At 51.8% G+C, this 57,671-nt stretch carries 47 protein-coding genes (2 of these 47 cut by a window edge); 32 read left to right on the forward strand and 15 right to left on the reverse strand.

Going from position 1 to position 57,671, the window contains the following annotated elements; genetic code table 11:
* A protein-coding gene (locus tag JMJ16_RS00560; RefSeq protein ID WP_201377574.1) for a hypothetical protein crosses the window boundary here: on the forward strand, positions 1–170 show its 3' portion. Its footprint begins 22 nt before the window's first position; the window shows 170 of its 192 coding nt (coding positions 23–192); its start codon lies off the left edge, out of view; its stop codon occupies positions 168–170.
* Here JMJ16_RS00560 and JMJ16_RS55795 read toward each other — a convergent pair.
* From JMJ16_RS55795 to JMJ16_RS00575, 4 genes are all read right to left on the reverse strand, one after another.
* Positions 167–298: a hypothetical protein gene (locus tag JMJ16_RS55795; protein ID WP_255553149.1), complete on the reverse strand. Its 132-nt coding sequence runs from the start codon at positions 296–298 to the stop codon at positions 167–169. The two genes, JMJ16_RS00560 and JMJ16_RS55795, sit on opposite strands and share 4 nt — an antisense overlap.
* A 276-nt stretch (positions 299–574) precedes the next feature.
* The gene (locus JMJ16_RS00565) at positions 575–2,173 is read right to left on the reverse strand and encodes a transposase (RefSeq protein ID WP_236601090.1); all 1,599 of its coding nucleotides are present in this window, start codon (positions 2,171–2,173) and stop codon (positions 575–577) included.
* A gap of 120 nt (positions 2,174–2,293) precedes the next feature.
* Complete coding sequence (locus JMJ16_RS00570; protein WP_201377577.1) at positions 2,294–3,295, reverse strand: LLM class flavin-dependent oxidoreductase; 1,002 nt, start codon at positions 3,293–3,295, stop codon at positions 2,294–2,296.
* Positions 3,296–3,313: 18 nt separating this feature from the next.
* Positions 3,314–4,189 (reverse strand): NmrA/HSCARG family protein, encoded by an 876-nt coding sequence (locus tag JMJ16_RS00575; RefSeq protein WP_201377588.1) that lies wholly within the window; start codon positions 4,187–4,189, stop codon positions 3,314–3,316.
* A gap of 196 nt (positions 4,190–4,385) precedes the next feature.
* On the opposite strand from JMJ16_RS00575, the gene JMJ16_RS00580 reads away from it, so the two are divergent.
* Positions 4,386–5,249 carry a helix-turn-helix transcriptional regulator gene (locus JMJ16_RS00580; protein ID WP_236601091.1) on the forward strand — a complete coding sequence of 288 codons (864 nt, stop codon included), beginning with the start codon at positions 4,386–4,388 and terminating at the stop codon, positions 5,247–5,249.
* Positions 5,250–5,335: 86 nt separating this feature from the next.
* Here JMJ16_RS00580 and JMJ16_RS00585 read toward each other — a convergent pair whose 3' ends face one another.
* The gene (locus tag JMJ16_RS00585) at positions 5,336–5,797 is read right to left on the reverse strand and encodes a winged helix-turn-helix domain-containing protein (RefSeq protein WP_201377592.1); all 462 of its coding nucleotides are present in this window, start codon (positions 5,795–5,797) and stop codon (positions 5,336–5,338) included.
* 1,088 nt (positions 5,798–6,885) lie between these two features.
* Here JMJ16_RS00585 and JMJ16_RS00590 point away from each other — a divergent pair.
* Positions 6,886–8,931 (forward strand): serine/threonine-protein kinase, encoded by a 2,046-nt coding sequence (locus JMJ16_RS00590; RefSeq protein WP_201377595.1) that lies wholly within the window; start codon positions 6,886–6,888, stop codon positions 8,929–8,931.
* A gap of 30 nt (positions 8,932–8,961) precedes the next feature.
* Here JMJ16_RS00590 and JMJ16_RS00595 read toward each other — a convergent pair whose 3' ends face one another.
* Both JMJ16_RS00595 and JMJ16_RS00600 read right to left on the reverse strand, forming a co-directional pair.
* Positions 8,962–10,137 (reverse strand): transposase, encoded by a 1,176-nt coding sequence (locus JMJ16_RS00595; protein ID WP_236601092.1) that lies wholly within the window; start codon positions 10,135–10,137, stop codon positions 8,962–8,964.
* 435 nt (positions 10,138–10,572) lie between these two features.
* Positions 10,573–11,904, reverse strand: a complete 1,332-nt coding sequence (locus tag JMJ16_RS00600; RefSeq protein ID WP_201377598.1) for a hypothetical protein — start codon at positions 11,902–11,904, stop codon at positions 10,573–10,575.
* 178 nt (positions 11,905–12,082) lie between these two features.
* Between JMJ16_RS00600 and JMJ16_RS00605 the strand changes: the two genes are divergently transcribed.
* Entirely contained in the window at positions 12,083–13,312 is a 1,230-nt protein-coding gene (locus JMJ16_RS00605; RefSeq protein ID WP_201377602.1) for an ISAs1 family transposase, read from the forward strand.
* 328 nt (positions 13,313–13,640) lie between these two features.
* Here JMJ16_RS00605 and JMJ16_RS00610 read toward each other — a convergent pair whose 3' ends face one another.
* Entirely contained in the window at positions 13,641–14,429 is a 789-nt protein-coding gene (locus JMJ16_RS00610; RefSeq protein ID WP_201377605.1) for an alpha/beta fold hydrolase, read from the reverse strand.
* Between the two features lie 473 nt (positions 14,430–14,902).
* On the opposite strand from JMJ16_RS00610, the gene JMJ16_RS56585 reads away from it, so the two are divergent.
* Complete coding sequence (locus tag JMJ16_RS56585; RefSeq protein ID WP_201377608.1) at positions 14,903–15,181, forward strand: hypothetical protein; 279 nt, start codon at positions 14,903–14,905, stop codon at positions 15,179–15,181.
* Between the two features lie 64 nt (positions 15,182–15,245).
* On the opposite strand, the gene JMJ16_RS00620 is transcribed toward JMJ16_RS56585, so the two are convergent.
* Together JMJ16_RS00620 and JMJ16_RS00625 are read right to left on the reverse strand one after the other, a co-directional pair.
* Positions 15,246–16,184, reverse strand: coding sequence for an SDR family NAD(P)-dependent oxidoreductase (locus tag JMJ16_RS00620; protein ID WP_201377609.1), 939 nt, complete (start codon positions 16,182–16,184; stop codon positions 15,246–15,248).
* Positions 16,185–16,197: 13 nt separating this feature from the next.
* On the reverse strand, positions 16,198–16,503 hold the full coding sequence (locus JMJ16_RS00625; protein WP_201377610.1) for an SDR family NAD(P)-dependent oxidoreductase: 306 nt from the start codon (positions 16,501–16,503) through the stop codon (positions 16,198–16,200).
* 174 nt (positions 16,504–16,677) lie between these two features.
* On the opposite strand from JMJ16_RS00625, the gene JMJ16_RS00630 reads away from it, so the two are divergent.
* Positions 16,678–17,886, forward strand: a complete 1,209-nt coding sequence (locus tag JMJ16_RS00630) for a helix-turn-helix domain-containing protein (protein ID WP_236601523.1) — start codon at positions 16,678–16,680, stop codon at positions 17,884–17,886.
* A 428-nt stretch (positions 17,887–18,314) separates the two neighbouring features.
* Here JMJ16_RS00630 and JMJ16_RS00635 read toward each other — a convergent pair whose 3' ends face one another.
* The gene (locus tag JMJ16_RS00635) at positions 18,315–20,705 is read right to left on the reverse strand and encodes a hypothetical protein (RefSeq protein ID WP_236601093.1); all 2,391 of its coding nucleotides are present in this window, start codon (positions 20,703–20,705) and stop codon (positions 18,315–18,317) included.
* Between the two features lie 821 nt (positions 20,706–21,526).
* On the opposite strand from JMJ16_RS00635, the gene JMJ16_RS00640 reads away from it, so the two are divergent.
* From JMJ16_RS00640 to JMJ16_RS00715, 17 genes are all read left to right on the forward strand, one after another.
* Positions 21,527–22,459: a hypothetical protein gene (locus JMJ16_RS00640; protein WP_201377614.1), complete on the forward strand. Its 933-nt coding sequence runs from the start codon at positions 21,527–21,529 to the stop codon at positions 22,457–22,459.
* A 107-nt stretch (positions 22,460–22,566) separates the two neighbouring features.
* On the forward strand, positions 22,567–22,884 hold the full coding sequence (locus JMJ16_RS00645; RefSeq protein ID WP_201377616.1) for a hypothetical protein: 318 nt from the start codon (positions 22,567–22,569) through the stop codon (positions 22,882–22,884).
* Between the two features lie 162 nt (positions 22,885–23,046).
* Complete coding sequence (locus JMJ16_RS00650) at positions 23,047–23,955, forward strand: hypothetical protein (RefSeq protein WP_201377618.1); 909 nt, start codon at positions 23,047–23,049, stop codon at positions 23,953–23,955.
* Positions 23,956–24,142: 187 nt separating this feature from the next.
* Positions 24,143–25,381, forward strand: a complete 1,239-nt coding sequence (locus tag JMJ16_RS00655) for a hypothetical protein (protein WP_236601094.1) — start codon at positions 24,143–24,145, stop codon at positions 25,379–25,381.
* 338 nt (positions 25,382–25,719) lie between these two features.
* Positions 25,720–25,911: a carbon storage regulator gene (locus tag JMJ16_RS00660; RefSeq protein WP_201377620.1), complete on the forward strand. Its 192-nt coding sequence runs from the start codon at positions 25,720–25,722 to the stop codon at positions 25,909–25,911.
* 109 nt (positions 25,912–26,020) lie between these two features.
* The gene (locus JMJ16_RS00665; RefSeq protein ID WP_236601095.1) at positions 26,021–26,287 is read left to right on the forward strand and encodes a hypothetical protein; all 267 of its coding nucleotides are present in this window, start codon (positions 26,021–26,023) and stop codon (positions 26,285–26,287) included.
* 81 nt (positions 26,288–26,368) lie between these two features.
* The gene (locus JMJ16_RS00670; RefSeq protein WP_201377622.1) at positions 26,369–27,253 is read left to right on the forward strand and encodes an integrase; all 885 of its coding nucleotides are present in this window, start codon (positions 26,369–26,371) and stop codon (positions 27,251–27,253) included.
* A 138-nt stretch (positions 27,254–27,391) separates the two neighbouring features.
* Positions 27,392–28,168 carry a hypothetical protein gene (locus JMJ16_RS00675; protein ID WP_201377624.1) on the forward strand — a complete coding sequence of 259 codons (777 nt, stop codon included), beginning with the start codon at positions 27,392–27,394 and terminating at the stop codon, positions 28,166–28,168.
* 95 nt (positions 28,169–28,263) lie between these two features.
* Positions 28,264–28,974, forward strand: a complete 711-nt coding sequence (locus tag JMJ16_RS00680; protein WP_201377626.1) for a hypothetical protein — start codon at positions 28,264–28,266, stop codon at positions 28,972–28,974.
* 6 nt (positions 28,975–28,980) lie between these two features.
* Positions 28,981–29,394 (forward strand): helix-turn-helix transcriptional regulator, encoded by a 414-nt coding sequence (locus JMJ16_RS00685; RefSeq protein ID WP_201377628.1) that lies wholly within the window; start codon positions 28,981–28,983, stop codon positions 29,392–29,394.
* A 206-nt stretch (positions 29,395–29,600) separates the two neighbouring features.
* Positions 29,601–29,864, forward strand: coding sequence for a hypothetical protein (locus JMJ16_RS53470; RefSeq protein WP_236601096.1), 264 nt, complete (start codon positions 29,601–29,603; stop codon positions 29,862–29,864).
* Positions 29,858–30,364 carry a hypothetical protein gene (locus JMJ16_RS00690; RefSeq protein WP_236601097.1) on the forward strand — a complete coding sequence of 169 codons (507 nt, stop codon included), beginning with the start codon at positions 29,858–29,860 and terminating at the stop codon, positions 30,362–30,364. Before JMJ16_RS53470 ends, JMJ16_RS00690 begins: the two co-directional genes overlap by 7 nt.
* A gap of 114 nt (positions 30,365–30,478) precedes the next feature.
* Entirely contained in the window at positions 30,479–31,393 is a 915-nt protein-coding gene (locus JMJ16_RS00695; RefSeq protein WP_201377630.1) for a tetratricopeptide repeat protein, read from the forward strand.
* Positions 31,386–32,741 (forward strand): hypothetical protein, encoded by a 1,356-nt coding sequence (locus tag JMJ16_RS00700; protein WP_201377632.1) that lies wholly within the window; start codon positions 31,386–31,388, stop codon positions 32,739–32,741. The genes JMJ16_RS00695 and JMJ16_RS00700 overlap by 8 nt, the downstream gene beginning before the upstream one ends.
* 2 nt (positions 32,742–32,743) lie before the next feature.
* Positions 32,744–32,983 carry a DUF2695 domain-containing protein gene (locus tag JMJ16_RS00705; RefSeq protein ID WP_201382673.1) on the forward strand — a complete coding sequence of 80 codons (240 nt, stop codon included), beginning with the start codon at positions 32,744–32,746 and terminating at the stop codon, positions 32,981–32,983.
* Positions 32,984–33,282: 299 nt separating this feature from the next.
* Positions 33,283–33,789 (forward strand): hypothetical protein, encoded by a 507-nt coding sequence (locus tag JMJ16_RS00710; RefSeq protein WP_201377634.1) that lies wholly within the window; start codon positions 33,283–33,285, stop codon positions 33,787–33,789.
* A gap of 84 nt (positions 33,790–33,873) precedes the next feature.
* Positions 33,874–34,377, forward strand: coding sequence for a hypothetical protein (locus JMJ16_RS00715; protein ID WP_201377636.1), 504 nt, complete (start codon positions 33,874–33,876; stop codon positions 34,375–34,377).
* 718 nt (positions 34,378–35,095) lie between these two features.
* Here the strand turns inward: JMJ16_RS00715 and JMJ16_RS00720 are convergent.
* Positions 35,096–35,782, reverse strand: coding sequence for a queuosine precursor transporter (locus JMJ16_RS00720; protein ID WP_374228972.1), 687 nt, complete (start codon positions 35,780–35,782; stop codon positions 35,096–35,098).
* 653 nt (positions 35,783–36,435) lie between these two features.
* Between JMJ16_RS00720 and JMJ16_RS00725 the strand changes: the two genes are divergently transcribed.
* The 9 genes from JMJ16_RS00725 (at position 36,436) to JMJ16_RS00765 (ending at position 55,719) form a co-directional block, all read left to right on the forward strand.
* Positions 36,436–38,181, forward strand: a complete 1,746-nt coding sequence (locus tag JMJ16_RS00725; protein WP_201377638.1) for a sigma-70 family RNA polymerase sigma factor — start codon at positions 36,436–36,438, stop codon at positions 38,179–38,181.
* A 282-nt stretch (positions 38,182–38,463) separates the two neighbouring features.
* Positions 38,464–39,498, forward strand: coding sequence for a hypothetical protein (locus tag JMJ16_RS00730; protein WP_201377639.1), 1,035 nt, complete (start codon positions 38,464–38,466; stop codon positions 39,496–39,498).
* Positions 39,474–40,343 carry a hypothetical protein gene (locus JMJ16_RS00735; protein ID WP_201377640.1) on the forward strand — a complete coding sequence of 290 codons (870 nt, stop codon included), beginning with the start codon at positions 39,474–39,476 and terminating at the stop codon, positions 40,341–40,343. The genes JMJ16_RS00730 and JMJ16_RS00735 overlap by 25 nt, the downstream gene beginning before the upstream one ends.
* A gap of 14 nt (positions 40,344–40,357) precedes the next feature.
* A complete protein-coding gene (locus tag JMJ16_RS00740) occupies positions 40,358–44,413 on the forward strand; it encodes a hypothetical protein (RefSeq protein WP_201377641.1) in 4,056 nt (1,351 codons plus the stop codon).
* 17 nt (positions 44,414–44,430) lie between these two features.
* Positions 44,431–44,892, forward strand: a complete 462-nt coding sequence (locus JMJ16_RS00745; protein ID WP_201377642.1) for an N-acetyltransferase — start codon at positions 44,431–44,433, stop codon at positions 44,890–44,892.
* Positions 44,893–44,917: 25 nt separating this feature from the next.
* Positions 44,918–48,115, forward strand: coding sequence for an SNF2-related protein (locus JMJ16_RS00750; RefSeq protein WP_201377643.1), 3,198 nt, complete (start codon positions 44,918–44,920; stop codon positions 48,113–48,115).
* A 28-nt stretch (positions 48,116–48,143) separates the two neighbouring features.
* The gene (locus tag JMJ16_RS00755; protein WP_201377645.1) at positions 48,144–48,377 is read left to right on the forward strand and encodes a hypothetical protein; all 234 of its coding nucleotides are present in this window, start codon (positions 48,144–48,146) and stop codon (positions 48,375–48,377) included.
* A 3-nt stretch (positions 48,378–48,380) separates the two neighbouring features.
* Positions 48,381–54,077 carry a RecQ family ATP-dependent DNA helicase gene (locus tag JMJ16_RS00760; protein ID WP_201377647.1) on the forward strand — a complete coding sequence of 1,899 codons (5,697 nt, stop codon included), beginning with the start codon at positions 48,381–48,383 and terminating at the stop codon, positions 54,075–54,077.
* A gap of 52 nt (positions 54,078–54,129) precedes the next feature.
* Complete coding sequence (locus JMJ16_RS00765; protein WP_201377649.1) at positions 54,130–55,719, forward strand: hypothetical protein; 1,590 nt, start codon at positions 54,130–54,132, stop codon at positions 55,717–55,719.
* Between the two features lie 41 nt (positions 55,720–55,760).
* Here the strand turns inward: JMJ16_RS00765 and JMJ16_RS00770 are convergent, their stop codons facing one another.
* From JMJ16_RS00770 to JMJ16_RS56590, 3 genes are all read right to left on the reverse strand, one after another.
* Positions 55,761–56,402: a hypothetical protein gene (locus JMJ16_RS00770; RefSeq protein WP_236601098.1), complete on the reverse strand. Its 642-nt coding sequence runs from the start codon at positions 56,400–56,402 to the stop codon at positions 55,761–55,763.
* Between the two features lie 97 nt (positions 56,403–56,499).
* A complete protein-coding gene (locus JMJ16_RS00775; RefSeq protein ID WP_201377651.1) occupies positions 56,500–57,051 on the reverse strand; it encodes a helix-turn-helix domain-containing protein in 552 nt (183 codons plus the stop codon).
* 90 nt (positions 57,052–57,141) lie between these two features.
* A protein-coding gene (locus JMJ16_RS56590) for an IS630 family transposase (RefSeq protein ID WP_374228975.1) crosses the window boundary here: on the reverse strand, positions 57,142–57,671 show its 3' portion. 130 nt of this gene lie beyond the right edge of the window; the window shows 530 of its 660 coding nt (coding positions 131–660); its start codon lies off the right edge, out of view; its stop codon occupies positions 57,142–57,144.

Raw genomic sequence — 57,671 nt, forward strand, 5'->3', positions numbered from 1 at the left:
CGACGCACCTCCCGTTGGACGTGTGGCACGTCAAGACAACAAACATTCTTGAGTTCGACGCGCTTGAGCAAATTCCAGACACCTTCCTGGGGATTGAGGGCGGCGAGCATAGCCAGGCAGGCGTTCGAGATGGATGCGTTTGGCTCCGCCTTTGGTCAAAAAGTCTTTAGTCGGTTGAGAGCGATGAATGGAAGCTCCGTCCCAGATCACCAGCAGTTTGCCTGGGATCTCGCGCAAGAGCAACGGCCACGAAGCGAACCACGTCGGGGCCTTTGTAGGAATGGTCTTGGGTTTGCATCAGGATCTTTCCTTCCGGGGTAATGGCACCAATGGCTGAAGATGGTCACGGGTCAGTTTCACCGGCAAGACAGGCGTCTGGCCAGCAGGAGCATAGGTATGCGCTGCCATTGGCAGCAAGGAGAAGCCAGCCTCATCTACGAAGGCGATGGTCCGTTTTTCGTCGTTGGCCTTTTTTTCGCTAAATGGCAATCTTGCCTTGAGCTACGCTCATTTTCAGGGGAAAAAGCGACAGTTTCACGCTCGCCTCATGCGAAGATTGCCATTCAGCTTTTTTCTAGGACGGCATTTTTCTCTGGGATAGTTGCTCCTCTAGAGCACGTAAGTAGCGCTCTGGGTCTTTCCGAAAACGATGTTGTTCACGTCGGGCTTCGTGACGATAGTCTACCTGTTTTCGGAGCGTTCGCCATTGCGCCAGGTTGCGAGGGGCTAGATCAGAGCCACTGAAGTGGTTGTTCTGGGTGACAATTGTTGCAACAACGCGCACCGAGCCGCGTACGACAAGACCTGGAGAGGCTTGTTTCCGGCCCGTTGCACGCCGTTCGTGGTAGCGTGTAGAGCCAAAAACATGTTCGAGATCATTGTTGGTGCGTGGAAGACCAACCACATCATAACAGTGAAACAGTCCAGGCCAATAGCTTGCGGTGACTTTGAGAAAGGTCGCGGTCATCTGACAGAAGAGGGCGGTCGGGAAGCCATGGTGTCGCATTTCCTCAAGCAATCTCTCATACTGTTGTTGTACCTCTTTTGATGAAAGATGATCCGCATTCGTCAAAACATGTGCTGCCCGATGAACGAGTGCATAGCCAGCCTGCACATCTGGCCACAACGGCTCTGTCGTCGCTATTCCTTTTGTCAGGAGCCGATGGAGTTTATCAAGTGAAGACGGCAAATCCCCTCCTTGGGCGACCCGCTCCAAGGAACCGACAATCAGGGAGAGTCGCTCGTGCAATTTGAGACCAGGAGCAGCAAGGGGAGGATGTCCATCGTCGGTTAAAGCACTGCGGACAGCAAGACAATACTTGCGTGTGATGGTTGCCTCCTCATTTTCCTGTTGCTCAACTTCCCGCTCAATCGGACGAATACCACGGACCTGCTTTTTCAACTCTTTCTTGGCATGGCGATCTGCTTCATAAACTGGTTTTGCCGCTTCACGTAGATAATGAAAGTGACACAACTGGTGAGGAACTCCTGGAAATGCTGTTGCTACGGCATTACGAATCGAATGCTGTCCATCCGAAATGATCCCATGAACAGGAACAGAGAAGGTATCCTGCACCTCTTTGAGCAGCGTCACGAGATCGGCCTCACGTTCGCTAAGCAGAGGTCGGGCAAGGAGAATCTCTCCCGAGACACAATCACGAACCACCCAGAGCACTTCATGACCAACATCCGGCTTCAACCCATCCACTGCCAGAATGAGATGCTCTTGCTTCCGCGTGAGCGATTGTAGGCGTTCGCGATCTGTCATGTGAAGAGCTACCAACTCTTCATACCGTGCTAAAAGATTGAGCACTGTCCGTTCGCCAATCGTCAATCCTCGTTCATGTAAGCTACGATAGATTTCTGGCAGGCTTTGATGCCATCGGTAGCGCAGGAACCCAACCAGCGCGATCACGTCTAGCCCATATTCTCCATGTGGGAGTGCCCATGCTCCTTCCGCCTCTGGTCGGTATGGTTGGTGAAAGCGGGTACATGCGGAAGAGACACATCGGCACACCACCAGGTGCAAATGATACCTCCCAGTAAGGGTAGTAATCGTGCGTTGCGTATGATAGGAGACGTGAGCAGCATTCTCACAGGCAAGACAAGTGGTTGAGAGAGGCTCAAGTGTCTGAAGAGGGATCTTGTCCGAAGCGTGATGGGGCCTTGCCATGAGACGCCTTCTTTCTTTGTGGCACGAGTGTTCAACAGGCACATTGAAGCAAGAAGCTTCCAACATCTGGGAAAGGCGATTTCTTGCTTCAATGTATCGAGCAGGCAGAGGGTGGGGGCTTTAAAGGGAGCCAATTAGATGGAGCATTTGTCGTCGCTCCATTGCCTCATCAGCAATGGGGATGGCTAAGAGCAACAGTTCATCCAGACCACTGGCTAAAAGCTCTTGTACACGATCTCGCACCGTCGTCTCATTGCCACTGATCACGAGTGTCCGCGCCAGGGCATTCAACTCCACCTCATCGCCATTCACTGCGGAAGCCCAGCCGGCTTGCGCGAACATACGAGCGTATGTGCTCGTCTGTGCGAGTTGCTGTATCAACCGGCGTACTGCCAGGAGTACCGCTGCTTCATCCGTACTGAAAGCGACCGGCAAACACGCAACGATAGGGGGAGCAGGGCGGGATCTTTCCTCGGCTCCGGCTTGCAGGGCAGGCAGCGCCTGGTTGAGCAAGTAGGGAACGGGACACAGCGAGGCAAGAGCGCCATCAGCAATTTCCCCCGCGAGCCGAAACGCCTTCAAGCCCAATGCAGGGATGAGCAAGGGAACCTGAGCTGTGCGTGGCAAGGTATCCACCACCTGGAAAAACTCACCCTGGTGGTCAATCCTTCCTTGCCATAACACGCCGCGCAGCACCTCCAGGTACTCTTTGAGATATCTCAGGGGCGCGATCTGCGACAAGCCATATCGACTCTCAAGGAACGAACGATTGCCAGAACCAATTCCTAACCGCAAGCGCTCTGGGGCGAGGTCATGCACCGCGAGAGCCTGCTGTGCCATCACCAGTGGATGACGTGGATAGTCTGGCACAATTGCCGTTCCCAGTTTGATCCGTTCTGTTTGGGCGACAGCAGCCGCAAGAACGGTTAAGATATCAGCGAAGCCTGCCCCTCCTGAAGTCATCCACGCTTGTTGGACGCCCGCCTGCTCAGCCTCATGAATCTTGGTGATGGCATCCATAGTATCTCTTGCCTGAATGTAGATTCCAACGCGATCACGGAGCGAACGTGCTCGAGACACATGTGATGACAATTGCTGGCTGAACGTATCTTTCTGTTGCATGAATTTCATCTCTTCCTTTTATCTTTTGCGTGACAAAGGCGCCAGGGCCTCGAGTTTTGCCCTTCCTTCCTTCTCTAGCCAGGTAGCAAAGTCCCTCAGACCAGGGTGCAGCTTGCGCAGTGTGGGGATATCCGCCTGATACCCTCCCTTGTTAACAAAGTCATATGCAAGGGCGGCATCCGCATTCTGCTGGCGAAGGGTTTCAATGGGAATATGGACAGAGGGAAGAGTGCGCCCAATCGTGCGAGAGATTGCGGCGGCGATCTGTGGCGGCGTGAGCGCATCTCCGGCGATTTCGAGGGTTTTCCCGACGTAGAAATTCGGATGCTCGAACGCCAGGGCGACAAACGCGCCGATGTCATCTACGGCGATTAACTGCACCGCCACATCCGGATTGAACGAGCTCGTAAACGAACCACGCGGCACACCGAAGGTCGGACCGATAATATAGTCCATGAACGCGGTCGGACGCAGAATCGTCGTTGGCAGTTTTAGCGCCTGGATGTGCTGCTCAACAGCCCACTTGCTAAACGGGCGGAGGCGAGCTTGGTCTGGCGCGCCAGCAGTCGAGGCATAGACAAAGTGCTGAACTGAAACTTCTTTGGCCACCTCCGCCACGTTTTTTCCCTGGCGAACCTCATCATCGTAGCTGGCGAACTGGATGCTGAAGACGCCATAGACGCTCTTCATGGCTGCTCTCAACGATGCACGATCGTCGTTATCACCCTGGACGACTTCAGCACCTGCCTGCAGTAGCGCTCGTGCAGCAGGCGAGTTTCGGTCGCGGGAGAATACCCTCACATGCCAGCCCGCAGCCATCAGATGCCTGGCCGTTGCGCCGCCTTGCCGACCGGTGGCACCTGTGACGAGAATAATTTTATCTGTTCTCTCCATAACGCTCTCCTGATACTCCACAAAACACCGGTTTTCCTTGATACGTAACTGATGTTGCCCACCCACGTATCCTCTTCGCTCTCTGGTGGTAGTATGAAGCGACGCCTCTGCTTTAACCAGGAGTGTGTTGTATCATATGTCTAGAAAGTCATATGCTCACGCAAGAGTACTGAGCGCGGGGAGCAACGAGGAATGCATGAGAGAAAGAGTCAAACACCGCACGGGACTGGCCGATTTTTTGCAAAATCGTCGTGCGCGTCTGCATCCAGAACAATTTCATCTGCCACCATTTCAGCGGAGGCGAACGCAGGGCCTCAGACGAGAAGAGCTGGCCCAATTGGTTGGTGTGGGTGTTTCCTGGTATACCTGGCTCGAGCAAGGTCGGGATATTCAGGTTTCCGATCAGGTATTGGAACGCCTCGCGTCCATCCTGCAACTCAACGCGGAAGAGCGCTGCCATTTGTTTCTCCTGGCACAAGCTCCACTTCCCCCAATAGATACTCAGAGCAAGAAAAAGCCCACACCCAACGCCACCACACAAACCATTCTTGATGGCTTCATCTACCCTATCAGGCTCTTTGATCAACGTATGAATGTGGTGGGATGGAACGAAAGCGCCAGGCGGATCTTTGGCGATTATCCGAGTCGCTCTGAACGAGAGCGCAATGGCCCCTGGTTTCACTTCATGCACCCGTCTTCACGAATTTTTGAAGTGCATTGGGAACGAGAGGCACGGCGTTGTCTCGCCTCATTGCATGTCAGGCATGACCAGTATCCTGATGATCAATGGTTAAACGAGTTGATTGCGGAGTTGCAGCAAGCCAGCCCGGAGTTTCGCGCTTGGTGGCCTGAGCATGAGATTGTGTTGGACTGTGGCAGCCTCTATGAAATCAATCATCCACAGGTTGGTCGCCTCGCCTTGCACCCAACCGTCTTCCCCATGCCTGAGCAGCCTGACCTGCAAATGATCATCTATACACCACTGGCACAAGAAGATACAACCGCCAAATTGAGCGTGTTAATGACCGGAGAGAACGAATGTGGCAAAGTGAAATCCTAATACGTGGATGATTTGCTGTCTGAAATGGTACGCGCGTTGCTGTTTCGTGGTAACTATCCCAGAGAAAAATGCCGTCGTAGTTTTTTTTAACTCTTCCCAGAGTTGCTCTTTCCACTGCTGGATCGCCGCTTCGCGCTGGGTCGCCTTTTGGATGGTTTTTGTCGACTCCACTTGATGGCGCGAAGGAGACGACTACAATGGGCCGGATGATAGCTGGCCCCAAACTGTTGCTGGATCATCTGAGCCACTCGCTTCGTGGTCCAAACCTGTCCAAGAAACCCGAACGCTTCGGCTCCTTGCGAGAGCAAGACGGGCAATTGCGCACGCTGCTCCTGGCTCAGCTTGGGCGTGGCACCGGGAGGGGGCTGATGCCGCAAGACATTCTTTCCCTGCTCCCTGGCTTTCTTCAGCCATTGGCTTACGGCTCCCTCGGTGACTCCAAGTGCCGCCGCGATACCTTTCTGTTTCCATCCCTGTTCTTGCAGTTCCCAGGCGCGCATCCGTCGTCCTTCGCGCCAATCTTTGGGAGGGGTCGATTTCTTGCTCATACCTCCTTTGATTGGCTCTTCGTTTGTTTGCTTTACGTCTCTCTGCTGAGATCAATAAAAGAAGGACGGAGTACTTACCGTCTGTGGCATCCACTACAATCGGAGTGTGAATGCGACAAAAAACATTATGGCAACTAGGCTTGCTGTCCTCGCCTGTGGAGCATCTGTAAGACCTGCTGCGGTGCATACGGCTCAAGAACGCTGCACGCCACGTCCGGAAAAAACCACATCAGGCAAGACTCAGCGAAGCAGGAAACCCTCGAAGCGACTCGAGGAATCTCCCGATTGGAGTGACACTCCGCCGACGGTTGCGCGAACCGTGCGGCTTCTTCTTGCACTCCTACGTAGTCGGTGTTGTGAAGAGATGTAGCGTGGCTATGACTCGTTCAACCCCGTAGTGGGTGAGGAATACGCTCAAGCTCTGGTCTACACACCAGATATCTTGAAGGGCGGTGCCTGCCCGTTCACGCGCTCATGCCTTGCTTTGCCGTTGTGTAGCCCTGCGAAGCGTTCGACAGCTTGGAGAGGGTGAACACCTTTCTCTTTCAAGAACTGCTGTGACCAGCAGTGGAAGGCCTTTCTTCTGAACATGTCACTTCCCTCTAAGTGCTGTTTCAGTCAATTGGCAGGCAGCCAAGAAGAGCCATCGCTCTGATTGAGTGCTGACCTCTCCCATTTGAACTATCTTACCATAGGGCAGATATCCTAGCAGATCTCCCCAAATCATCAAGTCCTTGTATTCTAAGGAAATCTGCTCCTCTGGTTATGAGTCTATTCGCCAGAAGCCCCATGAGTGAATGCCTGATTCTTACCCACATCTTTTTAGAGGATCTTCAGAAGCCAATCGCTATGAATGTGTTTGCAAAGTCTTTCATTTTACTTACGATTCTATCTTTTTATGCTTTATTAATTGCCAAAATGTATCATATTTGTTAAAGTTTATTGTACAGATAACAATACCAGGATAAGCATATAACTAAAGCCGTATATTGATCAGCATCTATTTCAACCTGTAGTGATAAATATACAGGGTAACTTGTCGTCGTAACATGCACAAGTTTTTATTTTAAGGGATTCAGGGTAAAAAAATGCCACTCGATGGATTGCAGATACATAATTACCGCTTGCTTCGACTGGTGGGAAACGGAGGCATGGGCGAGATCTATCTCGCTGACGACATGCGCCTCGCGCGCCAGGTCGCGGTAAAGATCGTTCGCACCAATGAGGCGGAGGATGAGAGCGGAGAGGCAAGCAGTAAGGCATTGCGCATCTTTCAGCGCGAGGCGCGCATGATCTCGATGCTGGATCATCCCCATATTTTGCCCCTCTTCGACTATGGGGTGATCATGTTGAATGCTGCCCAACTCACGTATCTCGTGATGCCGTATCATGCTGCGGGCTCGCTTGACATATGGCTGCGCAAGCTGCACCATGCGAAGCTGCCTCCTCTGATGGTAGAGCCGTTCGTGCGCCAGGCGGCGGACGCACTTCAATACGCTCACGACCATCAGGTCGTTCACCAGGACGTAAAGTCATCGAACTTTCTGGTCAGTAATAGTTCTATCCAGCCCGACGTGCCCCATCTCCTGCTCTCGGACTTTGGGCTGGCTCGCCTGCGCCTGGGCTCCTCCAATTCAAGCAAACACGCCCGCGGCACGCCAAATTACATGGCCCCCGAACAGTGGCGTGGAGAGGCTGTGCCCGCCAGCGACCAGTATTCCCTGGCAATCATGAGCTACAAGTTGCTCACAGGGCACTATCCCTTTCAAGGCGATGCCGTTACCATCCTCTATCAGCATATCCAGACCGCGCCACCCGATGCCAGTCAGCTTGATCCGCAGATCTCTCCTGAGTTAAGCGCTGTCATCCAGCGAGGCCTGGCGAAGAAGCCCGAGGAGCGTTATCCCACCATAGTCGCCTTCGCGCAGGCCTTTCACCAGGCCCTCCACGGCGCATCAGCCTCCGCCGAACCAGTGCTCGAGCACTCGATATCAGAGTGCAGTGTCGAATTGCCCAGCCAACTCTCCCTAGCTGAGTCTCGCCCTGTCTCACGGAGCGTCTCATCCAATAGTGCAAGCAGTCTCAGCACTCCTTCGAGCGGCTATGGGACGCCATCATCACCCATCACAGGAGTAGATTGGCCAGATCCCTCACTCCGTACGAGCGAGCCTGCTGATTCTACGGAAGAATCGCCAGTACCCTTGCCACAGAGAGGCGAGTATCAACTGAAACAGGCATCTAGCGAGCTGAAACAATCGAAGCAGATCTCTACATTCACCCCTATCAATAAAAAAGGAGGCGAGCAAGAGTCCTCTCTATCCATGCGGAGCACGGCCAGCAGCAATGACAGAGAGCGCAAGAAGAGGCACGGGAGATTGCTCCTGAGCGCAGCTATGCTTCTTATCATTCTCGGACTCCTAGGAACACTTGCAATGAACACAATCCTCAATAGCTATGCCTCAACGTTTATGCCCGCCGTTTCTCTGCAGTCCCAAACACCCATTTCCCCTTTAACAACTCAAACACTTGTCAAATCCTCAACAACTCAAACTCCTTCCACCTCTCCAGCAGATCAGACTCCTGGCACTCCTCCAACAACCCAAACTCCTGGCGCAACAGGCAGCCCGGCCATTGGCAAGACGCCCGGAAGTACTCAGGCGAGTCCCCCATCCCCCGGGGCCTCAGGAGCGCCTCCCCCAGCCCCTACAGCCGGACCCACTGGCATATCGACCAGACCAGTGCCGATTCCACCCGGGAGCGTGGCATCGACGACAACCAATCCATTGCAGGTGCAAGGAGTCGATATCACTTTCGATCCCCCTACCATCTCGGCCTCCTGTGGAGGTATCGCCACCGTAACCTCTATAGCGACAATCACAGTCAGCGACAACAGCCCTGGCGGCGTGGTTACCGCCAAATACTCATCCGATAACGGAGCAAGCTATAACACAACGACACTCACCTTTATCGCGGGTGAGACCAGCAAAAGCTTTCGCTTTAGTCGTCAGCTGACCATTTTGCTCAACCTGCTCAACCTCGTACAGCTCGACATTGAGCATACCAGCATCGTCACCACGACTAGTCCCAATGTCGTCACCAAAAGCGCCGCACCATCCGAGACGTGCCATCTGTGACGACTCCCCACGGCTCAAGCCGGGGGCTTCTCAGGAGGCTTGCGCTTCCTGAAGGCTCCGTCCGAGCCAAAGAGCTTTTATGTTGAGAGCGGCGTTGTGGTCGCGGTCCAACTCAGTGCCACATTCGCACGAATGCCACCGTTCTGAGAGCTTTTTTTTGACCACGACGCCACAACCTGAGCACACCTGGCTGGTGTATTTGGGGTCAACCTTCACCACCTCTACCGTACCAGCGTTCGCAGCTTTGTACTCGCAGAAGGCGATGAAGGTTGACCAGCCAGCATCAAGTATACTTTTATTCAAGCCAGATTTGGCACTGGCTCCATTCGAGAGATATTGCCCTGTCTGCTCATCTTGTTTCGGTTTTGCACGCTTTGAGAGGTTGGCAGGCGCGATCTCTTCAAAGACAATCGTTTCGTAGGTATTGACCAGGCGGCGCGACCACTGATGCAGGTAATCATTGCGTTGATTGCGCACCTTCCTGTGCAGCTTGGCAATCCTCTGTACAGCCTTCTTGCGCCGTTGAGAACCACGTTTCTTTCTCGAGAGAGCTTGTCCAGCCTTGGCAAGACGTTTCTCAGCACGTCGGTAGTGTTTGGGATTCTCGATCACATCGCCAGTCGAGAGGGTTGCCAGCTTTGAGACGCCCAGATCAATCCCCACCGCTTCATCGGTGTAGGGCGTGCGTAGCACCTGACCTACTTCACAGGAGAAGCAGGCATACCAGCAGCCGCCCTCTCGCCTGATCGTACACGTCTTGATCGTGCCGAGCACCTTGCAATGCAGCTTGATTTTGCTATGCCCAATCTTGGAAAGCTCCAGACGCCCGTTCTTGATCGAGAAGCCAGCTTGTGGGTAGCAAAAGCTATCATAGCGGGTGCGGCTCTGGAATCTGGGGTATCCTGGCTTCTTTCCAGCTTTGACCCGCTTAAAGAAGTCTTTGAAGGCCTTCTCTACTCGCCTGAGCACATCTTGCAAGACCTGAGAGTGAATCTCCTTGTACTCCTCTCGAAGCTCTTTGATCTCAGGCAGTTGCATGGCCTGCTGGTTATAGTTCGTCCCCTTGCCAGTGTACGTGTAGCTCTCCCGGCGTTCTTGCAGCGCGGCATTGTAGAGTTCACAACATCTGGCAAGGGTCCATTCCAGCTTCTCAGTTTGCTTTTTTGTCGGATACAGGCGAAGCTTATACGTCTTCTTGAGCATCATAGTGTTTCACCTGCTCTTTCTTGAGAGCTTCACGCACTAACCGATCAAGCACTTCGACCATGCTTTTCTTTTGCAGAGCCGCAAGAAGTCTCAAGCTGTCGTGTGTTTTGACCCACATCTTGATCGTCGTTTGTTCTTCTCTCTGCCTCTTCATAGTTGTAATTATACAACATTGTGAGCACAAATACAAGTGTAGCGTTCTCCCCTACCACCCTATCCACCCACAAAAGGAACGACCCTCATATCCCTATGGCTAAAGTCCTGTCTTTTCTACACATTTAACGAGGCAAAGAAGAGACCGTACCAGATGCGGATTGACAAGTCTGAGATTTCAGGCCGTATTTGTCAACTCTTCTTCCCCGGAAAGCTTCTTCAGCCATGCGGCGAATTCGCCTTGTAAAATGTGTAGAAAAGACAGGGCTTTAGCCAAGGGTTTTACGGGCCGGTTTGATAACGGAGGATCCTCCAGATGTCCCCGCGGACGGTCGAGTTATTGCGATAGTGGCGCCAGCGCCCCCGGACACCTTTCCCTCGCCCGGTGGTTTTGAGGGCTTTCAACGATTCCATCGAGAGCAGCGAGCAGCCATGGATCTGACATAACAGCAGCAAGACGTTACTTGCCAGATGCGCCAGCGCTCGATTGCGCCGCTCATATTTGCCCCAACAGCGCTCGATCTCGCGGCGATAGAGTTCGAGGCGCTCCTGGTACCAGGCGCGTTTGGGATGGGCTTCTGGCAAGGCATCTCGTTCCTGCTCAAAGGCCGCGACCTTCTTCTTGAGTTCATCAATCTGGCGCCGCGTGCGGGCTTGTTTGCCATCAAGGCCGCCAGTGTCCAGGAAGAATGGCCTGCCGACCTGCTCACTGTGTTCATTGATGGCAGTCGCCGTCAACAGGGTATGCACACCCCAGTCCACGCCTAAGACGCATTCAACCTGTTCCCAGGTGGGCAAGGCTGTTTTTTCGACCTCGATGATGAAGTCGAGCACGGCAAAGCGCTCACCATCGGCTCGGCGCTCTTCGCGCAACGTGGGAGCCATGAGCTTCCCGTCGGAAAGACGCTCTTTGAGGCAAGCAGGTAACGCAATGAGGGTCTCCTCTTTGCGCCAGCGCCACACCCCCATCTCGTCAGGGGAGCGGAAGCGAAACCGAGCCACCCCTGCATCTGCGTCAAGAGCCAGCCGATAGGCCTGGCCTTTTGTGCCACCATCGTCTCCTGCATAGGTCAGCAGACCAACGTGTAACAAGGGGATGGGTTGCAATTCTTCATAGGAAGTGGGGAAACGATCATGCTGCAAGAAAAAATTGCAGGCTTGCTCGACCACATTTTGTAGGGTGACAAAGCTGGTTTCATCCTCATCGAGGCTCTGCTGCAAGGCCGTAATGGCTTCTTTGATGGCTGGACGGTTTTTGCCTGCTGGGCGCCTCTCCGTTTTGGGGCGAATGAAGCCATCGGAGAGAATGGGGGCGACGAGGGTAAAGACTTTTTTGCGCTCGGCCTGCGCCCGCAGCAAGCGCCCGACGACCTCGCTCTCGCAGCGCCATTGACGATCACCATGCGGCAATGGGCTTGCGATGGACTTGCCAACCTGCTTCCAGGCAGGCCCTTCACGCTCATCCGCAAACGCGTCGAGGCAGGGCCAGAGGATCATCAGTGCCGCATTGACGACGGCCTTACTTGCGTCAAGGAGGCGAAGCGCATCTGCCTGGGCTTCGTCAGGCAACCGCACATCATAGGTCAGGGACTGGTGGGTACGGTTGGTACGCATCGTTCCTCCTCCTCTTACGAACATTTGTCCTCATAACGAGAAGTATAACAGGAAAAGCATGTGCTTGCAACTGTTTGGGCTTCTTTGACAGGGCTTTCCAATTCTCACAAAGGAGGTGAAAAAGAAGAGTTTTCCTTGTAGAATACAAAACCAAATCACATCTCAAGGAAAACTCTGCATGGACTATACCACATTCATGCTCGCAAAACGAGCCGAACACGACCCAGAAACGCTTCCCGTCAATTCGTTGTACCAGAGCTTGCGAGCCCTCTCAGATACGAGACGAAAACAAGGAAAACGATACGAATTGGCCTTGGTTCTTTCTCTGCTTGTGCTTGCCAAACTAGCAGGGCAAAAGACCCTGAGTGCAGCAACCGAGTGGGTTCGTCATCATCGAGTGCCTTTAGCACAGCGCTTTGGGCTCTCCCGCCAGCAGATGCCATGCCAGATGACCTATTGCAATGTCCTTGCCAGAGTAGACAGCAAGCATCTCGATGAGCTTCTTTCTGCCTTTTTCACCCGTTGGGAAGCCCAGGCCCGGTGTGGAGAGGAACCCAGTCGCCTGCTGACGCCAGGCATCCAAGCCAAACATGCTCAGGTCGCTGTTGATGGCAAAGCCCTGCGGGCCACAAGCAAAGAGGCTCACCCGGTTCATCAACTCAGTTGCTATGAGGTGCAGACTGGCACCGTGCTTTGGCATTGCAATGTGCAAGACAAGGAAAATGAGATCAGTGCCCTCAAGCCCTTATTTGCACCTTCATGGGTGCGTGGGCGCATTCTCACCCTTGATGCTATGCATACTCAACGGCAACTGTGCGCGCAGGTCCTTCGTTTGAGTGGAGACTACATCTTGATTGCCAAGGACAATCAGCCAACGCTGCGAGAGGATATTGTTGCCTTCTTTGAGGATCCTTCTCCTGATCGACGGCGCTGGAAGCAGGCAGAAACCTGGAACAAAGGGCATGGGCGCTTGGAACATCGCCAAATTCTTTGTAGCCCTGATCTTAACGACTGGTTTAGCAAAGATTGGGAGGGCATCGAGCAAGTCTTTCGGCTGGAAAGAACCACGCGCATTCTCAAGTCGGGAAAGATCCGTCACGAGGTGGTCTATGGGTTGAGCAGTCTCTCGATATACCAAGCGCCTCCCACATGCATGCTTGAACTTATCAGAGCCCATTGGGCCGTTGAAAATTGCCTCCATCATCGACGTGATGTGACCTTAGGCGAAGATGGTTGTCAAACGCGTACAGGAGTGGTTCCCAGTCTGCTGGCCCAGCTCAATAGCACCGTCTTGAGTCTCATGGATCGCGTGGGGGTCCGCAATGTCGCTCGCCAGATGCGCTACTTTGATGCCCATATTGATCAAGCTCTTGATCTCGTTCTTACTGGACAATGTGTGGTTTATTAGAATTGGAAAGCCCTGGCTTCTTTGAAGCTGTTATAGGTAGTTGCAGAACGACATGCTAATTATAGCGTTTTGACAACTGTCTAAAACCCTCCTTCAGTCCTTTGGGGTAAGGGCACACTCTGTTTTTCGGCTCTCTCGCAACGATGCCCTTACCAGGAATGTGGACACATTGTCTATACGAAATTCATAGGTCTGACACAACTCCTCATGCTCGTTTTCTAAGGTAATCGTTGCGAAACCTGGGAAGAGCGAAACCAACGCATCCATCAGAGCATCTGATCCGCGTCCTCCAGGCGCCAGGAGTTTTCTGGTTGCTCACGTTCCCTCTTTAGCAAGATGTCTCAGAGACAAGTGCCGTACATGCACTCAATTCTTGCTCCTGAAAGCTGTTTTTTATGGCAAGAGGTGCGTTGCTCTCTGCCACAAGACACGAGAGATCCTTGAGCGTCTGAAGGATCATGAGCGGCTTCCCCCAGTGTGTATACTCCGTCTCCATGTACTCCACCAGATGACAGAGTTCAGCGCTCGCTTGAGGATGGACCAACCGAATCTGCGACAGGAGTTCTCCATGGGCACGCTCAGGAGCGATGCCATCCTGTGGGAAGAGAGGAAGCAAAAGTGAAGCAAGTTCATGAGCGGCACCGTACGAAATCGCCACGTCAGGTGAAGACAAACGCTCCAGGAGGGAAAATGGGTACGCGTGTGGGAAGGGAAGGATGGCGAGCGCACGCATGCGCTCTGCCAGCGTCCCATGCCACTGCAGCGCATCGAGCAGGCACGTGCCAAAGCATCCGAGGGCGACCACGTGTAGGTCATCCAGGCAAAGGGTGGTCTCGCATATGATCGCCAGGTCCTCAGCCCAGGAGAGGATGCTGTAGGCAGATGGTCCCGCTGGTTTGGAAGAAAAGCCGTGTCCAAGGAGATCCGGCGCCACCACGTAGTAGTGGCGAGACAAAGACGCCATATAGGGTGTGAACACCACACTACTTTGCCACTCGCCGTGAAGCAAGAGCAACGGTGGGTTCTCAGGGATGCCCGCGAACCGGCACCATATCCGCCGCCTCGTTGGAGGCAAAGGAACACGTGGATCAGAGGGACGTGGCATGGATAGTGGCATGGTGAAAGATCCTCCATTTTACCAAAATTTTGTAATTTATCTGAACATACTGTTGTACTATGGACCTGACTACAAATGCCCGGCCATTGTTACAAGATGCAACCCCTGATAGCTTCCGGCGCACCGGCATCATCGCTGTCGCCAGTGCAAATCCAGGAAAGTTTCAGCCAATGTCGCCAGGTACGGGACTAAGTGTACCTTACACAGAGGAAACAAGGGAAGATGAAAACCACCCAATACTGCGCGAAGTTCTTCCCAATTCTGAGCGAAGTACTATGTATATATGAAAATCCTACACCGGCATGCCCATTCAGATGTCTGATTGCTTTCCGCTTTGTGCCCCTCCGGGAGGTGGTGCAGCACATACCCATACCCCTTGACTACAGCCAACCCTCCTCGATACAGGAATCAATGTCCCCCGCATTGCCAATCACATCCTTCCTCCCAAAAGGGGAACAGATACCTTCACACTCATGCGAGACCGTATTCAGCATGCACAGCATGTACAACAACAACGCACTGGCACCTTGAACGCGTTCATTCCACCGAAGCAGATACGCCAATGGTGTTCACTTGACGACGACAGCCAACACCTTTTGACGCAAGCCCAAGCCACCCTTGGGTTCACCAAAGATGCAACATTACGATCTCTCACGGTCGCACGTACCATCGCTGATCTCGCGGGTTCTGAAGATATCACTCCTGCCCACCTTGCGGAGGCATTCCACTATAGACGGGGTCTACACCTATGAGCCCGGAAACGACACTGTTCCCATCACACCCATGCCCAGTGCAGTGCTCACCATCCCGCTCCGTTTATTGAACTCCTCTGGCAGCCTGAGTGAGAAACTCACGCGTTTCAGCGATGAATCGATCACGAAAAGCCGGATCACTTACTTGCTTGGAAGCGTGCATTGGCTTGCCATTTTCGTCATAGTACACACCAGTTGCATGAGACTCTTCGGTCAGAATCTTCGTAAGAACACGTGCAGCGATCTTCGGGGTGCTCCAGTATTGAACGAAAGGAGCCAGGGGTGACATGACGTACTTCGCGATAAATTGAAGAGCAGGATGAGCATCGCGACCGAGGTTACTACCGGGATTGAAGCCGGGCTCAACAGCGTTGAAGCGTAGGCGCGGGAACTCACAAGCGAACGCAAAGACCGTCGCCAGATTCCCCTGCTTCGACGTTGCATAGGCGTCGTATCCAGCATGAGTTGAACCACCGGGCTGCCATTCGCCACGGGCGCTTGCTTCAGCCGAGATGTAGCGTCCGCCTCGAAAACCGGCAGCAACCGCAGGTTTTCGTTCAGGGTCTTCAACGCCCGAGCAGGTGAACACGACATGTGTGCCGTCAGCCAGATGAGGAACCAGCGATTCCGTAAAAACGAACGGACCAAAATGATTGGTTGTAAACACAAGATCCCAGCCGCGTTCGTTTTTAGCATCACGAGTCAGCATGATACCGGCATTGTTGAGGACGCCAGCGATTGGAAGATGAAGTGCAGTGATTGCTGCGGCAGCATGCTGCGCACTCTCAATGTCGGAAAAATCGGCGATGACCGATACCGCGTTCCCGCCAAGCCGTGCCTTGATTTCATTTTCAACCTCACGAAGCTTCTTTGGGTCTCGGCCGACCAGGATGACCGTGCCGTGTTCGGCGAGTTTGAGTGCCGTACGGTGGCCAATGCCCGATGTTGGTCCAGTGATCACCCAGGCTTTTTGCCGAGTATTGATGGTGGTTGTACGTGTCATAGTGTTTCCTCTTTCATGAGTTAAAGTTGCGGTTTTTAGGATGAGCAGATCCTGCCAGTGCTCGCCAGACAGCTTCACCGGAGAGCGCCGCGACGGCAACCGCATCTGCTCCGGCGTCGATGGTGAGATCGCCAAGGGCGACCTCGGTCTTCCCTCCTCCGGGGAGGGTCACCTCGGCGACGGCGTTGGCTCGGCTCACGTTCCAATCATGCACCACGACCGCAACACCCTCCGCAGCGAGCAGCTTCACGATCGCCTCGCCTATCCCGGAATTCGATCCGGTCACCAGTGCCCTCTGCTCAGCCAATCGTAAATCCATTGTGTCATCCCTTGCCTTTCGCTTGACTTGTTGCAGGCACTCCACCCATGTCTCTATGGTATACTGATGGAGATCCTAGAACAAGATGAGCAGAAATCATAGGAATGAGACTCCTATGTTTCACCCGGGAATCGTCCCTAACCGCCTTGAGCAAAGGAAAAGGAGGCGCTTTTGGTGCTCAAGCCTCAACAACAAGACCATCGTCTGCATGAACTGGGAGATTTTCTGCGGACGCGCAGGGCAAGGCTGACGCCTGAAGAGGTGGGACTGCCGAAAGGTACCAGGCGCAAAACGCCTGGACTCAGACGAGCGGAAGTGGCCCAGCTGGTGGGTGTCAGCGTGGATTGGTACACCTGGTTAGAGCAGGGACGTTCTATTACGCCTTCCACGCAGGTCTTAGAGCGCCTGGTGCAGGCGTTGCGCCTGGATGCCAATGAAAGAACCCATCTCTTCCTCTTAGCCCAGCAACAGGCGCCTCCGGCGCTTGTGCTGGAAACCGAGATCGTGAGTCCAGCGTTGCAACATTTCCTTGATCAGTTTGGCACTCGCCCGGCCTTTGTATCAGGAAGACGATGGGATGTCCTGGCCTGGAACGATGCCGGATGCGCAGTCTTTGGCGATTACCGCCGGATGACTACCCTCCGCGAACGCAATACGATCTGGGGCATCTTCACCAATCCCGTGTCTCGGCAATTCGTCGTCAATTGGGAAGAAGATGCACGACAGCTCTTAGCGCAATTTCGGAGTAGTTGTGGTCGGTATCCTGGAGATGCCCAATTGATGGAGTTGATCCACGATCTCCAGCTCCACAGCCCTGAATTTCGCGCCTGGTGGCCTGATCATGAAGTACGGAGTGGACAAGAAGGGCGGAAAACGCTCAACCATCCCCAGGTGGGGTATCTCCTATTTGAACGGCTCACCTTTCAGGTCTTCGACACGCCAGATCTCAAAGTCACCGTGTATACCCCGTTGGAGGAAGCAGACACGCCTCGCAAAGTGGATCTACTGCTGGAGCAGTGGTATCAACAAGAGGGGCAGGGGTCTCATTCTCCTCAAGCGGTCCACCATCTTCCACAGACACAGCGATCAGGACAAGACACGGTTGGATTGTGGCTCGCAGCATGCGGTCAAAGAGTGGAAGGGGCATGGGTAGCAAACAGCGACGTCATGACCTCCTATGCACAGTGGTGTGAGGCACACGGATACGAACCAAAGAAGGCGAAAGGCTTATCTCAATCGTTAGCTGCACATAGTCTGGAAGTCGGTGTTCGACAATGGGTCTCCACAGGTCTTGGGAGGCGCACAAAAACACGAGGAGTTCGAGGTCTCCGTGTGCAAGATGGCTCCCAGACATCGAGTGCAAATGGGAACAGATCGTTATGAATATCCTCATCTGTCCCCACTTGCAGGTCATCTTCTCAAGCGAGTTTCCAGATATGTCTCTTCCTTCGGAGGGAGAAGAGGTATTTCTGGAAACTTCTCTCTTTTTTCTTGACACTTTGTCGGAGTTTCTGGCCCCATCTGTCCCCAAGTTGCTGAAGAAAGAGCCAGCTCTCAGATAACTGATATTGTAGTAACTGATGCTTATGGAATCTTGGATATTCAGCGAAAGCTACCCAGGATTGGTTTCCTGAAGACGATTGGCAATTATGTTTGCCTCTTCCTGGTTCAAGCATTTGAAGAGGTCTAGTGAAGGAGGGGCGGTTCTTTTGCATTTCGCCGGTTTCCCCTTATTGTTCAGCTATGAAATCTCGTTGCGCATCCCGTGGGTATATACACTCAATCAATTCGCTCTCGAACCTTTCCAGAAGTTAGACTCCAGCACCTACCATTTCACGTGCGACAACAGCGACGCAAGCATACCATTCGAGCCAGGCAAGGATCTGCTCTTGCTTCTCCAGATGCCAGACCCTCTCGGGATTGGCACGCTCAATAATTTCGATCACCCGTCGTCGACTACATGGCGCCAGGCGCACACCAATGCTGTAGCGATCAGTATCAATCCGTCTATGTAGCGCACTCACCCATTGCTGCAAGGGGCGTGGCAGATCGGTCAGGAGGGCTTGCTCTTCTTCCACAGGAAGCCGCTGAGACTCGGCCCAGGCCAGATAGGTCTGGATCTCATACATTACCTCGGCATCATCAAGATCATAGGGGGTGGTAATGATGTCATTGACCGCGGCCTGGCGATGCCGCTCGTACTCCTGAGGGGTCAAGAATGCACCATCACGATCCACAAAGAGATAGCCGTAGCGCTCCAGACCCTGTGCGCCACCTGCCGCCCAGAACTCCTGCAACCATTCAGCGTCAATAATCACCTCATGAGGAAGAGGGCGTTCGCCCCCACCTGGGGTGGTGCACCCGCTACGCGCTGTACCTTCCAGCGCCCACTCCAGGTGGTTATAGCTCAATCCACCATTCAACATCCACTGTGCCCAGGCCACCATTTCGGCGGGAGGCTCTTCCTGCCCATCCACATACTCACGGTATTTCTTGATCACCCATCCTCCTCCCAAGCGAGCCGCACGACGTCCAGGATCAGGGAACCAGGTGCGCACCAGAGCATCCACCGCCGCCACATGCAGCCACTCTGGGTGCTCACGCAGACGCTTGAGGTAGACGCCGACCTTCTCACTCGTCTCACTGAAGCGCTCCGAGTAATCCAGAGCCAGTGCTTCCAGCATCTCATGGGTCGCCGACTCATACACACGCTTCATCGCAACCACCTGATCTCGAAGTGAGCGAAAAGGACCATCACTCTCTTCATTGGTGGTCACAAGAGAGACATCCACGTGCGCTGGAGAAGCCGGAGTGGGAGAAGGTTCATCAATGACCTCTCTATGGGCACAGTCAACCGATGGTCGACCTTGCGGCTCTCCGGTACGCATTAAACCGTCGACCTGTTTTTTTGTAAGGCCCTGTTCTCTCACTTCATATTCACTTTTATCATCTATTTCTTTTTTTGGTAATTGATGATTAGTGAGAGACGTGAATTCAACGCGCGCATGCGCGCGTGTACGCGTATGGGCCTCCTGGGTCTGCGTTTGTGCACCGCCCAAGTCGACGGTTTCTTGCACCACAGGTCGACGGTCTTCCACAGAAGTCGACGGTTTCTCAGCATATCTCCCCTGCTCCACACACATCAATGCTGCAGGTTGAAGTCGACGGTTTTCCTCTGGAGTTCCCCTATCGCGTTCAGGTCGAGGATCTTCTTCCACAATCCTAGACCTTCTTTGAAACCGTCGACTCTGGCGTCTCATCAACGTTCGATCATGATGCATCACATCACCTGATGGTTTCGACTGCGTTCCGGAGAACGAAGGAGCAGGATCCCGCTCCTCAGACGGTTGTGGTGAGACCGTCTGCGTTGAGTGGGCCAGTTCCTCCCAGACAATGGTGGCTATCGATGCTCTCACGGCAGGGGTGAGACGCATTCCATAGGACTGCATCATCGCCGTCAGGCGCCCAACCGTACGTCCTGCCTGCTCTTCTACGCCAGATGGCTGACTATGCTTTTCCATCGTCTGGGAAGCATGATCATGTGGTCCTTGTCCCTGCTGTGGAGGTGGAACCAGACTCAGATATCCCGGGCGGGTTTTCATGTCGCTTGCCTCCTTTCCATCGTGATCGCTCTCGACGCTGGTAGTCTGCGCCTTCAAATACGCTGAAATCCGTTGCAGCGCACGCGAGCGTTTGACGCTTTTACGTCGATGCGTGAGCTGCTGCACCTGTTCAACAGAGACAGGCAAACAGGGCATCGACGTCAGGGGAAAATAATAGGTGGTTCCCATCCCTTTGGGCTGTTTCACTTTGTAGAGAAGGCCTGCCGCTTGTAACACCGACAGGTATTTTGTGGTGCTGTCATAGCACCAGGGCCAGACGTGTGAAGGTAAGCTACAAAACGCGCGAAGGTTCTGGATCGTGAGCACCGCAACTGGTTGGGGAGGTTCATGAGGGACAAGAAGGATCTGCTCGATACTCGCCACCCGAAGCCACTGGTCCAGAAACGCCCGCCCCTTGAGACAGCGCCGGTCCTGTGACCCAAACAACTGTTGCACCTGCTCCTGTAATACAAGGGGAACCAGATGCAGCATACTTCGAGCCACCGGCTGCGCTTCACGCCCTTGCATCCCATTTGGAGGAGCGTGGCACACATCTTTAGGGGCAGGTGAGGGGAGCAGGAGACTTTCTTTATTAATCATGTTGTTCTGTCTACCTTTCATCAGTATGAAGCTATGTGACCCTCACGTGTGTTGGTTGGTCGTGGAGAAGAGTAGGGGTAGGGAGGCACAATGTGAGAGCCACACAACCTGCTCTTAGTGTACTGAAAAGCCTGTCAAAAAGGGAAGAGCAAAACCACCCAATAGTGGGCGAAGTACTTCGCGATTTTGGGCGAAGTTGGACGCTTGCAGAGAAACATCGCCTGCGTTCCCCTTCGTGTGGATCCTATGAATCCTTCTTCGATCCGCTCCACAAGCCAATCAAGCTCCATGGGATGGGAGGATCTTGACGAAGAGAGCGGTCTCCTCTTCTTTGGCGTCACTTTTGACGGCCTTCTCCTCGGAAATACCCCATTGACCCGAGATGCTTTTTTGGGTACAAACAGAGTGGAAGTGTGCTATTCATCCATAGGGGATGAATGGTCCTGGCAATGTCCAGGGGAGCCTTTCTACCTCACTATCGAGGGGAAGGGAAGCGGCGCCGTCTGCGCCAGAGTCGCACTGTTCTCTCTTCTCTCGTCCATGAGAGAGAGCCGTTCGGCTCTGGTGGCGCTACGAATGTGAAGCAGCGTCTGAGTCTCTCCGTTGCTTCGCGTTTGCAGACACCCCGCATGGAGGTGTCGAGTCTCTCCGCCTGCATGCGTTCCGCGTTACCCATCCACCGGTTTCCTTTGTATTTAGCGCAGAAAGGAGGTCTTTTTCAGACACAAGAGTACCTATGACTCTTCACCTCTTCCCCCTGGTGGAAAGAGGTGTGGTGCCTTTCTGTGCCTTGTTTGCCCATCTCGAAAGGAGTCACCACCATGAGTCAAGGATCACTCTGTCCCTGCGGGACCCACTGCCGCGCCACTAAGGCCCTTCGCGACCTCATCGACACTCAGAACCAACTCTGCCTTCTGGCACGCGAAGAGTCGGTCATTTTAAGCATTCTGGAAAACCTTCACAATGTGGTGAGCGCCTCGCAACACCGCTTTAGCGCGTGGTTGGGTGCAATTGCTGCCTGTGAGACCGCTCAGGCCAATCTCGCCATTGCCCAGAGCTTCTCCCGCGCGCGTACCACCACCCCTCGCTGGGCCGTGGAAGCCGAGCAGCGTCTGTTTCACCAATGGGTGAAGCAGCAACAGCAGCACTGGGATCAACGGCTCGTGCAGATCCAACGGGGCATGGCCAATTATCGTGCCTACCTCCAAAAATGCGCGCCCCAGTTCGTGCTGACCCTGCAGTGTCTGGCATTATGTCTTCCTCTTCTCGATGAGCTTTTGCGCCATCAAGAAGAACGGATTGAGCAGCATCACCTGGCATCCATTTCCGCGCACGAGATCTTCTTGCAATTTGAGCAGCGCTGGACCTACGAGCGAGACCGCCTCGATTATGAGATCGCTCAGGTTCCCCACGCCTATCAAGCAGGTCGAAATCAAGCACACAAACAATGGAGCTTACACGTTCTCACCGGGATTGGTCGTCCTGTGAGTCCCACCCAGACGAACATGAACTACCAGTCAATGGTGTATACCCGACAGTTGGAGTTGTACGCAGAGCAATGCAAGCTGTTTCTTACCACTAAAGTCGAACAGTTTCGCCTCTCCATTCAAAAGATGGAAGGTGAATACAAGGCGATGGTGCTTGCCGCCCAACAAGAGCGCTGGCACATGCTGCACGCGCAATTGTCTGTCGAGGTGGCTGATCCCGACCAACTCTCAGCGCTCCAAACCCTCATTCTTTCCTACTTCCTTTAATCCTGTTTCCCTTCGCCAAACGCAGTCCCACTGCCTTCTCCCTCGCGAGAAGGGCGGACTGCGTTTTTTTGTTGTTTGTTCCCTTGCGAACAAAGGAGTCTCACTTCATGACACATCATGCTCGCGCTTCCTGGTCCTTTCCTGGTATCCCCCACACTGGATATTCTCCCGATTGCGCCGCAGCGACCAGAAGCCTGAATCTTGTTCTCCGAGCACATGGCCCGCTCTTGCTGCCCCGGATCAGCCCGTTCCCCATCTCCCGCGTCTGGTGGACGGTGCTTGGTCCCCTGGCAAGTCTCGAGGTCCCTCCCGGACACCCTGCCGCCAGGCAAAAGCAGCTCTCGCCTCGCGAATGGCAGAGCTTGCTGCTGGTTACCGGTGTGGTAATACACGCGTCGGGCCATCTATCCTACGCGGCACTTTAAGGCATTTTTGGACAAAGACCAGGCATTTTCGCCTGCCTGAGTTTCATCGAGTGAAGAAGAGAGAACAATGCACATACCACAAAAAACGCCCGGCGTACTACGAATACGCCGGGCGTTCCTTTTTTTCCTCTCTTCTCACGCGGAAAAGAAAGGATTCTCAACATGTTTAGCATAGCATCCCTCGATGATGTTTTCAATGCTGTTCCGCCCCACTATGACGATGGTCGCGTGCAGCAACAGGTGCTTCTCTCCAGGGAGTTCTCCCAACTCTTTCCAGAGACCATCTATGGCGGAAGGCAAGTCCTCTGGTGGTGCCCTCGCTGCGCTACGCCCTGGTGGCAGGCCGACCACCGCCTCTTCGTGCTTCGGCTTTCTTCTGAGCAAGCGGCCTACATTGGACACCAGTTACACGCGCCGATGCGCCAGGACGGCACCTTTCACGAGTTACCCATGCGCGTCTGCCCGGACTGCCTGAGAGCCGTCTGTGTCATTGATACCTATCCTGGTCGGTTAGGGACACAGATCCTCTGGCATGCCCTCCCCAATTCGACAAGCACCTCTTCAGAGCCTCTCCCCACCAACCTGGGTCTCGTCACTACGGCTGACAGGTGCACTTCTGCACGAGACACGCTTCCTCAGGCCTTTCTGTTTGCCATGGCTGAGCAAACGCCACGTGAGAACGCGTTGTCGCTCGCACAAATAGGGGATGCCATGTTGACCTGGCAGACGGACCTGCCTGGGGAACTCGACGCGGTCGCCTGGCAACTGCGCTGGATCGAACGGACCCTTCCTCCTCCAAGGGCCGATGAATGTGAGCCACTTGGCACTGCTCACCTGGCGCGCCTTGCCTACCTGGTCGAGCCTGCGCCAGGGATGTGCTGGCAGGGGTTTCTCTGGCAACCACCCGAGACGCTGAGCAGCGCCCTTTTTACGCGCCAGCCCCTGGTCTTGCTCCACGCAGTACTTCTGCCACAGGCAGAGCCAACCTCCATCTTTCATCTCTATTCCCTCTGGCAACGCCTCTTGCCCAGGGTCTTTGAAGCGGCCCAATGGGAAGAGCCTCGCTCATGACCGAGACTTCTTGCCAGGGCTCTTCGCCCACTCCTATAGCCCGTTCGCCTCCCCTACTGTCCCTTTCTCACTCTCCATCTTCTTCCTCTTCGTCCTTCACTCTCACCAGAAGCGCGCACATACGCGTCACGCAGCATTGTAGGCGTGTTGCTCCTGGTGGGAGCGTGTTTTTTGGAAAGGAGTCCCTATGACGGATTTGCTTCTTCCCAATTGGTATCGTGCGGTTCAGGTCCCCAGTCGGAGCGCGCAACAAGCGCTCTTCGCTTCGCTTGAAACGATTGTCGCAACCATCGACCTGACATTGACCGTTAACACTTATATGACGGGTGGCAACTACTACATCATCGTCTTTTGCTTAGGCGCCATCGCCCCTCCCGAGCAGGAACAAAAGCGCCTCGAAGCCCCTCTCACGCATTACAGGCCCTTTCTGACACTTGAAGAGACATATCTGGACGCGCTTGTTCGCGCACGTCTGAGCAAAGAGCATGAAATCGCCCGAGACACCCAATTTGGCAGAACCCGTGTTTCCCATCAGTATCGCCCGGTCGCCTTTCATGAGACGCCCGATGTCGCCCTCTCTCAGGAGGAGAGAGACCGACGCAATCAGGCCTGGATTGCCACCATTGAGACCATCCTCGCGGAGGGAAAACCTTTCGTCGAGGTCTTCAAAATGATGTTCGCCGGGGAACGGATCATGTCAGGCGTTCCCCCGGTCCAGGCTGACCCCTTTTACGTCAGCATCTTCTGCCAGATGCTGGACCATGCGCACCTCTGGCTCTGGACCGCCTCTGCCAGGCAGATGTACCAGGACCTCCTCCAAACCCTTGAGGAGTTCTGGGTATGTAAGGGGTGGACCACACCTGATGACCAGCTGGCTCACTATAACACGCTGGTCACCGACCTCTTCAAGACAGATCAACGGTACTGGATCGAGTTTGAGGAGCCACAACCTGATCCCCTTGGTCGCGTGCGAGCCGTGTTTCTCTACCCGCGCTACCCGGCACGAGAGCTGAACAGGCTCATTGACCCGAGCACGCATCTGGACGCCTGGCTTCAGGCGCACCAGATCCTTGGGCAAGAAGCCGCGCGCTGGAACATTGATATCATCGGCGAGAATGCGTCGGTGCTCTTGCGCCTGTCCTACGACACACAGTACGCGTGTTGGGTCTTGCCACACGACCAGCACATGAGCCAGGTCTTTCCCTGGACACGCTGGCTTGCCCTCGCGACCGGGATGCTCCACAAACGCTATGCGCGCACCCTCAGGCGCCGTCATTTCCTGAACGTGTTGTCTCCTACCAGACTAAAGCATCTGTCCCGCGTAAACGAGGAAAAGGGAAGCCTAAAGAGAAGTGGGTCACGCATTCGCGCACCTACACCACCGTCACCTACGACCTCTCAGAGGCGGCTTCTCGTCCTACGATGAACGAAGCCCCAGAATCCACAAGTACGAATAAACGCCAGAAACTGGCTGGCGCAGGCCCAACCAGAAGATCTGCTCTATGAGCAGCGGATCATCGACACCTTTACCCGCAACTACCCAACACGAAAAGATGGCACCCGGCGAGAGGGAGAGGTCACCGTCAAACATCCCGATCCCAAGTGGGTTCCGCTGCTTCGTCCCGCGCTGCGCAAACGGCAAGTGATCAAAAAAGCGGTTGCCAGTGCCTACGAAGAGAACACGGTACCGCCAGAACAGGATACACCACCTACGAATCCACCAATGCTGTTTGAGCCCATCACAAAAGAAAGAAGGGAACCATCATGCTAGTCATACGACGTAAGAAAGGGGAGCGCGTTATCCTCTCTGGGAACATTCTCATTGAAGTCCTTGAGGTGGATGAAGGACGAGCCAAACTCGGGATCACCGCTCCCCCCGAGATCACTATCGTGCGTGAGGAATTATTGCAACGGAAAACACCCCTCTCGAAGCCTCCTGTCACACAACCAGAGTGAGGCCCTTGTTCCCTTTTCAATGAAAAGTCGCTTTTTGAGAAAGTGAGGAGAAAACATGTAACCACAACCTCTACTCGCCCGTATTACAGGAGAACAAGTGTTCTCATTCATGAGAGCAGCAGTGCATAAGAAGGCAGGGCAAGGGTGGATGTTGAGTCGCTCCATCCTTCCTGCTCTGCTGGCACTGCACGTGCAACAGATTGAGCCTGGCTCTCTGTCCGCACCTCACGAGAAGACAACACGTATCCTGTGTCGACTGATGCATGGTTCCCATCTTCTCTGGGAGGCAAGCGCCAGCACAACACAGGGCACAAAAGAGAGCACGGAGCCCCTCTTCACCGTCTTCTCCCTGCTCTGCAGAGGCAATCCTCTGTAGGCAGACGGCTTCGCAATTACTGAACGCAACGACAGGTCTTGTAAAACCACATCATTTTACACAAAGAAGAATGTACCTACAATGGGGAAACGACCAGGGCTCCTTTATGAAGCGCAACAGAGGCTGGACAGCTTGATGGCGCTGGGACAGAGCCGCGCGCACGCCAAAGCCCAGGCTCGCATCCTGGGAATCTATCACTGGCCGTTTTCTGATGGGAAGATTCACGCCTATACTACACGGACGACGTACCAGAACATCGTGATGCGCTTTTTGTGCTGGTGCCGCGCAACGCATGGGACCAAACGGCTGCACGAGATCGATCAGCGTGCGGATGCACTCGTCTCTGCCTACCTGCACCTGCATGTGCAGGAGGGCTACAGCCCCTGGACACTTGCAACCACGCGCAGCGCCTTGCGCCTCTTCTTTGGCTCTCCGACTCTTGCCAGCGAGGTGGCATTACCGGCACGGCATCGAGAGGCCATTCGTCGCTCCCGTACCCCATCCCCACATCAGAAACGGCCTCGCCACATGTCCGCTGAAGCCTGGCAGGATCTCCTTGCCTTTCTTGGTGCAACTGGCTTACGGCGGCATGAAGCGCGAGCGCTACGGGTTGGCCAGATCGAGAGGCTGCCAGATGGGCAGGTGGTGCTCGCTCACATCCATGGCAAAGGGGGCAAAATACGCCAGGTTCCTGTCCTCCCAGGGCAAGAGACTACCGTGCTCCGCCTGGTCGAGGGACGGCGGGGCGAGGAGAAGGTCTTTCCTCGCCTCCCCAAGCACCTCGATATCCATGCCTATCGTCGGCAGTATGCCCAGGCACTCTATCAATCCCTTTCTGGACGTCCTCTGCCCCCGTCACAGGGACGACTCCCTCACGGCATTCTTGATGAGGAAGTCGTCCTGGTCGTGTCACGCGCGCTGGGGCATAACCGTCGAGACGTGGTCCTGACCTCCTACCTGCGTTAAGCAGACACCATCACCCAGGAGCACTGCTGTTCCTGTGCATATAGATTCGCGTTTTCTTTGTACTTACTGGCTCATCTGCCTGCACTGACAGGCAGGTGAGCCAGTTTTTTCATGTCTTTTATGAAAGGAACATCCCCTATGCGTCGAGAAGATACCCGCTATCGCTTTCTGCTCAAAGAACTAGAGGCCTTCACCGGCCTCTACAAAACGACGGCCCAGGCCTGGTTCGTGGAATTTACCAGCGATCCATCTCACGTGACAGACCAGGAACACGGGTACCGACACGCCTTTCCCGAGCACGTCCTCGCCTGTATCGAGGGCTTTGACACGCCCAAACGGCTCTTTCAACCCTTTGGTCCGCTCCCTCAACCCACGCGCATCTTTCTGCCCTATCACGATAAGGTCCTGACTCCGTTCAATGACGAGATGGAACAATGCCTCGCCGCATGGTGGCAACAGGAGTGGCGACGTCAGTATCTTGATTTTGTCCACATTCCACCAGCGTCACCGACACGTCCCAGGTCACTCACCCCCGCTGGATTTCGTACCTGGCGCTATACCGATCAGTTCCTGATCAGGATAGAAGGCGGGATGAGAACACGCCAATGCCAGGTGAGCACATATTATACAAGCTACGTTATCTGGCGCTTTCCACTCCCTCCCACACCCTTACATCTGCTCCCTCAACTCCTGCTTCCACGACTCCATCGGCTGGCCGCCCTTACTGACTGGCGAGAGGTCGAACACCTTCCCCCGCCAGTCAGTCGCGCACTGAGCAGACGCACGGCACAACTGATCACTTTTTACACGGAGCGCTCCCTTCAGGTCACCCCACTGCCATTGCCCTCAGGCAAGCCATCCTGCCAGGACATCCCACAACAACAGACCATGCAGAGAGCTGCTGTCCATGACTAACCATTCCCTTCCCCGTTGCCGCAGCCCTCCATCACACATCTCACACAATCAACGTCTCACCAACAACGCACGTAGAGAAAGGACATCATACCGTTATGTCTGAGACCCACCATGACACACATGCACCTCTTGAGGTTGACGACAAGGCCCACTACGAGGACCAGTCCTACCGGTATCTCCCACTGGGTGGGCGTATCCTTGATCGCGAACACATTATCACCCTCATCGATCACCGCTCCCGCCTGCTTGCACCGGGGATCGAGGTCGTGTTCGCAAGCGAACGGCTGGCACCACTTTTGATTCAAAACCAAGCCGACCAGGAGGTCCTGCTCAACTGGTATCTCCGCGCGCATTCCTCGCCCCCTCAACCGTTTCTCCAGCTTGGCACCCACCTGCTCTCACGCGCACACATCTGCGAACTGCTGGAAAGCGGCATTGAGGGCGATACTACCCTCCTCCTGCGCTATAACTCACTGCCAGATCTACTCATGGGAGATGCCGCAAACTCTTCCATCCAAACGCTGGAATTGCGAGGGCAGACCGCCGATGCAGTCCGCCACTGGCTCGCGGCGCAGACAGAGGTCATTGTGCCTTTGAGGCCTGCCGCCAGCCTGCCTTCCACGGCCTTGGGGTTCATGCAGGAGTCTCCCTCTTGTCCCCATTGCGAAAGCTGGCTCACACCCCATGTGGATCAGCAAACACAGCGCACCCTGACCCTGGTCTGCCCGCTCTGTCAGTACACCGATGGTCCCTTTACCCGCAACGAAGATCCCACTCCATCAACCAACGCACCGAAGAAAGGATAACGCCTTATGAACACACATCAGCAACAACGTTCCCCTCATCTCTCACTCATGTCCTCCGTCGCGGAGACAGCCTCAGGGCCGGGCGAGAACACCGACTGGCGAGAAGCAGGATTGGAAGAGGACGCAAGCCTCGTGCTCCTGCTAGAGGCTCTCGCCAGCCCCGTCCGGTTTCGTTTGCTCCGCTTGCTCGCCCAGGAAGGCGGCAACCTCTGTGTCAGTGAACTGGTCGAACGAATACCACGCAGCCAGCCCGTCGTCTCGCATCATTTGCGGCTCTTACTGTTTGCCAAACTCATTGGGGTAAAACAACAGGGGACGCATAACTACTACTACATCTTGCCCGACAAGCTCAAAGAGATACGCGAGGCCCTGTCCTCCGTTGAACACCTGCTGCAGCAGAGACGTGAGGATCAGCGCTAAACACAAAGAACCTCTTCAGGGACACAGATCTGCAATATCACCCCTGAAGAGGCACAGTGAAGAGGGAGTCTTCCAGAACTCTCTCCTCTGAGCATATCTCACGATCTCCCAGGCATGCAGCATTTTCCACATTGTTTTCTGATGACGACAGCCTCCCACTATGCAGGTGGGAGGCTGTCGTCCTTTGTCTGAAAGGATCACCCCACATGACACACATCAACCCACCACGCTTTGATTACCGGCAGGCCATTGAACAAGCACGTTCCCTCCTGGAAGAAGAGCAGCAGGTAAGCCTCATGCTCTCAGGCCTCTCTCACAGAGCGCGAACACAGAGACGCGAACAACTCGGGCAATTGCTCATGCAGATCCAGATCCACATGCAGCAGGAAATTGGTCACTTGCGTTACGCCCTGCACACCCTCCACCACTGCCACCTTTGCGGGAAATCCACTGGGCACAAGAGATGCTGACACGTCCCGATCTGGCCGTGTTCCACCTGACCACCGCCGGGCTCGCACATGACGCTGAGATCATCGCGGTGACCCTAGTTGATCGAACAGGGATGCCCATTGAGCATCTCGTGGTTCGCCCGACGGAGTCCATCTCCTTTGCACGTAGCGAAAGCTATGGCCTGAACGCAACCCAACTGGCTTCGGCACCTTCACTGCCTGAGGTGTGGGGGAGCCTTTCACAGGCCTGCCAGGGTCGCTTCTTGCTCAGTTTTCAGCGCGACTATGATCTGTCACGGCTTGAAAAGGCGGCCACACAACTGCACCTTCCGCCTCTCAGCGTCCAGATGGAGGATCTGCGCGCCCACACCCGGTCCTACTTTGGCGAACTCGGGTTGCGGCTCTCAGACCTCTGCGAGCGGTGTGGGGTATCCCTTCCACCTACACCTGATCCCCTCCACTGTGCCCAGGCATTGCATGCCGTGCTCTGCTCCATGGCACACGAGGGCGAGGAGCACTAACCATTCTTCAAAGATCTGCCAAGGGAGAAGAGGAGGTACATCACCCTCTTCCTCTGGCACCCTACCATCCACAACACACCAATTATTCATCCTTAGAAAGGACGTAGTGACACAATGCCCACGTTTTCATCACCAACACCCACTCTTGCCTCAGAGGTTGGGTACGCATTACGCCAGATCCTCATCCTGCATCCAACCCACCCGCTCACCGAGGTCTTCTCCTCCGTGAGCGATGATGGGAGTGTTGAACGCACACGGCTCTCTGAGCACATGGCTACCTGGTCTGCCCAACTGAGACACCCTCTGTCCAACCCACGCATCTTCCTGAACAAAGAGCACACGAAGCGCCTGCTTTTACAACGCGGGGTCGCCTATGCACTGCTTGGAGCCCCTGAGCAGGCACGGCAGGATCTGCATGCCCTCCTACAACACGGTGGAACAACGACAAGACAACTGGAAGGACTCGCCTGCCTCGTGCTTGCCGTCCTCGCCACGGAACAGGAACGCTACCCGGATGCGCTTCCGCTCTGGAAACAGGCGCGGGCCTGGCTCCACCCACACGCGTATGACCGCTTAGCGTTGACCTGGTACTTTGCGAAGGTCCTCATTCAGCTCAACCATCTGCGTAAGGCCTACCGAGTCCTCACCGAGGTCCTCTCCTCCACCACTCCTGATCCACGCCTGCCACGACAGGAGGAACGGGCGGAAGCCTACGCCGAACTCTTCGCACAACGTGGTGGCGTCTGTTCTCTCTTACAGTACCATCAGGAAGCCATTGAGGACCTCAACGCCGCGATTAAACTGCATCCTACCTGTGCTCGCTTCTTCTCCATTCGCGGCTTACTCCACGCCAAACAGCAGCACTGGCAGGCCGCCTATCATGACCTCTGGCGAGCGTTACACGAGATGCCCGAAGACCAGGCACTGGCCGATTGCCTCTTCGTCGTCCTGCAACGTCTGGGTACTCAGCTTGCAGTGTCTACGACCACACCTACCATGCGAACGAAAGGAGGGATAAGGCGTGCATAACCGCCCACCGTCCACGTTCACTCGTCAGCTCCAGGAGCTGCGTGCGTCACTGCCTCCAGAGGCACCTGATCCCCTGATCGATCCGCCACCTGACGCGTTCCTCCACCTGTGGGAGTGTGCGAAAGTCGCGGGGATAGAGATACGTAACCTTCTGGTCGTTCGCCAACCGCTGGATTTCCGTGCTGCGGGAGCCTATTCTATCGAGGATCATGACATCTGGGTTTGGTATACCCCTGACGCGCCAGAGGAGCAGGCCCTGCGAACCCTGTTACATGAACTGGCTCACGCCCAATGCCCTCCTACACTGCCCTATGCGTCCTTCGAAGAGGAGTGGGAGGAAGAGCGGGCTACCTGGAAACGGGCCATTGCCCTGGCGCGTGCGTGGGGGAGGGAGCATCTCTTCTCGGAAGAGATCATTGCAACGCTCCTGGAAGAAGTGGAAGCCTGTTTGCAGCAGCGCCTCGCCGCCTCTGCCATTCTTGGGAGTACCGATATGGCGCTGACAGAGCGTACCCTCAAGCAACTCTGGCTCGAAGCCAATGCCTGGGGATGGACGGGTGAGTTGCTGCATGACGTGCTCACAGGGGTCAACACTGACCCTGGTTTGCTCATGGAGGTGCTCGCCTTTGATCGGTGCGTGCTGCATGCCTGCTGGGAACTGGTGCATGAGCTCGAGGATGACCCTGACCCAGAGATGCTCTTTGGCCCTCTTTCTCGCCTGGGAGAAGGCACACGCTTGGCGAGCGCGGTAGTCCTGCTCCAGCGGACCCTCGCCTCCTGTGCCCGCCAGGAAGAGGCGCTGCGCACCCGTCTCGCCACGCGGTTCTGGCAGGTGGTAACCTTGGGAACGATGTCCTATGAGCGAAGCCGTCAGGTAATCCAGGATGAGGCCTCGCTCCAGGAGGCCATCGCTCTGGTCAATCAGCTTTGCTTTAATGCCCATGGCTATGCCCTGCGGATGAACTGGCAATGCTTTGACGAACTGTTCTCCCGGCAAGATCAGGTGACACGCCCGGCGCGGCTCTACTGTCTCCATCTCTTCTTCACTCCCTGGACGGAGGTGCTGACCGAGATCACTCTCTGGATAGACCTAGAAATGCTCCCAGACTGTCAGAAACGCCTCCCCAGGGCCATCTGGTTCCTGTTTCCCAGAGGCGAGGACACCACGCTGCTTGAGGTCGCGTGGCAACTCTTCCTGCTGTCCTGGATCAGGTGTGCTGAGATCAGCTATGAAGGATCCCTCTCCACTCCGGCGAATCCGCTCCAAGATAGGAGAGAGGCTCAGTGGGCACCTTCTCCAGAGGACAGCGAAAGCGGTAATGGGAGCACGATGGGAGGGACGGCGTGACAATGTTGGATCAACGCCAATTTGATGCGCTCTACACCTGGCTTCAAGAACCCCAGCAGTGCCATGCCAGGCCGATCAAGACTGGATGGCGCTACAGGTGTAACCACACCTTTGAGCATACAGCCATCTGGCTGAGGCGTCAGGGTCTGAATGTCGAAAGTCACCTGGCGCAGTTGAAAGCGCTAGGGATCACCTGCGATTGTGGCATCCTCTCGACGCTCATTGACTGGCCCACACCCTAGCCAGTTTCACTGCGCGCATTTCATCATCTTCTTCTCTTCCCTCTCCACTCCCACTGTTTTGCCCTGCTTTGGTTCCAGCAAGAGCGCGACGCACATGACAATCGGATCACATTCCTGCTGTGTCTCAATCGCACAACTACAGACAGGTAGGAGGGAAGACAGGGAGCATCATCAAGACGACAAGCACACAGAGAAAACACATCATCTGTGTGCTCTTGTCGTAGAAAAGAATGCCTCCTGCTCAGTCATGATCACGGCTGGGCAGGAGGCATTGTTGTGTTCAAAAAAGGAGATAAAGTATGTCAGACCGACAGGCAAAACGCCAACATCGCGCCGAGCGAAGAGCGGCGGCAAACCAGGAGGCGGCAACATCTCGCCCATCTCTGGGTGCATCGCCTCACGCCACCGAGCGGACTTCAGTCGCCTCTAGTCACCTAGCCATTGCGCTCAGTGCCGCCGTTCCTCTTCGTGTGCTAGGACTCTATGAACGGCAGGGTCCCGATGAGAATGAGCTGGAAGCAGCCCGTCAGGTAGGAACACTGCTTGCATCAAAGGGAGATGTCCTCCTCTTTGGAAGCCAGGTGAGAGGAGAAACTGCTAAGCTCTTCAATCATGTTGCACAGGCTCTAGCGGTGCTCTCATTTGCACCAGGTGGCATTTGCTTTGGCCAGCATTTTGACGCTCAGGCGATCCTCACAGGGTTCTTTGGCGCCCAAACGGCGGAACAGTATTGTCAGCACATGAGAGGAACTCCTCTTACGGCACAGCAAGAGCAGAGGAATCCTCACAACGACGATATGCGCTGAGCCAACAAAGCAAAAATGGTTTGAAACGTGTCAGGCGGTGCCTTATCAAGGCGTAGCCTGTTGTTTTCTAGAGAAAGAAAAACTATGAAACGCAAGAAACAAGATCCCAAACACGATCTTCTAAGCATCCCCTGGACACCTTTCGTCCAATGTGAGAAAGATCCGCGTGATCCTGAAAGTGAAATCTATCGTAATAGTCGTTATCAGGTCCATCGCAGACGCTTCAAGGCACATGACAGTGGGCCAGACCTGATCCACCTCTCGTTCCGACGCCTGGATCATGGAACATTTCTGCCCTATAGGGACAAAATGTGCATCAAAGATGAACTCGTCGGACCAGAATGCGAAGGCATCGAACTCTTCCCCGCACGCTCACGCGAAGTGGACACCGCCAACCACTATCACCTGTGGATTATCGATGATCCCACGTTCCGCTTCCCATTTGGGTTTACCCAGCGCCTAGTCACCGAAGCAACCATTGGTGATGCACAGCAAGAGCCATGGCCGGCCAATGAACGTCCGTCTGATTGTCTTTCCGAAGAAGAAATGAGAGCACTTCTCCAGAGAGAACAACGTAGACGTTCCTGAACGCATAATGCGACATTCCGCCGGATATCACGCTCTTCCGAGCCTGTATCCGGCGGAATTGGCAAGCGTTTTTTAGAAAACACGCTTTTTTTGAGAAAGGTATTATATAAATAGTATAATACAAAATTTTGGTAATTTAAGTTCTGAAAAACTTTAGTGGTCTAGAGAGACACAGCAAGCTTTAGGCATAAGAAGTGGCTTTCGGAGCATTTCTGTGTCCATCCTGACGAGCCATCCTAACAAGGAAGCAAAGTGAACGCCGAATGCCAGCAACAAGTACCCAGTTGGCTACAAAAGGATAAATATCGCACTGTGTCCAAGCGGTCAGTCACAATTCTACCATGCCCATGAAAATCTCGCTGTAGACGCACGCAAGTGGAGAAAAAACAGCAGAAGAAGTCTTACTTGTGGGTACAGCTTCTCATGACGCAATGTATAGCCACAAAAAAATAGCGTAAAGGAACGAGCCAAAGGCAGAACTTCACACAATTACATTCTCAGATGGAGTAGCCTCTAAAGCAAGGCCTCTACAGAAAAGGCAGATTGAAACAGAACTACTATCGACGAAAGTATACATAGACTGACTTCTAGGGGTCATTACAAAGCAATAGGAAGGCGGCTATGTGCTTTCCTCAGAGGAAAGCACATAGCCGCCTTCCATTAATATGGCCCGAATTTCATGTTTAGTCCGAAATATAAGAATTCACCACGGCGCAATTTAGGCTTTCTCTACGCGAGATCCTAACTTAAATGGATTGAAGTCGGTCTGATAATCGTAGACATCAACGCCTTCCCGCAGCTTGAGAAAGCGAACAATGACATAGGTAAAAGGCGTCGCCACAATCTCATAGAGGACCTTGAATATCCATTGCGTCAAAATAGCCGTCAAAAGAAGGGGAAGAGGGAGTATGCTCCAAAAAACAATGCCAATAAAGATTGCCGAGTCCAACCCCTCACCGACAAAAGTGGAGCCTATCGTTCTCGTCCAAAGCCAACGTCCCTTGGTGGCAATTTTCATCTTCGCCAGGATAAAGGAGTTTGCGAACTCCCCCACAAGATAAGAGATGAAAGAAGCAAGCAATGTCTTTGGAGTAGATCCTAAAATAGTCTGATATGCGTTTTGATCATGCCAAACGCTTGCAGACGGAAGAAGACCACCCAAAGAGAAGGCGATCACAGCCAGGAGGTTACAAAAAAAGCCCAGCCAAATGACAAACCGCGTTGCACGATATCCGTACACCTCGGTCAAAACATCGCCAAATAAGTAGCTAAGGGGAAATATAATGACCCCTGCAGGAAGGAGAAAACCAAGCGGAGAAATCAGTTTCACGGCAAGAATATTTGCCGTGATCAGGCATGTCACAAAAAGAGCTGCAACGCCAACAAACCAAGTCGAAACCTTCAATGTAGCCATCCTTCAAAAGCCTTTTCACCGGGCAAAGCCTCTGTTTAAAGAGGGATTAATATCAATACTAGCGAGAAAAGTAAAAACTTATCAATATTATCGCTCAACATTCCTACAATAAACAATGCCTTTATCTAAAAGGGTACTGTGTAACTGACCCGCTTTTGTGGAAGATATAAATTGGGAAGAGACCTCCACAAAAGGAGAGTGGTCGACATGGCAAACAAGCACCGAACCTTTGAGAAAGAATACAAACAAGAAACCGTTCGCTTAGTGCAACCCAATTGAACGAATACTAGCAAATAAAATACACTATAAGACGATTAAAAGTGCAATTCAATTTCTTGGGCAAAATTTAGAGCCCGATGATTTGATGATAAGAGACAATTACCTTATAGGATGATAAATGAGAGAAGAGACAATTACCTTATAGGATGATAAATGAGAGAAGAGACAAACCATTTGAGCTAGAAATCACCAAAGCATGATTCTCACTCAAAAGTAGAAGGATCTCTATAAAAATCCTTAACATGATTAGATTGTTGTGTTATACTCTACATGGTAGAGGCAATGCCGCCTCTTGTAAAAAAGAGATTGTACATACTCGCTTTTTTACAATGCATTGTGTGCTTAATGGATTGGATACACATGTGATGGACTCCGACGATATCTGGGTAGGACCAACAGAAAAGCTTGAGGTTAAAGAAGAAAAAGAACCTTATCCTAACCCTCGACCGAGCGTGCATCCTATTTTCTCAAAAAGTGATCCTTCTCTCAAAAAGATTCAGCTTCTGCCTCTAGTTGATGAGCTTCCAGCTGTATCTTTGCCAGCATTTGAAGCTGTCCCAATGCCTCCCTCAATTATCAAACCACCTCCCACTATTTTCACAGACCTCTGGGGAGAAGAGCAAGAAGATTTGGCTTCTGAATACTCTAACATACTGCAAACTAACATACTTACTCACACTCACGAAATAGAAAAACGTCAAAGTAAACCTGTCATTGAGGATGCACTCCTGCTTCCAGAAGAGAGATATTCAACGCCCCTTTCTCTGGCTCAGGACACCTTGGTGGATAAACTATGGGAATATCCTTCAGAGATTACTAGTGAAGATTGGACCGAGCAAGCTACAGCGTCTTTTGACGATCTCGGTCTCCTTGAGGACCTCGACCTATTTGATATAGATGCGGCTCTAGCAAAACAAGAGGCCGAAGTTCAACAGCAAGAGTACGAGCAAAAGAAAGAATTTGCAGACAACGGTAAACGCTTTGAAAGGTGGGGCGGATCTGTTAGCCTAATTTATGTGAATTGGGAAAATACGGAAACCGCCGAGCAGGAGGCCCTGAAAAGATTGGGATGTGCCAATATTCCAATGAGCAAGGAGACACGAGATTTTATCATTCAGGTCGCTCGTAATGCCAGATTACCCCACCGCCAAGAGATTCAGCTTACAAGGCAACTTACCAATAATCGCCAAAAACTGACTTCGCTCCCTCCCTTCAATGAGGATGAGGTCATTGATCCTTACGCAGCCAAGAGACAAGCTCTACAAGACGAGATAACAGAGATAGAACACACACTTACCAATAAGATGCAATGGGTAGCCATTAAAAAGGCTGCACGCTATCGCGGACAGGGAATCGAATTCGACGATTTGATTCAATTTGGTCTCGAAGGCGTAATAGCAGGTATTCGACACTTTGATATCACCAGAAGCACTCGTCTACTACTGTCTGTCAACACATGGACCTTTCAAGCCATTACACGTGCTATAGCTGACTATGGAAGTGTGATACGCCTGCCAGCTCACATGTTCGAGCAGGTTCGGGTAGTAAAAAAGCAACAACATCAGTGGGAACACGAGCATGGACAGCCCCCCACCGATCATGAATTAGCCACTATCATGGATATACCGCTATCAGAGTTAGTAAACATCTTAAGGGCTAAAGACTTGTTAAGCTCATCTCATAAAATTTTGTCAATTAATCGTCTAATTCGTACTGAATACCTCAATGAGGGATTCTCGTTTCAGGAGACTGAAGAACGCCTGCATACTACTGATGATGCTTTCTCATATATTATTGGAGAGATAACAGGACGGCAAATGCAGGAAGTCCTCTACCAGGACCTGAGTTCCAGAGAACGATTGGTTTTTTCTCTTCGTGCAGGCTTTAATGAAGATGGAGAGGTATCAACACTTGAAGAGATAGGTGAGCATCTGCAAATAACGCGAGAACGCGTCAGACAAATCGAAAAGAGGACCAAAAAGAAAATGATTTACCAATGGGAAGTGCACTTTAAGGATCTGTATCCTGATATACCAATTCCTCAAGAACCTGAAAAAGTGATAGCGATTGAGGGAAGTGACCCACAAAAAATGACAGGAATGAGCATTTAAGACAGTTAATTTTAAAACACAAACAGCTATATGATGCTACGCGAGAGACTAAAAAAGCAGAAGTGGAAACTATTGATGCCGATACGAACCATGAAAGTAACGCAAATAACAGAGCCGATACTCAAAAAGGGGTTGAAGGAATCTCAATGAAACCTTGAGAGAGAAAGCTAAGCAGTCACTAAGAGAAGCGGCACTGCGCTTTCATCGGGAAAGCAACCACGAACTTGAGCAATTATCGTAGTTGCATTAAATAAAAGAATAGAAAAGAAGCATTGTTATTCTATGACATTAGATTTTTTTGCATCCATGACAGCCGCGCCCAGCGATTTTCGGAAGATTGAAGCACTTTTGAAAGATGCTAAGCCAAAGCATGATCCATTAGCACATATCCTCACAACACCACTCTTTATGAGTAAGGAAGCGTTAGGGTTTGTGCGCCGTTTTCAAGAAGAGCGCCCAAGCGAGGTTTGTTTCGATAGCGCTGGATACTATGTACAAATGGGAAAAATCGGGTATCACGAATTGTACATGAAGCTCCTCAACTGTTATCGAATGCACAGGTGGGCAGACCGCTATGTTTTACCCGACAACGTCCCCCTCTCCAGCGATAGCCATAAGCAAGTTGAAGAAAAAGTGCGTGAAACAGTCCATTATTCGTGTCTTTTCTTTCAAGAGATGCCTGATGAACTGAAAGAGAGAGCAATGCCAGTAGTGCATGGGCGCACGCGATCGCAAATTGAGTATTGCCTGGAACATTATCTGAAGCTGGGAGTGAAATGGGTAGGTTTCGGCAGTTTTGGGACTGCTGGTAAAAACAATGAAGCTAACATGGCAACCGCGTCGGCTGTTGAAAATGCGCGGTTGGTAGCTCAAATTGCTGCGCACTATGGGGTCAAGACGCATTTGTTTGGCATAGGTGCCCCTGCACTCGTAGGAATGATTTACAGTACAGGTGCGGCAGCCTTCGATTCTGCTTCGTGGTTTAAAGCTGCCGGATTCGGACAAGTGCATTTGCCTCTCATGCGCAGCTATAACATCACATATCAAAATAGCTCATCAGAGTTACAGCAGGGCATTACCTGGGAGGATTTCACGCGTTTTAAACACATTACTAATCATTCATGCACTTACTGTCAGGAGTATCACATTCTTGCGGGACATAAAATGCACCGAGTTATTCATAATCTTTTAGCGGTGAACGAGTCAGTAGATATTTTCAATCAGGAACAATTTGAACGAGCTCGAACTATTTATGAACAAGGTTCATTGAAATATAGAGAGGAACACAAACAATGGCTTCCGCTAGCAAAGAGCTAGTCTTTCATTTTCCTATCGCGGCTGAGCCGAGTAAAGTGCTTAAAACACTGCGGACGCTAGAGTACGCCGAGGAACCAATTCTCACAGCCAAAGAATTGGATGATTTGACGTTTGAACAAAATACGGATACCAATCGCTTCAATGAGGCTCGTAGCCTGGCTCAGATCTATCTTGGGTTACTTGAGGCACCAAAATCCGGAATCATTTTAACGCCAAGGGCTTATGTTATTCTGAATAAACGTGAGAATATCCAATATGATCTTTTGCATTTTTTATTCACCGTTGCCTGGTCGGCTAAAAATCTTACCCAACTTACACGTTCGTGGTTCTACCGAGTTCTTTGCGAGCGCCTTTGGGCAATGCAAGAGATCGCGCTAGACCTGGAAACTCGGCGCACATTGACACAGGAAATTGATAATCAACTGCGCCTTGATTTTCAGGAAGCTTCGGATTCCATTGCATCAGTCTCATTAGGGATCCAAACCATGGATGGTGCGATTGAATGGCTACGTCACCTCTCCCCTGTAGTGTTAGAAGCATCAGAGAAACGCACTTGGCTTTTTCATCGGCGTTCTGTCTGCTCACCAGAACTCTTTATTCTGGCATTAAGTCACAGCTATCAGACAAGTGGCGCAGAACTCAACATGGACGTGCTTATTTCTCCTCAACGACGTGAGGAAACCTGCCGCCTCTGTCTACTTGATCCTTTGCAGTTTGATCGGATGTTAGATTTAACTTTACCTCTCTACACCCGTTTTATCAATCCAGGCACGCGCAGCGGTTCGTATGGGCGCTTTGTACGTTTCCATCGTTTTGTGGCTATTGAAGATTTATCTTTAAAATAGAAGAAGAGAAAAATATGTCAAGTACCAAGGAATTTGAGCATCTACAGATTCTTTTAAATAAAGAACCAATTATCGCTACATGGACGGCGCAAGACCTGCTGGAACGTCCAGCAACTGTCCGCGAGAACTATTTGAAACATGTACGCTCGTTTGTTATTCTTGGTCGCGGTGCTCGTTCCACCGAAAACGATCAACCAACAGTCAGCGAGTATGAAAAGCGGCTGATCAAACTGGTCAAAGAGAATGGCGCGGCCAAAGGATATATCACTGCCGAATACGGCTATGGTAAAACGAGCACCGCCGCCTTTATTTGGCATCGTTGTGAGCAAAATGAGATTATCGCTGTCCCCCCGTTTCAAATTCAAAAGTTAGAGCATCTGCTGAGTGCTACCTATGGATGGGTTCGTTTTAAACTGGCAAATAGTGCACCCCAATTGCTAGAAAAAGCAGAACAAATTTATCAAGACAGCGTAAAGCGTGGAATCGAAGCGGAAACTAAAGATGAAAAGGAGCAAGTTTTACTGCGACGCCTACATCAAGAGGGACGTTATACGCTGGATGTACAGACACTAGACTATTTGCGTTTCTTTGAGGGCATGACTGATCTGGTCCGCGAAGCAGGCTATAGCGGCCTAGTGGTGATCGCTGACGAGGTGCAGCAATATATCGATCCAGATATTAAATCAGGACGCGACCCTTTAACAGAGCTTTTTAACCTTATTCAAGCTCTTTTAACCCGCAAAGGGCACTTACCATTCGCACTTCTGTTCAGTATTCCTTCCAAAGAACTTGGCTTGATGAACGATCAGCGCAGTGACCTTGTTCAACGCTTAAAGAGTGATGGACTAGCGTTAGACCTGGGTACGGTTTATAACCAAGCATTCGCACATGATCTCTGGCAACAATTAGCACACGACTTGGAGTTTGAGTCATTAAAAGACCGGGTTGTACTGCCAGAAACTCTGGAAGCACTAGGCCAAATCTCAGCGCGTCAAGATCTGGCGAATGGACCGCGTACAGTTGTAGACGTTTTTCGCCTGATGGTCGAGCGCTATCAAACTCAAACAAAGCCATTCACTCCATTGGATCTCGTCGACGCCTTCCTCCAAAATGACATTCACTACGATAACGTGTCAAAATTGCAAAGCGTTATCTTAGGACATCTCAACCATCAATTTGTCAGAGACCAACCAGCCTATCAACAAGCTATCAAGCTCATGGGTGCTTTTCCTATAGATGGACTGCCGGAACGTTATTTCGACCGTTATCAGTTACGCGATGCTCTCGACAAATTACTGGCAGAGGCTCAGGGTGACATCATGACCCTGCTAGGCGGTGGTTTTGACGAAAACGGCCAAAAGAGAGAATTACGCGCATTCTTGCTTGGATTAGAAGCCCAGAAAACAAGCACCAACTGGTTGGACGTAACCATTCGTGAATTCAAGCGCAACTATCAAGAGGGGAGCCTGCATTATCAGACTCTCGCACGTAAGGGGTTCCAAACTCTCCTAAGAGAGCATATTTTTAAGGGTGACAATTGGAAGCTTACCAGAAGCCTAGATGCCACTTTTACCCAAAATAGAACCCTTTACTACGAAGGAGCATTCCCTAATACTACACGGAAGAATTATCCGAACCGCACATTGCAAATCCGACTTCTAGGGGAGAAAGAAGAGACAAGACCTTTCGCGATTGAGAGTGATTTGATCCTAACTTTCCGCCTGGCCCTAAACTATCACCAACCAAAGGAAGAACGCCGCAAATTCCCAGGACAGATCAGTACACATGAGAAAGAAACAATCTTTCTTCTCAACATGAGTTATAACAGTGGGCAAGAAAACTATGGCGATCTGCTCAGTACGCTTGGTACAGTTGTCTCTCCCTGGGAAACAACTCCATCCTTACTCCTCAGCCTGTACGCATATCTTGCTGAAAAGCAGGATGCAAACGTTGTGCCGAAAATAGATAATGAAATTATACAGACCACATTCCAGCCAGCCCTACTAGAGCACGCATTTGAACAACTTTTTAATACCGACCTGGGAGCAGAAGTGGGAGGCGTTGGTGGTATACGCATTGTGGAAATATTGGTCAAGCGGGAACTGGAAAAGCACTATCCCCACTATCGCACACTGATTACAAATACTCAGTGGAAACAGAGCATAAGAAAATACCATCAAGCACTAGAACATCTGCCAACTCCCTATGAGCGGCAGGGAAAACATCTCTTCGAAGGCACAAAAACAAAGCTAGCAAGCGAGATATTTGTCTTGACGCCTCCTGCTCTTGAGAATTATCTCAATGCTAATCCCCTGCTCATCAAACAAGAAGGCACCAACAAATGGCGCTTTACTCTACATCCTCTGGAAGAGCAGATTATCCAGCACCTCAAGGCCAGCCATCTGACAGAGTCACCTCGTTCAGGAGGCAAAGTTCGTCACAAATTGCAGCGGGAAGTGATCATCAAAACAGCAAAAGACAGAGGCTACCGTGACGAAGAGATTGACGAAGCATTGCACTTGTTACAGCGGCGCGAATTGGTCTCTTTCACGCCCAATCGCGCCTGGATCATTACTGAAGAAGTGAGCGTGCCGCAAGTAAGTGAATTGCGTAATGTCTTTGCGCTCTATCAGTCACGCTTAAAAACGCTGCATGAAGCGCTGCGTGATGATCCGGCAATAGCCAAGTTGCGTGAGGAAGAGCCAAAATATGTGCAAGCGTTAATTAATCTAGAGAAAAAGCCTGATGAACAAATGCAAACCAATCTAGAGATGCGCTTCCGCCGTCTTCACAGTGATCTAGATGTGATTATCCAAGGAGCAAAAAAGCAACTCTTTGAGCGTATCAGGAAATACCTACAACAAGGGGTTGGCAAACAACTCTCAAATACAGTCCTTGAACAAGCGCTGCCGGAAGGAGCCTTTCATGCTCAGCTTCAGACGCAAAGGCTTACGCTTCTCAAAACATATGGGGAGCTGGCAGAGAAACGAGAGCATGTAAAAGGACAGCTTGAAGAGCTTCATCAACAGGTCGTAGAAAAAGAGACGCTTACCGAACGAGATATCTTGAGCACCTCTCAAAAAGAGCAGCGGGTTGTCTCCGAACACGTTCAGCTAGAGCGGCAAATAGCTGCATTTCTTCAAACAGTTGATAATTACGAAAAAACTCGACAAGTTTTGCGTCAGGCAAATGATCTCCAACAGCGTTTGAAACACATTGGCCCAGACAGCGTCATTTCGTACCAAAAAGAACTTGATGGTTGGGCTTTATTGATCAGTGGTGAACTAAGTAGTCAGAAGATACAGGGTTTAAAGCATCATGCTCGCTGGCAAGAGCAGCTCGACGGTATCAAACAACGTTTTGATGCACAACTTCAGGCAGAACGCGAGCGCTTTCAGCGAGTGCAACAGGAGTATCGAGAATTTCTTACCCAGTCCACGAATAATAACTGGAGTGAGATAGCCTTTAATCCTTCTGAACCAGAGGATAGCTATAAACAGCTCTGGGACCAGGTCTATAATCAGCTCGCGGTGGCGATTAAACGGGTGCAGAATAATTTGCGAACAACCTACGAGCGGGCCGCTCGTCTACATGGAGGAGCACTTGAAAATTTGCCGGAAACAAATCGCACAAAGATGCAGCAAGGGTTAGATGATATTCAACGTCATTTAGGTACAACGATTGAGCAAACTGCAAACTGGGTGAACGCGCTTTCCAAAGAACGTGTCTTTGAGAAGATCGGCATTGGAAGTACGGTAAAAACAGCCAGAGAAGCGCTTGGACCGGTCTTGAAACAGATACAGGGTATAGACGAGTGGCTGGAGACAGAAATACGATCCCATGTGTATAGCTACGAACAGCAAATTATAGCAGCGCGCCTTTCACCTCAAGAGGAAGTTATTCTGACAACACTCAAAAGGCTCCAACAGAGCGCTGGAATGATCGAGGATATCGAATTAGGCGTGTTACTACAGCAGCCAGAACTGCAAAACATTACCTGGCAAGATATACGGAGCCTCTATGCGAAACAGCACCTGAGTATTAAAATTACGCCAGTCGCTTTTCGTTAATGAATCTGGAGTACAACATGCAGCAAGTAGATAACATGTCACTCATCGTTAGGCTGGCAGAGAAGACCCATCTCATTGCGGCGAAACACCTGGCGGATCAATATAAGCGCGAGTTAGGTTTTATTAATCGCGCCATCATAGAGAAAGCCATAGAAACTCAGTCTTTGCTGGTTGCTCGCTTTGAAGCCGAGCAATCCAGCGATCTGGCTGGCCTAGTACATTTCTATGTAAGACGTGACCATATCATCACCTTGTATAGCATTGCTGTCGCGCCTACGTACCAGAGACGAGGAGTGGGACGCCAGCTTTTTGAGGCTCTCATCAATGAAGCTCGCGCACGGCAAAAAAGTGAGATCCGCTTAAAATGTCCAGCAGAGCTGCCAGCCAACGAGTTCTATAAACACCTCGGCTTACAACTGGTTGATTGTGAAACAGGCAAACATCGGCCTTTGAATGTTTGGAGTTATAGTCTGTCCTGATACGCAGATTCGTCAGGAGTATGAAGTGGAGATCGGGATGTCTCTTTCATTGACTCAAAAGCCGCTAGCTCGCTTTTTACAAAATCATCTTCAAGGTTTCACGACCTTTTTCATGGCTGCTGATGCCACGCCACGCGTTTTAGTGGCAGAACTACGGCATATATTGCAAAGAATGCTGTACGATGAAACCATCGATCTTCACTTCCATCCCTTTCTTTTAGAAAGCTGTGAAATGATCCCACATCTGGGCCAGGAAACGCTTTCCCTGTATCTAAAAACGTATGCGTTACCACCAGCTCGCTTCCTGAGCGAGCCAGCAACGCACTTTGACAGCGCCCTGGTTCCGCTTCAGGCTGAAACACCCGGGAGTGGCTATGTGCTCTATCTGACAGATACTCTAACGGTACGAGATATCTACACATTGTTCGTGCATGCCTATGGGCATTTGGCCTATGGACATCTTCGTCAGGGAGACACTCATAGCCATTACGACCGACTGGATGATTTGCAATCTCCATTTGGCCCCTCACGACGTTGGGATCAGACCATTCAGAACCAGCAACATCTCTGGTTTCAACCCCCATCTCGTATAGCAAGCGCTTCGACTAACTTGGAACATGAGTGGTTTTTTGCCAGCTTTGCACGAGCATTTGAACGTTTGCAAAAGGAAGAATGCGATGATTTTGCTTTAACATTGCAAGCATTTGCAGCACGGCATGGAGACGAACTCATCCAAACAGACTTCAATATTGCGCACAATGCCGAGCTATTCCCTCATCAAAAACGAGGAGCAGCAGAATTGGTTGTGCGTTTGCAAAAACTTGGGGTCGCACTCTTAGCAGATTCAGTCGGATTGGGAAAGACACGCACAGTAGCAGCAACAATTCAACTTCTTTGTCAGGCTAAGATCATTACCCGTGCCGCTATTCTGGCACCAGCCAAACTGCACCATAACTGGCTGGCCGAACTCCACAAACTGCAACTGACTGTGAGCACAGACGCTGAGAAGATGAGCAATGTACTGCTCCTTAACAAGGATATATTCAAACGCCATGATCCTCGTGAAGCACGTAAAGCAGTACAAAGCTGCCAACTGCTAGTGATAGAAGAAGCTCATCAGGACTTACGCAACGTTGATAATAAATTTCATCGCAACTTGCGCGAAGCAGCTCTAGATAAATATGGGATTCTAGTAACTGCAACCCCCTGGAATAACCGGCGTGCCGACATTTTTGCTATGCTTCAACCATTCGCATCTAATCACACAGGAAGCGATAGGCCAGCTCACCTCTTTGCCTGTTTCACAAAGAGTTTGAAAGCCGGGCAAGAGGAGTTTGAACAGGACAACACTACCTTTCAACACCTCTATAATCGCACAACACTACAGCGCACTCGTCGACAATTACGTGAGAGTGGAGATACGAGTGTATTCTACGCACCTCGACGTCCCTACCTTGTGGGAGTTCCCTATACGTCAGAACAGCAACACAGTTTTACGACCTTACTAGGAAAAATTGAACAACTGTATCTGCCATCTTACAATCCTGTTCGTCGTCTGACCTCTGCTGATTCTAGCGAGAATCGTCTCTCTGGCATTCACCGTTTTCAGTTATTGAAACGAGCTGAGAGTAGCATGTATGCGTTCGCTACCTCACTACAAAAGCTGGCGGATAAAGCACGTACCCTCCAACATGAGCTATCGGCTCTTATTGACACCGAAGCAGCGATGTCAGCCTGGCTATATAGATGGTATGAGATAGAAGAGGCAGAGAGTCATAATGAACCTAAGCTAAGACCAGGGAAACAAGGCCGCACACGCAAACTGATAGACAAGGCCGAGAAAGAGGGCAGACTACGAGCTTTGCGCACGTTACTTTTAGATGATTGCCGCCAGGATATACAACTCATCCAGACTATTCAACATGATTTTGCCCCTCTTTTTGCCAGAGATCCAAAAGTTGAGATCATTCTGCAAAAGATTCAACAAAACGTCGCTAAGGGGCAGAAAGTGCTCTGTATCTCTGCGGATGCGGATACAGCCTACACGGTTTACCGTGCGGCTATGGGAGATCCTTTGTTGAAGCAGAAAGGCATCGGCTTTTTAACGAGCAGCGAAAAAGAGGAATATGCAGCATCGCAAATTAATGGGCTGAAGGCCAGTCGAGAAGCTATTTTCAGTCGCTTCGCACCCCGTTCCTGGTCATCAGCAGAAACGAAAGGGAAAACCAATAAGGACAAACAGCCTTATCCAAAAACGCTTGATCTCCTAATCGGAAGCGATACCCTCTCAGTGGGACAAAACTTGCAGGATGCTAGAGTACTGCTCAATCTGGATCTTTGCTGGAATCCCATGCAACACGAACAACGCATCGGGCGTATCGACCGCCCACGCCATAAAGAGGATTCTGAGCCACTAGACATCTATTATTTCCTGAATCTGGATCTGATCGAAGCTGAGTTAGCCCTGCGTAAAAGGTTAGAGGAACGCCTGACCTCGACATATCAAGACACTGCTTTCGATGACGTCATTTTCCCTGGCTACTTTGACATGATTGAGCAGTTTCGTCGTTTGCGCAAAGAAAAAGAGAATGATCACGCTTACATCGCCGATGCCGATGCTCTTTTGGAAGAAATAGCCGAACGCAGTGCTCGTCCTTCTGCTGATGCAGCCGCGGAAAACGAACGCGAGCGTGCAGCCCTTCATCGTTTGCTGGAACTGGCACACGACCTTGCACCTGCTGAGGAGACTGCGCTCAAGCAACAACTCGTCAACATCGGGCGCATTCCATACGATAACTGGCAGAGCTTATCATTTGCAACACGACCAGATGCTGCACTGGTTGCTGAGGTGCGCTTTCAGCCGTTAGATCAACGCAAGCATGCGGTTGGAAAGGCCACATACCAGCATATATACATGAACATATACGAAGAAGAGAAGGCAAATCCAAAGATCAACCTTGACGATGCTTCCCTCGTTCCTGTCATAGAGGGCTTTCTCGCGGAAACGTCCCGTATTCCTCTTAGGAAAAGCCATATTTCCCATCTACAGGCGATGCTTGTAAAGCTAGAGGAGTATGTGCAACAAACGCTGGAAAACCACCAAACCTTGCTAAAGCGCCAAGCACGTTACCAGCAAGAACAGAACGATTTGAAAAATGAGAGCACGCCTTTACGCGCTCAGTACATAGAAGCGAATCTGATAAATATAAGATTTTTAATATAGATTCAGCTTGAAAGGTGGCAGAAGGCTAGTGGAACAAAGCAATCAAAAGGAAGAGCTGCTTCTCTCTCATCAGAAGGAAGATTTTCAGCCAGTTATCGAGGCTATTGATGATTGGCAGGGTATTTTTGAAATAGCCCTCGATACGGCAGCTCAACTATTACCGCCTGAACAATTCCCAGCCACAGATCTACAAGCGTCTCTCGCCGAAATGTGTAACCTGCTCAGAGATGTTCTAAGCCAGTGTAAACTGCAAGAGAGGTGATAGATGAGCCAGTTTGATAATTCTCAGGCGCGCCTCAAGAAAGCAGTGGATGAGGCCCTGACACAGTTCCCCCTCGCAACCGCTACCGTCGAGGCTCTCATACCATTAGTGAGTAAGAAATTTGGACGGCGCATAATTGCCTCTCAATTGCGCTCATTCTTACATAAATACCCCACACACTATAGAGAGGATGACGCTGCCCGCTGGACACTAATCCAGGCAACTCAAACAGCAGAGGAACTCGACGATATTCCAATTGAACAGGATAGCATGCAAGTCAGAGCATATCTGCGTTCAGGCGCTTACATTGTTTTTGATTTGGAAACAATGGGAGAATGGAAGAGTCCATCTCAACCAGGGGATATCGAGATCCTGCAGATTGCAGCGCAAAGATATGAACATTTCACGCCTGTTGGCAATCCCTTTGTGCGCTTTGCTCGTCCTACCCAGGCAATCCCAGCGCGTATTACACACTTGACTAGAATTTCGCAGAAAGATGTCGCTGAAGCTCAAAGCATCCAAATAGTGTTGGCAGAATTCTTTGCTTATGCTGCCGATTACCCTCTGATTGCGCATAACGGCGCCCTCTTTGACGGTCCAGTCCTACAATACGTCTGTGCCAAGATAGGTTACCAACTTCCTCACCCACTGCTCGTACTCGACACATTACCTCTAGCAAGAGCACTATTAGCTCCCGGGGCACTCAGTCCAGTTGGTAGTACACCTCTCAGCAATTATCGTTTGAGCACGCTCGCACGCTTCTATGGGTGCGAAGAAGAGGGGGCACATCGCGCAGATGTTGATATTTCTATGTTGGGAGGGGTCATCAGAGGTTTAATGGGAGAAATCTTCGTTTTACCTGGAACAGATATATCTGCCCCACGTCATCCTGCTGCTATCTTCATTCGTGCTTTGCTGCAAAAAGTGGCTGATCCCTGGCTAACCCTTTGCAAGGATTTAGCGACTCCTCAAACAGAAGAGATCAATCTTGCCTCTCTCTTTACGCTCTTCGGCGCGAGCGCAGTTCCTTTATTTCCACAGGCCAGTGATCTTGTTCCTGCTGGACCCACACCAGATGCGCTGGAAGACATGTTATCGGCATATGAACAACACGGTCGAGAGCGACGAGACTCGCAGGCACGTCTCGCTCACCTGGCTGGCCAGGCGATGCGAGAGGATACCTGTGTAGTCATAGAGGCTGGAACCGGAACGGGAAAAGGACTTGGGTATCTAGCTCCCGCCTATTTACAAGCCAGAGCAATAGGGCGTCCCGTAGTGGTGAGCACGTTTACACGCGTCCTTCAGGATCAGCTCTATCACAGTGATCTCCAGTTCTTGAGCGAGGTTGTACGGGGAGAGATAAAATGCGCGCTGTTAAAAGGCCGCCATAACTATCTCAGCAGTCGTTGCTTAGCGGAAGAATTACAGGATGCCTTTGCCGAAACGGTCCTTGAGCCCTATCGAGCTTGGGCACTGATCACGCTCATTTCCTTTGCCTTGGTGAGTACAAGCGGAGATCTTTCAGAGCTACAAAGCGCCTTTGCGGGAATAGCACGCATAGTACCTGCCAATGGGCAGCTCTTTATAGAAGTGGGAAACACCTCGTCCGCTACGCCAGAGCCAACGCGAAGTGCCGAGGTTTGGAATTTGCTCGCACGTGTGCGCGTTATCGCGGAAGTACCACAGATGGTCTGGCCCGAGGGCTTGCCACGCCCTCATGAACGACTTGATTTCGCCCAGCTTGCTAGAGAGAACGCTCGACGCGCCAACATTGTTGTGGTCAATCACTCTCTACTCTTACACAAAGCCTTGAGAGAGACAGAGAAAGACGGGGAACTACTCATTGAGGCTGGAGGAGAAGATCACAGTCTTTTCTCGCCTTATCTCATCTGCGATGAGGCACATACATTGGAAGATGCTGCGACATCGGTCCTCACACGCACGGTTTCAGAGCAACAGGTAAGGCGGATTCTGACTGCTTTGATTGGTCGACGGGGAATACAAGGGAAAGCATATGAAGGGTTGGTAAGAACATGTCGTCAACTTGGTCTAGCGAAAGATGATCCAACGATTCAGGCCCTTTCCCGCTTGAGCAAGGAACTACTTTCGCAACTAGAAGCGCTAGGACAACACCTGCGCCGCTATATTGAACATCATACCGTTACCCACGCCGAAGATCGATCGCGTTATGGCCTGAGTATACAACTAACCCGTGGAGCCTTGACGACAGCAGGTGGACCAGCACTTAAACAGGGGGGCGAACAATTTGTGGCTTTGCTTTTAGAATTACGTGACCAGTTGGAGTCTTTGGCGGCCCCTATCGCCCGCCAGGCCCAGGCAGTCTCTTCCACACACGATTTCCGCAAAGCCACACGGGCCGAGCGAACACGATTGGCAGTGATCGAAGAGTTGCGCGAACTGGCCCGTGATGCATACTGGTACTGGAATTTCTTCGATGACGCCACGACAGTGCGTACAGTACGCTTTGAACCAGGGGAAGGCACAACTAGTTGGAGTGTAAGCGGCATGCCCATTGCTGTTGGTGCGCTTCTCCATGCACGCCTCTGGTCGAAGCTTTCATCTTCCGTTATCACATCTGCAACAATTACAAGTTGGGGAGAGAACTTCGACTTCTTCGTTGAACGTACTGGACTAGCACGCCTCCCTGCATCTCAATTGCACACTGAAGTGCTTCCCCACGTGTTCGATTATCAGAAGCATGCGCTTTTCTTGATGCCTAATCACTTGCCAGCACCCCGTGATACCGCCCTACGCCGAGCGTATCCAGAAGCAGTGGCAGGAGAACTCAAACGTTTTATTCCTTTCTTTGGTGGAAAAACCCTAGCGTTATTTACAGCTCACATACGCATGGAGCAAGTACATGAACTGGCTGTCGGCGCGCTGGAACAAGTAGGCTTCCCTCTACTTACACAGGATGAGGCGGAGTCCCTGGAGCATTTCAAAAACGAGGAAAAGGTTTCCTTACTAGGGGTTCGTTCGCTCTGGGAGGGCGTGAATGTTCCAGGTGCATCACTCAGCGCAGTCTTAATTGAGAAATTCCCTTTCCCTTCTCTGGGAGATCCCTTGGAGGCAGCGCGTATGGTTGCTATTGAACGTGCTGGGGGAGATAGCTTTTATGGCTACTTACTTCCACGCGCCCTCTTCTTGTTTAAGCAAGGATTCGGACGCCTAATCAGAAAAAGCGATGATCATGGGGTGGTCATCATGCTCGATAAGAGGCTACGGAGCGCAATGTATAGAGGTGAGGTTTTGGCGGCCTTACCGCGACCAGCTCTGGGATATGAGTCAGACAGAGCTATGTATCAGCGCATAGCTGATTGGATGGGATTCGACTTTGATCCAGAGCAATTTCCCCATTCCTTGCAAAACGAGATACAAAGTCTACTGGAAGAAAACCAGCTACCAGCGCCTATTGTATCCGAGGAAGAATGGGAAGCAGTAGCGCTGCCACGCATTGAACGCGTCTTTAAAGGGATCTGGGGGGACCGTCAATTACGTTCATTTCAAGTGGAAGCATTACACGCCGTGCTAACGGGACGCGATGTCTTAACATTGGCCCCTACAGGCTCTGGCAAAAGCATAACCTATCAGCTACCAGCGCTATTACGTTCCGGGTGCACACTCGTCATTTCCCCCCTCGTTGCGTTGATTCGTGATCAGGTGATCACTTTACGAGAGCAGTTTGGCCTATTTATGGTCAATAGTCTGGTGAGCGGGATGAGTTCTGCCGAACAAGAAGAAGTACTCAACGACGCGCGTGCTGGGAAAGTAAAATTGCTCTATGTTGCCCCAGAGCGTTTACGCGATCCGCGCTTTCGCGCAACGTTACTCCAACTTCCACTTGTGCAGTTAGTCGTAGACGAGGCACACTGCATCTCTACCTGGGGACATGATTTTCGCCCAGATTTTCTGGAGATTCCCCAGTTGCTCAACTCGCTAGTAAAGCGGCGACTACCTATCCATGCACTTACAGCTACGGCAACACCCCCGGTTCAACAGGAAATTACAACAGTTTTGCAGTTTGGCGCGTCCCACCGTGAGCCTCTGATCCACCATAGCTCAGATCGGCGCCAGAATCTTGTCTATCGACTTTATCACTACGCCACCGCTAACGAGGGAGAAAGGCGCACTGTGGAAATTGTGCGCCAGATTCTCGCTGACCACGAGAAAGGCGGGCCAGGTATCGTCTACGTAGCCACAAGAGCCAAAGCCGAACGGTTGGCTGAACTTCTACGCACAAACAACATCACTGCCTACGCGTACCACGGAGGGTTGCAGGCAGCAGAACGGCATACAATTCAAGAGCTTTTCATGAGCGGAGAGATAGAGGTAGTTTGTTGCACAAATGCTTTCGGCATGGGTGTAGATAAGCAGAATATTCGCTTTGTCCTCCACTACGACCATCCTGCTTCTGTTGAGGCCTACGCTCAGGAGACAGGACGCGCTGGACGCGATGGGAAAGAGGCATTCGCTATCCTGCTCTCCTCTACGACAACCCAACGCACGCATCGCTCTATCGCCAGAAAAAACGCGTATGACGGTAGAAATATCTATGCTCTCCTAGCAATTTTGCAAGACATACAAGCAGAGTCTCCAACTCCTGATCGCAGTATCCTCACCTCTTTCGCTGAATTAAGCCAACAGCTAGAGATAGAGGAAGGGGCCATTCGCGTTCTTCTGCACGGCGCTGAACAGGTTGGACTGCTCCAACGAGGGCCAGACGTGATCACAGAAGCGGGCATCTTTGTGAGTGATTCTATTTCCGCGCTAGCCGCTCGTTTTGAAGAGGAGCACGATCAGCTTGTACTTACGCAACTCCTGCAATACCTGGCGACTCATCACAATGTTTCTTTCGCAACTAGCAATACTGATTGGCGAGCAAATTACTCTGCCAAGCGCTGGTCAGAGATGGGGGGAAATCCCATTGAGGCTATGCATCTTTTATACCACCTGAGTGAGATTGAACCTGAAAAATGTATCTTTCGACCTTACGCCAGAGGAATACAAGTTCGCCTTTTGCCATGCTCGCCCAGTGAAAAAGAGATAGCCTGTCAGCAACTTACGGCATTCTTTGCAAGCCGTTATACTCACTTTGAGAAGCGCCTGCAAGATATGCTAGCATATATTCACCACGCAGGCACGGGATGCCTATCGGCCTTTATTGAAAGTTACCTTTCAGGACAAATAAATATCCCCCCTTGTGGGAAGTGCGTGTACTGCGCTCCTCAATATCCACTTCCCTGGAATGAACTCCTCGTTGAGGCGAATATCACTCAACCTCATACAACACAACAAACTTCACAGGTTGATCAGACTGATATAGCACTCATTGTTCTAGCCGCACTGAAGGATCACGATGGCTATTTTAGCCAGAACACACTAGCAAAAATGTTACTTGGAGAGGGCTTTGGGCGCACTAGCAATGGAACAACCTACCAATTGCCTCTTACGGCCCGGCAATCCGAGCATTTTGGTGAACTCAAGCACGCCGCATTAAAAGAGCAGCACGTCCGTGATGTTATTCAGCGTTTAAGCGAACAAGGATATATTCTTTTACAGGAACGCTCTCGCCCAGGCTCGCAAGAGAATCAGGCCAAATACATTTGTTTGGCTCTGTCCACAATGGGCAGGGATCTCCTAAGCGGTGAAATGTTAGAGGAAGTGAAAGAACCTTTCTAGAGCTATTATTGAGCGTACATAGAGAAATAAGAGCTAGAAATGGATTATAACTATGCAGAGCCACAACACCCATATCTTTCTTGCTGAGCCAACCCCAATATTGGAACTCAATGACTGGATTACCGCCTACCAAAACAGTCAGCAACGTTTCACATTCAGCGAAGCTGAAATTTTACAAGCATATTGGGAACAGGGAGAAGATATACTGCTCCGTGAAGATAGCCGATTTAAGGAGGTTGCTCTGCCTGATGTAGCGTTTCCAAGGCAATGGATGCTCAGTGAGCATATCATAGCTAACCAGCGTATTTATGATAGTTTGCTTCATGACGAATGGGATGGAAAAGATCTTTTGCAGCATCTACAACAACTGGATCAGCAAAGTGTTGAAGCAACATTTCATATCTTTTGTCGCACTGACACACGCTTCTCTTTATCGCAAAATGAGGAGGGTCTCTATCGCATTTGCTTGAGCCAACAGATTGCAAAGGTTAGCCTAAGCACTGAACAAATGCAAGCGCTTGAGAGTATAGCCGAGCAGTTAGTGAATTCATTTCCTCAACAGAGGCGCTCACCTTGGACTATCTTTGAGCTTTTAGAGCAGATAAAATACTTAACATCTGATCACCCTTCGTTGGGAACTTTGCTTCCCGCTGAACTAACACAATGGCTTCGTCAGAGGGATGAGTGGGTAAAAGTAGGCCGGGATCTCTGGTTTCCCCAGCAGCTTCTACCTCCTCCAGTCCCAAACCATCACTATGCTGTGCTTTCCGTCAACACAAACAAAAGCGGCCAGGGGAGTTCTTTTCTGGAGCCTGTGGAGACAAGCGACCAGATTGCAAGCGAAACAAAAAACCAAGAAATATCTGATGAAAAACAATTATTGACTTCTCAGCAAGGGCCAACGGGAAATAGATGGAGAATAACATTACTCACTCTCCATCTTAACGAAGGATATATCCCCGTCCCATCCCAAGTACGCTCATTTTATCCACATAAGCAAAATAGAGATAACATTGTCATCCTGTCCGGTATCTGGTTTTCCGACGCAAGTGAAATGACTATCTGGCTTGATATGACACATCACCGACTATATGGCCCTGACATTGCAGACCAGTTAGCTTTTTTAGATGCAGGAACCATTTTAGAAATAATTTGGAGTAATGCAGGGTTTACGTTTCACTTGGCGGGGCAAAATCCAAAAGTATTTGAAGAAGAAGCACGTCTCATCGATCTCACAGAATTAGCCCAAGTACGCTCAACCCTTCTAGAAAGTTATCGCACCAGTTTGCGAGTTCTTCTTACGTCAGCTAAGCAAGGGAAAGGGTTTGATGAGCTTTACCTTGAGTTATGCCAACGACAGCAACACAAGCCTAGCAGATCCACTATACGGGCCATCCTTTCTTCATCACCTGAGTTTATCTTCGATAAGACTGAACGTAAATGGGAACTGCTTCCCAGTATTTCTAAAGAAACAGGAGCAAGTGCACTACGGAAGATTGTTGTCGCAGCTCGTCAGGTGGGCACCAAAGATAATGATCAGTTTTCAGAGACAGTTTCACTGTCCAGCATGATAGAAAGAAACCGCCAACAACTCATGGGTCTACGCAAATTTTACAGTGGCAAAGATCAATTAAGTGATTAAATTGCAAATAATATTGGTTTTTAACAACCTACACTAGTGGGTCAGCTTGCAATTGAATACCCTCGAATCATTGCAGCGCTCGATCCGGCCAGACGGCGTGTCCGCGCGCGTTCGCGCCGTCGCCTGCGCTTGCCATTCCAGACAAAGGGCGTCGGGTTCACGTTCCAACCGGCCACGGTTTGCTCCAACCAGTCGATGACTTGTTGGGGGTTCTTGGGATGTTGCCCAGCCAAAGCACGCGGCACAATGATGCGTTGCACCGACTCTGCCATATTGAGCCACGAGCCACCAACGGGGGTGTAGAGCGGCATCACCCCATGATGAAACAACCATACCACGAGGTCGGGAGTCAGGTGCCCAGCCAGATTGTCCCACACGAGCACGATACGTAAGGGAGGAAGCCCCTCATCGTTCTCGTGTGGCCACAACCACGTTTTCCACTGCGCATAGTGCGCCCGCTCTGCTTCCGGCGGCAAGGTCTCTGCTGGCTGTTTTTTCTCCAATTCGTCCAACACCTCCGAGAGTTGCTCTTTCAGCCAGGGATGCAAGACGGCATTGGTTGCCGAGACGACACCTTTGGCGCGCAAGAGACCCGTGGTCGGACGAAAGAGGGTGAGCAGTTTGGCGGTGCCCCGCGCTCGTACTCGTGGGGGTGCAACAGGGGATGGCCCTCTGGTTGCCACGAGGAACCCGGCTGTGGGATGGCCTGATACGGTCCAGCTTCATCTTCATTGAGTTGCACGATCCCGGCAGCTTCCGCGTGCTCGCACGCCAACTCGATCAGTCTTTTTTTTCCAGTGTTTGCTCGTCATAGGTCGTCACCGTGCCGCCTTTGCGTTTGCGCAGCGCGTAGCCGGTGCGGCACCAAGTGCGTGTTCGCTGATAGCTGTAGCCTGACCCATGCAGCACCTGACGAATGGTTTCGTTGGCGATGTGAGGCAGATCCGAGGCTTGTAGTGCCTTGCGTAGTAAGGAGAGTGACCAGGTAGCAGTCTGATCGATCTGGCGATCTGGGGTCCTCTGTACTTCTTGCAGAATACGCGCCTGCTGCGCGCTCGTGTAGGTCGGCTTGCGCCCACGGCCAGCAGCAATCGAAAGCGCTGCCAGACCGTGCTCATTGAAGCGCTCGACCAACTCGCGCACACTGCGTGCCTCTCTAAAGCCTGCCACCAATGCTGCCTGCGGAAAAGACTGCGAGGCCGCTACTGCCAGCAGCGCTTTGGCTCGCCGCGCCACGTCTATCCGTTCACTGCTGGCCTTGACGATGCGCTGCAACTCTTGCTCTTCTTGTTTGCTGAAAGCACGCAGGGGATGTTTTTGGAAGTGAGCCATTGACGTATTCCTTCTTTCTCCCCCTATTCTATCACCTCCGCTTCCCTCCTGGTGCTCAATTGCGAGTTGACCCACTAGTGGTCAGTCCAGTTAGGTTTGCTTGATGGGATAAAGCCGTTCGAGCTTCACACGAGCATCATCAGAGGTAAAACACCAGGTGATGGTACAATGCTTGTCATTGCGCTCGGTCTCAAGGGCTTGGAAGCGTCGAAGCAGCGTTGCTTCGTCACCGACCCGATGAGACAAGCACCCCCGAGAAAAGATCCCGATCTCGATTTCTGCCATGTTGAGCCAACTGCCATGTTTGGGCGTAAAATGAAACTCCAGACGACGTAAGATGCGCCGGGCCTCGGCTGGCGCAAAGGTCTCGTAGAGGGCCGCAGGCGTGTGAGTACTCAGATTATCCTGGACCACCCGGATATATTCGGCGTTGGGATACGCTTCGTCCACCAGCCATTGCATACAGCGGGCGTAATCCTGTTTCGTGCGCTGGTGAGTCACGCTGACATGCCTCCAGCCAGCCTGGGGTTCGACAAAGAAAAAGGCATTGCGGGTACCATTGCGTTGATATTCATAGTCTGTACGCGCGGAAACTCCTGGCGCAACAGCTTGGGAAGGAG

This window comes from Ktedonobacter sp. SOSP1-52 (assembly GCF_016587395.1).

Excerpts from the sequence above, each read along its gene's own strand:
- JMJ16_RS55795 (WP_255553149.1), bottom strand. The coding sequence starts at position 298 with ATGCAAACCCAAGACCATTCCTACAAAGGCCCCGACGTGGTTCGCTTC.
- JMJ16_RS00565 (WP_236601090.1), bottom strand. The coding sequence starts at position 2,173 with ATGGCAAGGCCCCATCACGCTTCGGACAAGATCCCTCTTCAGACACTT.
- JMJ16_RS00570 (WP_201377577.1), bottom strand. The coding sequence starts at position 3,295 with ATGCAACAGAAAGATACGTTCAGCCAGCAATTGTCATCACATGTGTCT.
- JMJ16_RS00575 (WP_201377588.1), bottom strand. The coding sequence starts at position 4,189 with ATGGAGAGAACAGATAAAATTATTCTCGTCACAGGTGCCACCGGTCGG.
- JMJ16_RS00580 (WP_236601091.1), top strand. The coding sequence starts at position 4,386 with ATGAGAGAAAGAGTCAAACACCGCACGGGACTGGCCGATTTTTTGCAA.
- JMJ16_RS00585 (WP_201377592.1), bottom strand. The coding sequence starts at position 5,797 with ATGAGCAAGAAATCGACCCCTCCCAAAGATTGGCGCGAAGGACGACGG.
- JMJ16_RS00590 (WP_201377595.1), top strand. The coding sequence starts at position 6,886 with ATGCCACTCGATGGATTGCAGATACATAATTACCGCTTGCTTCGACTG.
- JMJ16_RS00595 (WP_236601092.1), bottom strand. The coding sequence starts at position 10,137 with ATGATGCTCAAGAAGACGTATAAGCTTCGCCTGTATCCGACAAAAAAG.
- JMJ16_RS00600 (WP_201377598.1), bottom strand. The coding sequence starts at position 11,904 with ATGCGTACCAACCGTACCCACCAGTCCCTGACCTATGATGTGCGGTTG.
- JMJ16_RS00605 (WP_201377602.1), top strand. The coding sequence starts at position 12,083 with ATGGACTATACCACATTCATGCTCGCAAAACGAGCCGAACACGACCCA.
- JMJ16_RS00610 (WP_201377605.1), bottom strand. The coding sequence starts at position 14,429 with ATGCCACTATCCATGCCACGTCCCTCTGATCCACGTGTTCCTTTGCCT.
- JMJ16_RS56585 (WP_201377608.1), top strand. The coding sequence starts at position 14,903 with ATGCGAGACCGTATTCAGCATGCACAGCATGTACAACAACAACGCACT.
- JMJ16_RS00620 (WP_201377609.1), bottom strand. The coding sequence starts at position 16,184 with ATGACACGTACAACCACCATCAATACTCGGCAAAAAGCCTGGGTGATC.
- JMJ16_RS00625 (WP_201377610.1), bottom strand. The coding sequence starts at position 16,503 with ATGGATTTACGATTGGCTGAGCAGAGGGCACTGGTGACCGGATCGAAT.
- JMJ16_RS00635 (WP_236601093.1), bottom strand. The coding sequence starts at position 20,705 with ATGATTAATAAAGAAAGTCTCCTGCTCCCCTCACCTGCCCCTAAAGAT.
- JMJ16_RS00640 (WP_201377614.1), top strand. The coding sequence starts at position 21,527 with ATGAGTCAAGGATCACTCTGTCCCTGCGGGACCCACTGCCGCGCCACT.
- JMJ16_RS00645 (WP_201377616.1), top strand. The coding sequence starts at position 22,567 with ATGACACATCATGCTCGCGCTTCCTGGTCCTTTCCTGGTATCCCCCAC.
- JMJ16_RS00650 (WP_201377618.1), top strand. The coding sequence starts at position 23,047 with ATGTTTAGCATAGCATCCCTCGATGATGTTTTCAATGCTGTTCCGCCC.
- JMJ16_RS00655 (WP_236601094.1), top strand. The coding sequence starts at position 24,143 with ATGACGGATTTGCTTCTTCCCAATTGGTATCGTGCGGTTCAGGTCCCC.
- JMJ16_RS00660 (WP_201377620.1), top strand. The coding sequence starts at position 25,720 with ATGCTAGTCATACGACGTAAGAAAGGGGAGCGCGTTATCCTCTCTGGG.
- JMJ16_RS00665 (WP_236601095.1), top strand. The coding sequence starts at position 26,021 with ATGAGAGCAGCAGTGCATAAGAAGGCAGGGCAAGGGTGGATGTTGAGT.
- JMJ16_RS00670 (WP_201377622.1), top strand. The coding sequence starts at position 26,369 with ATGGGGAAACGACCAGGGCTCCTTTATGAAGCGCAACAGAGGCTGGAC.
- JMJ16_RS00675 (WP_201377624.1), top strand. The coding sequence starts at position 27,392 with ATGCGTCGAGAAGATACCCGCTATCGCTTTCTGCTCAAAGAACTAGAG.
- JMJ16_RS00680 (WP_201377626.1), top strand. The coding sequence starts at position 28,264 with ATGTCTGAGACCCACCATGACACACATGCACCTCTTGAGGTTGACGAC.
- JMJ16_RS00685 (WP_201377628.1), top strand. The coding sequence starts at position 28,981 with ATGAACACACATCAGCAACAACGTTCCCCTCATCTCTCACTCATGTCC.
- JMJ16_RS53470 (WP_236601096.1), top strand. The coding sequence starts at position 29,601 with ATGACACACATCAACCCACCACGCTTTGATTACCGGCAGGCCATTGAA.
- JMJ16_RS00690 (WP_236601097.1), top strand. The coding sequence starts at position 29,858 with ATGCTGACACGTCCCGATCTGGCCGTGTTCCACCTGACCACCGCCGGG.
- JMJ16_RS00695 (WP_201377630.1), top strand. The coding sequence starts at position 30,479 with ATGCCCACGTTTTCATCACCAACACCCACTCTTGCCTCAGAGGTTGGG.
- JMJ16_RS00705 (WP_201382673.1), top strand. The coding sequence starts at position 32,744 with ATGTTGGATCAACGCCAATTTGATGCGCTCTACACCTGGCTTCAAGAA.
- JMJ16_RS00710 (WP_201377634.1), top strand. The coding sequence starts at position 33,283 with ATGTCAGACCGACAGGCAAAACGCCAACATCGCGCCGAGCGAAGAGCG.
- JMJ16_RS00715 (WP_201377636.1), top strand. The coding sequence starts at position 33,874 with ATGAAACGCAAGAAACAAGATCCCAAACACGATCTTCTAAGCATCCCC.
- JMJ16_RS00725 (WP_201377638.1), top strand. The coding sequence starts at position 36,436 with ATGGACTCCGACGATATCTGGGTAGGACCAACAGAAAAGCTTGAGGTT.
- JMJ16_RS00730 (WP_201377639.1), top strand. The coding sequence starts at position 38,464 with ATGACATTAGATTTTTTTGCATCCATGACAGCCGCGCCCAGCGATTTT.
- JMJ16_RS00735 (WP_201377640.1), top strand. The coding sequence starts at position 39,474 with ATGGCTTCCGCTAGCAAAGAGCTAGTCTTTCATTTTCCTATCGCGGCT.
- JMJ16_RS00740 (WP_201377641.1), top strand. The coding sequence starts at position 40,358 with ATGTCAAGTACCAAGGAATTTGAGCATCTACAGATTCTTTTAAATAAA.
- JMJ16_RS00745 (WP_201377642.1), top strand. The coding sequence starts at position 44,431 with ATGCAGCAAGTAGATAACATGTCACTCATCGTTAGGCTGGCAGAGAAG.
- JMJ16_RS00760 (WP_201377647.1), top strand. The coding sequence starts at position 48,381 with ATGAGCCAGTTTGATAATTCTCAGGCGCGCCTCAAGAAAGCAGTGGAT.
- JMJ16_RS00765 (WP_201377649.1), top strand. The coding sequence starts at position 54,130 with ATGCAGAGCCACAACACCCATATCTTTCTTGCTGAGCCAACCCCAATA.
- JMJ16_RS00775 (WP_201377651.1), bottom strand. The coding sequence starts at position 57,051 with ATGGCTCACTTCCAAAAACATCCCCTGCGTGCTTTCAGCAAACAAGAA.